Below are 57,671 nucleotides of genomic sequence, written 5' to 3'. Positions count from 1 at the left end.
ATGGAGTTATAGAGACTGGTAAAGATGGCGAAATAGTTGCTATGAAAGAAAAGCCGGAGTTTTCGTTTTTTACCAACACAGGAATGTATGTAGTAGAACCCAAAGTTATTCAAGAATTGGAAGAAAACGTGTCGGTAGGCTTTCCAGACATTATTGAAAAATATCAAAAAAATGGAGAAAAAATTGGCTTTTTTCCTATTAGTGAGCATGCCTGGATGGATATGGGCCAAGTTGATGAAATGGAGAAAATGCGGTTGAGGCTTGAAAATAGTGAGTCGTAAATTGTTGTTGATAGGCGGAGGCGGCCATTGTAAGTCTGTATTAGATAGTATTCAAGAAAATAATAAATTTAGTGAAATAGGCATAATTGATAAAGAAAATATTGTTGGATCTTATTTGCTTAATACTCCTTTTTTAGGAACAGATGAAGATTTAACTATGCTTTTCAATAAAGGATTTAGAGAAGCTTTTCTAACACTAGGGAGTGTTGGCGACCCCTCTATCCGCGTCAAATTAACTGATAAGCTAAAAAGAATTGGTTTTTCTACTCCGAATATAATAGATCCTTCAGCAGTAGTCTCTTCACACACTTTACTGGCTGATGGAATATTTGTTGGAAAAAATGCTGTAATAAATACTGGAGCAAAAATTGGAGAAGGTGCAATAGTTAATTCATCGGTAACTATTGAACATGACTGTGAAATAGGGAAATTTGTTCATGTAGCTCCTGGTACAGTAGTTTGTGGGGGAGTTAAAATAAACAATCATTCTCATATTGGTGCAAACAGTGTTGTAAAACAACAGCTTAATATAGGTGAAAATGTAATCATTGGAATGGGCAGTGTGGTATTAAAATCTTTTTCTGCAAATAAAATTGCGTATGGAAATCCATGTAAGGAGGTTGAATAATGAGCGTTTTTATTATAGCTGAAGCTGGGGTTAACCATAATGGCAGTGTCTCTACAGCTAAAAAGCTAGTGGATGAAGCAAAAAGGTCTGGAGCCGACTGTATAAAGTTTCAAACATTCGTTGCTGGAAACCTTGCATCTAAAAAAGCAAAAAAAGCAAAATATCAATCAAACCAAGGGGGAAATGATAGTCAATTAGAAATGCTGTTAACTTTGGAATTGAGCTTTGAAGAATTTATCGAAATACATAACTATTGTAATGAAAGAGAAATTATATTCTTATCTACAGGTTTTGATTTTGATAGCATTGAATTTTTAGAAAAAATGGACATGCCTTTATGGAAAATCCCTTCAGGAGAATTAACAAATCTTCCTTATTTAGTTAAAATAGCTTCTTTAAAAAAGCCAATAGTTCTATCTACAGGGATGGCTACTTTAGAAGAAATCAATGCTTCTTTAAAAGTTCTTAGAGATAATGGGGCTTATGATATTACATTGTTACACTGTACTACAGAATATCCAACTCCTTATGAAGAAGTCAATCTTAAAGCGATGAATACATTAAAGGAGCAATTTGATGTGTCTGTAGGGTATTCTGATCACACGATGGGAATCGAAATACCGACAGCGGCTGTTGCTATGGGTGCTGTTATTATTGAAAAACATTTTACGCTTGATCGTTTGATGGAGGGACCGGATCATAAAGCTAGTTTAGAACCTAATGAGCTAAAAAGTATGGTTCAAGCTATTAGAAATGTGGAGAAGTCTATTGGAGATGGGATAAAAAAACCAACTTTTTCTGAATTGAAAAATATAAAAGTAGCAAGGAAAAGTATAGTTGCTAAAAAAGATATCCATAAAGGAGAAAAGCTAACTGAGAATAACTTAACTGTAAAACGTCCTGGAGATGGAATAAGCCCAATGAGGTGGTATGACATCTTAGGAACAGAAGCAAAAAAAGATTTTGAAGAAGATGAGATGATTTTCGAATGATAAAACTCTGTGTTTTAACGGCTACCAGAGCTGAGTATGGTTTATTAAAACCACTTTTAACAAGATTAGCAGAAGATGACCAAGTCGAACTATCTATCGTTGTTACAGGCGCACATTTGTCTCCTGAATTTGGCCTGACATATAAGAATATCGAAGAAGATGGGTTTCATATTACTAAGAAAATTGAAATTTTATTGAGTACTGATACACCTTCCTCTATTTCGAAATCTATGGGTTTGGCAACAATTAGTTTTGGAGAATTTTTTTCTGATGTGCCTTTTGATCTGCTTGTAGTTTTAGGAGACCGTTATGAGACACTTGCTGTTTGTATTGCTGCAATGAACCAGAGGTTACCGATTGCACATCTTTATGGAGGGGAAACTACTGAAGGAGCTATCGATGAATCCATTCGTCATGCTATTACAAAACTTAGTTATTTACACTTTACCAGTACCGAGTCTTATAGAAATAGAGTAATACAGTTAGGAGAGAGTCCTGACAGAGCATTTAATGTCGGGGGCCTGGGTGTTGAAAATATTCTTAGTCAAAACTTAATGACTAAAGGAGATCTTTCCGAATCTATAGGTTTTAATCTGGATGACCCTTATGCTATGGTGACTTTTCATCCTGTTACATTAGAAGGTACCAGCGCAGAAGATCAATTTCAGCAGCTTTTAAATGCATGTGATAAATATCCAAAAATAAATTTTATTTTTACAAAAGCGAATGCGGACACAGAAGGACGTATTATTAATAAAATGATTGATGAATACGTGAATTCAAAAGAAAATAGTATAGCTTTTTACTCGTTAGGTTTACTAAGGTATTTAAGTGCATTAAAATATTCCTCTTTCGTTATGGGTAATTCTTCTAGTGGAATACTAGAAGCACCCAGCTTTGGAATACCTACAATCAATATTGGTGATCGACAAAAAGGAAGAATTCAAGCAAGCAGCGTGATTAATTGTCTCCCCTTATCTAAGGATATAGAATATGCAATAGAGAAAGCAGTAGAAGAGGATTGGAAAGTCGAATATAAAAAAGTGATAAATCCTTACGAAGGTAAATCTACTTCTTTTAAGATTGTACAAACGATCAAAAGTATATTTTTTAATAAAAAGGTTGATTTGAAAAAGTCTTTTTATGACCTGGAGGAGTGAAAAAGTGCGTTCACTAGCTATAATTCCGGCAAGAAAAGGATCTAAAGGATTAAAAGATAAAAATATACGCCTATTAAATGGGAAGCCGCTCATAGCATATACTATTGAAGCTGCTATTGGTTCTAATCAATTTGATAAAGTAATGGTTTCAACTGATTCTTCCAGTTACGCAGAGGTAGCACATGAGTTTGGTGCTGAAGTTCCTTTTTTAAGAAAAGAAAATTCTTCAACGGATACAGCTTCTTCCTGGGATGTAGTTAAAGAAGTCCTAACTCAATATCAAAAAAATAATGAAGAGTTTGACACGGTGACATTACTACAGCCAACTTCGCCGTTAAGGTCAGAATTAGATATAAACCAAGCGTTTAGACTAATGGAAGAAAAAAATGCCAGAAGTATTATCTCAGTTTGCGAATTGGAACATCCACTCGAATTATCAAATGATCTACTCAATGATTTATCGATGAACGGATTTATAAAGGAAAATCGCCCAAGCAATAGGCGGCAAGACTTGAAAAAAACCTATCGCTTAAATGGAGCAATTTACATTACGTACGTTAAGGATCTTTTAGACAATAATTCTTTGTATAATGAATATTCGTATGCATATATTATGCCTAGAGATCGATCTATTGATATAGATGAAGAATTGGACTTTAAGCTTGCGGAGCTTCTAATAGATAGATAGGGAGCAGACGTCTATGCTGAATAAATTAAAAAAAAATAAATTTCTAAAGAATTCTATTCTATATACAATTGGTGGAATGATGACACCTATGATTGGTTTTGTTATGCTGCCGATTTATACAAACTATCTGTCACCAGCAGAATATGGTACTATGACAACAATTTTAACATTAGTAGGTATGTTTCAAGTAGTTTTATTATTATCGTTACATGGAGCAGTAACAAGGTTTTATTACGACTATCTAGATGATAAAGAAGAACAGAAAAAATATTTAGGATCTATTTTTATTTTTGTTATTATATTTGCTACTTTAATTTCTATAATATTACTATTGTTTTATAAACAAATTGGAAATCTTTTATTTGATTCTATTCCTTTAAATCCTTACTATTTTTATTTGATTGGACTGTCATGGTGTAGTGCAATAATTGCCTTACCTATGGCTTTGTTTAGAGCGCAAGAAAAAGCAGGAGCCTTTGTTTCAGCTAATATAATTAAGGCATTAATAATTATGTTTTTGAGCATCTATTTTATTGTATTTAGAGGAATGGGCGCTGAAAGTGCAATATTATCACAGTTAATTGTGACTACTATAGTAATGATTATACTAATAATTAAACAATCTAGTCATCTTTCATTAAGCTTAAAAAAAGATTTTATTGTTTATAGTTTATTATTTAGTCTTCCTTTATTGCCTCATGTAGCAAGTGGTTGGATTATCCAATCATCAGATAGAATTATTTTGGAGAAGTTTGTAACTTTAGAAGAATTAGGTATTTATGGACTAGCTGTACAAGTTTCTATGGTATTAGCATTATTCTATACCAGTATAAATAACGCATTTTCTCCAAAGTATACTTTGTTAAGAAAAGAAAATAAAAATAAAGAAGCCGAACAATTATTAAAAAAATTCGGATTAATTGTTCTAATTGTTGGTCTATTATCAATACCTATTGCTATGTTAGGGGCTTCGTTGTTATCAAGCAATGCTTATAATAGCGCAATCTGGTTGATTCCTTATTTAATACTTGCTCAAATGCTAAGAGGTTTTTATTTTTTACCTGTAGCTAAACTTTTTTACAATAAAAAAACACGGCCTATAGCATTTAGCAGTTCGATAGCAGCAATAGTAAACGTAATAATAAACTTCATTTTAATCCCAATAATAGGTATATATGGAGCTGTTATATCAACTATTTGTGCAGAGTTAATTAGAATGCTATTGATTTATAACGCTAGTCGGTTAATTGATTAATAATTAAATTATATTTAGTTTTTTTATGAATAAACATGGAGGGTTGCTTTTTGAATATATTAGTTACTGGTGCAGCTGGATTTATAGGTATGCATTTATCAAAACGTCTATTAGAATTAGGAAATAAAGTAATTGGTTATGATAATTTAAATGATTATTATGATGTAAATTTAAAATATAATCGATTAAAAGTATTATATCCATATGACTCTTTTACTTTTTATAAAGCTGACTTGATCAATGGTGATTACTTATCTAAAACAATAAAAAACGAAAAAATAGAGGTTGTAATAAATTTAGCTGCACAAGCAGGTGTTCGTTATAGTTTAGAAAACCCTCAGGCCTATATTGACTCAAATATAAAAGGTTTTCTAAATGTGTTAGAAGCATCTAAAGACAATAATATAAAGCATTTGATTTATGCTTCATCTAGCTCAGTTTACGGTGCAAATACAAAAATGCCATTTTCTACTTTAGATGAAGTAAATCATCCGGTAAGTCTATATGCTGCGACAAAAAAATCTAATGAATTAATGGCTCACACGTACAGTCATTTATATAGTCTACCTACTACTGGTTTGAGGTTCTTCACTGTATATGGGCCATTTGGCAGACCAGATATGGCTTATTATTCTTTTACTAAAAACATTATAAATAACAAAAAAATAAAAATTTTTAATAATGGGGAAATGATGAGAGATTTTACGTATATAGATGATATAACAAATGGGATAGTTGAATTACTTGCTTTACCACCTATATCTAACAATAAATGGGATAGAAATCAACCAAAAGCTAATTCTAGTTATGCACCTTATAAAATATATAATATGGGCAATAATAAACCTGTAAAATTAATGGACTTTGTCGAAACATTAGAAAAACATATAGGGAAAAAAGGTCGTAAAGAATTTCTACCCATGCAAAATGGAGATGTACAGGAGACATTTGCAGACATATTGGATTTAAAAAATTTAATTGGTTTTGAACCGAATACTTCTATAGATGATGGATTATATGAATTTGTAAAATGGTATCAAAATAATAATTAAATGTATAACTCGATAAAAGGTTTTCAAATTTAATCTAAACACTTCAAATTGAAAATTATGGTATAATAATCACTAGTTTGAAATTATAATTTTTTTGGTTAATAAAGTATTTTCGTATTATTAATGTCTATATTATATTTAAAAATCATGGAGGTAAAAACTTTGGAAACATTCAGTTTAGAAGAAGTAGTAAAAATTATTAAGAAAAGATTTTTTCTTATTCTTGTAATATGTCTAGGAGCATTAATTTTAAGCGCTATTTTCACATTTTTTATTTCAACACCTAAATATCAAGCAACTACACAAATCCTTGTAAATCAAACTCAAGAATCTAGTCAGCCTATAACAGCTAATGAATTACAATCTAACGTAGAATTAATAAATACATACAATGTTATTATGACAAGCCCCATTATTTTAGAGGAAGTAATAGAGGAAAGTGGTCTAGGAGTTTCTTTTAGTGAACTTGAATCAAAAATTAATGTATCTGCTGAAGGAGAATCGCAAGTGGTGACATTAGCAGTAGAAGATGAAAATCCATCCACGGCTAGTGAGTTAGCTAATACCATTGCCAATGTATTTGAAGAAGAAATTATAAACATTATGAATATCGATAATGTTAGCGTGTTATCAGATGCTCAAGATCCTAGCACTATGTCCCCTATTTCACCCCAACCACTAATGAATTTAACAATATCTTTAATATTAGGACTGATGTTAAGCTTGATTATAGTTTTCGTTTTAGAGCTTTTGGACAAATCTATAAAGACAGAAGAAGATGTAGAAAAAAGTTTAGGTTTACCTATTTTAGGGAGTATTCCATTTATTGAACAAAATTCAAATGTTGATAACTCATCAAAAGAAAGTAACTTGCATAAAAACGTAGAAACTAGAAGGAAGTCTAGAAAGACTTCATGAATAATTAAAGCGAAACTAACTATCAAAAAGTATAGTTAGTTTCTATTTTTAAATCTTATAATAAAATATATAACTAATAAGTTATAGATAGGAGGAGATTAAGTTATGAATTATGCTAAAAGATTGTTGTTACTAATGAGTGTAGACACTGTTATTGTAATGTGTTCAATATTTATCAGTAGCTATCTTTTATATAATAATGACTATATAAATTCGAGTATTATTATTATCAGCTCTATTTTTTTAATAATTACTCATCATGTATTTGCGCATTTTTTTAAACTATATAAAAAAGTATGGCAGTATGCAAGTGTTAATGAGCTAACCGAAATATTTAAAGCAGTTAGTTTTTCTATACTAATTACAGCTGTAATGCAAATAATTGTGTTTAGTTCTTTGCAAGTTAGAACATTAATTGTTACTTGGATGTTACATATTTTACTATTAGGAGCTTCACGATTTGCATGGCGTATTTTTAGAGACCATTATATATCTCCAAAAAACACTGCAGAAAAGAAAAAAACTTTACTAATAGGAGCTGGTAGTGCTGGTCGAATGGTCGTCCGCCAAATCACTATGAGCGGCTCTGGAAGTGAATTGAATCCAGTGGCTTTTGTTGATGATGATATTAAAAAAATGAGTTTAGAGATATTAGGAGTTCCTGTAGTAGGTCGAGTAAAAGACATAGAGGAAATTGTGCAGGAATATGAAATTGAACATATTGTTATTGCCATTCCTTCTTTGCAACGTGGAGAAGTACAAAAAATCTATCAAGAATGTCAGAAAACCAAAGTACATACGCAAATTATGCCGATGATGGAGGATATCCTAAACGGGAGAGTATCTGTCAGCCAATTTCGCGAAGTACAGATTGAAGATCTGCTCGGTCGTGAAACGGTAGAGCTCGATACGTCCAGTGTTTCCAGCTATGTAGCCTATAAAACAGTCATGGTTACAGGGGCTGGTGGGTCCATCGGTTCGGAGATCTGCAGACAGGTTGTCAAATTTCACCCGGAGAAGATTATTTTGCTTGGCCATGGTGAAAACAGCATCTACGATATTGAAATGGACTTGCGTCAGCGTGATCTTTCCTGCGAGATCGTTACGGAAATCTCTGATATTAAAGACAAAGTAAAAATTGATGTGATTATGAAACGTCATCAGCCGGATGTGATATTCCACGCAGCTGCTCATAAGCACGTGCCATTGATGGAACGTAATCCGGAAGAAGCGGTCAAAAACAATGTAGTCGGTACGAAAAATGTGGCGGAAGTTGCATCTGACAACAACGTTAAAACATTTGTGATGATATCCAGTGATAAAGCGGTTAATCCTACAAGCGTGATGGGAGCGACCAAGCGTGTTGCCGAGATGGTTGTGCAGCATATGGATACAATCAGTAAGACAAACTTTGTTTCTGTTCGTTTCGGCAATGTACTAGGCAGCCGTGGCAGCGTCGTCCCTCTTTTCAAAAAACAGATTCAACAGGGGGGTCCGGTTACGGTAACCGATCCAAAAATGACGCGATACTTTATGACGATTCCGGAAGCTTCCCGCCTGGTTATTCAGGCTGGCGCTCTGGCCAAAGGCGGCGAAATCTTCGTGCTCGATATGGGTGAGCCCGTTAATATTACCGATCTGGCAAAGAATGTTATAGAGTTATCCGGCCATACCGTAGAAGAAATTGGTATCAAATATACAGGGATGCGGCCTGGTGAAAAAATGTATGAAGAGCTTCTTGGAGATGAAGAAGTTCACAGCGATCAGGTGTATCCACAAATTTATGTTGGAAAAACGCTCCCTGTCGATGTAAACTTAATTACAGAGTTGATTGGCAACGTAAATTCTCCGGACAAAGATTCATTAAAAGCTCATATTTTTGATACAGCAGATTTACGTAGACGAACCGTGACGAAAGTGAATTTTTAACAATTAAAAGGGGAAGGGGGCTGCTGCTTTCCTTCTCTTTTTCTTCTTTACCGAAAAAAGAGATAAAGGGGTTATTTTATAATGAAGATATCAGTTATTGGAACAGGCTATGTCGGTCTTGTATCCGGCGTTGCCCTTTCCGAAGTCGGGCACCATGTGACGTGTCTGGATATTAACGAAGAGAAAGTCGCTCAGCTGCTGCGCGGCGAATCTCCGATCTATGAGCCGGGCATTGAAGAAATGATGAAACGCAATATTAAAAGCGAACATCTGCATTTTACAACGGACTACAAGGAGGCCTGCGAAGGAGCGGATGCTCTATACATAGCAGTTGGTACACCAGAAAAAGAAGACGGCACAGCGGATCTTCGTTTTGTTAAAGCTGTTGTTGATTCCGTCGCCGCACACCTTACGGATGCGATTACCGCGGTTATTAAAAGTACCGTGCCAGTTGGTACAAACGATTGGGTGCAGTCGCTTTTTGACACACAGGCTGACGTGATGGTTAACGTTGTTTCCAACCCCGAGTTCTTAAGAGAAGGTTCAGCGATTCACGATACGTTTTACGGCGACCGTATTATTATCGGTGCTGATAACGAAGAAGCGGGCGATGTGGTCGCAGCTATTAACAAGTCATTTGATATTCCGATCTTCCGGACGGACCGCCGCAGCGCAGAAATGATTAAGTACGCGGCCAATGCCTTTTTAGCCACAAAGATCAGCTATATTAACGAAATCTCGAATATGTGTGACATTATGAATGCGAGCGTGGAAGACGTGGCTAAAGGAATGGGAATGGATAAGCGGATCGGCTCCGGCTTCCTGAATGCCGGTATCGGCTACGGCGGTTCCTGCTTCCCGAAAGACACCTCAGCGCTGTTAAAACAGGCAGAAGCCCAGGGCATGCCATTTCCATTGATGCGTGCGGTTATTGATACAAACGCCGACCAGCAGCTCAAGCTGATTGATAAAGCAGAAGACCGTTTTGGCAGCTTGAAAGGAAAGAAAATTGCCGTGCTTGGTCTTTCGTTTAAGCCGAACACCGATGATATGCGTGCAGCTCCATCCATTCCGGTAACGAGTCGTCTTGTGCTGGATGGTGCTGAAGTAACGGCGTATGATCCGATTGCAATGGATGCTGCAAAGCACGTGCTTCCTAAAGCGATTACGTATGCAGACAGCGTACGAGAGTGTATCCAGGACGCAGAAGTGATCTTCATACTGACCGAATGGAAAGAGATTTTATCAGATCTGCTTTCGCTTATTCAGGAAAACAATAAAAAAGTAGTGTTGTTTGACGGCAGAAACAGCTACGGCTACGAGGAATTAAAAGGCATCGACCTTATAGAATACTATTCGATCGGCCGTCCGTTGTTGACGAGCCAGTTGGAAAAAGTAAGCTACTAAACGACTAAAAGACCTGACGAGACCACTCGTCAGGTCTTTTTTTTAGCTGATATGCCTGCTTTTATGGACAAAGGAGAAATGGCGTTCGTTGTGGTAAAAGGCTTTTTGGTAGTAGTGGGCACGTTCGCTTTCAGTTTTGCTTTTATTCGCCAGTTGGAGGAAATGGTTGCTGGAGTAGTTGTGGTATTTGATGTATGCGTTATCTTTTATTTTGGTGAACACGCGGACACCTCTTTCTTATAAAGGATAAACTGTTCGTTAACGAGAATTACTATTAGTATACACGCATTTTTGTAAAATAAAACCTTTGATAACTAAAATAATAACGCTTTTTTATTTTACTCATGTAACGCGTTGATAAACGAAAATATTTTATCCCTTTTTAACAGTATTTTCCTTTTACTGTCTTTAAATTTGGTCATTTAGTCATAACAGACGGATTGATTGTAGATGAGACTTTTCTATGGTAAGCTGTTCAACACTAGAGAACAAATTGAATAAAGGGAGATTACTACACATGATTGATTCTGAATTTTCTGATAAAAATCCTGTGTCTTTGACCGAGCGGCAGAAGCGATTAAAAGAAACTTTGTCCCAGCCGTTTTCTGATCAGGCGGTGTATCATTCCGGCGTTGGTTCTATCGTCTATACCATCGCGTATGAAGATCATACCGTGTACATTAACGATACGAGATACGCCTATATAGATATTGCATCTATACAACGTCTGGCTTCTATTGATTCACTCCTGTACGATCTGGAGCTTGCCGGGTATTCTCCGGTTATACTATATCCGGAACTCTCAGAGGCATTATTAACGCACGAGACGCCGTTCTACCGGCTCGTCCGGAAAGGGTGCCTCGGTATGGTCAGCGCATCGTCCATTCTTGGCCATAACCCGGAAAAAGCCCAGATGATCGCACTCAACTTGATACGGGGCAACCTCGCCCATTTCATCGGCTCTCCGGTTGACGAGTCGAGAGAAGACGATATCGAAGCGGCCTACGCGAAAGTAGAAAGCAAAATAGATACGACGGCCGCGGAGACACTCCGTAATAACCGGACGCGCGTGATCGCAGATGATGATGTTGAAGTCGATTTCCCGGTGAAGATGGATTACATGAAAAAGCCGAAGCGGCGTTTTTTTAATTGATAGCTCAAGGTAATAGGAATCAGAAGCCCGGCAGCGCAGCTGCTGGGCTTTTTCTTTTGGAAGAATACTAGTTGGAGCAGTAGGAAGAACGGGAAAAATCATGTAGTATTATAGGCAGCAGAGCAAGTTTGGAGAAAGGATGAAGACAATGGATACGCCGTACATAAAGGTAAAAGAACACATAGTAAAAGACAATATCGCCCGGATGCAGCAGATGGCGGATCAAAACGGGGTGCAGCTGCGGCCGCATATAAAAACCCACAAAATCCCGATGATTGCCCACTGGCAGCTGGACGCCGGGGCGGTTGGCATTACCACCGCTAAAATCTCGGAAGCAGAAGTCATGGTAGAGGCAGGAATTACGAATATCTTTATTGCGTATCCGATTGTTACGAAGAAAAAAGTGCAGCGCTTATTGGAGCTGCATCAAAAATGTACGCTTGTTGTAGGGGTGGACAGTCTGGAAGGGGCCAGGCTTTTATCCAACATGGCGGGGGAAGCCCATCAAACGCTACACGTGCGTCTGGAAGTCGATACCGGCCTGAAGCGCACCGGCATAAGAAAAGAACAGCTCACCGATACAGCAAAGGCAATCGCTGCGCTGCCTTCGCTTGTGATCAAAGGCATGTATACGTTCAAAGGACCGGTCCTGGAGAATAAGCCAACGTTGGATATACGGGGCGCAGGGCTGGAAGAAGGAAAGCGGTTGATCGAGTATAAAAACGAGCTGTTCCAGGAAGAGATCGGTCTGGGTGTGATCAGCGCCGGATCTTCTCCAACGGCGGCTTCCGTCGCCGAAGTGGACGGGATCGATGAAATACGCCCGGGAACGTATGTGTTTAATGATGCGATGCAGGTAAAATTAGGATTATGCAAGGAAACGCAGTGTGCGGCAACCGTGGTGGTGACGGTCGTCAGTACGCCGGATGACACCACACTCGTCATTGATGGCGGCAGCAAGACGTTCGCCACAGACGTGCAGCCGAATACAGCGCCGCTGTTTCTGGCCGGATTTGGAAAAGTGGTCGGGTATGAAGACGCTGTACTTGAGCGCATGAATGAAGAGCACGGCATCATAGGAATACCGTCCGGCCATGGACTTCGTGTCGGCGATCAGCTGGAAATCGTTCCGAATCATATTTGCAGCACGGTAAATCTGCATAATGAGCTGTATCTGCTGAGAGAAAATCAGGAGATGGAAGCAGTGCCTGTAGCAGCACGCGGTCGTTTACAGTAGGAGGCCGCACAAAAAAACTCCCTGTTCTATAAAAGAACAGGGAGGTCGTGAAGATCGTGCACGTAAAGTGAAACGTGTATCACGGGGGTGATAGTTCATACTATTACCATTATAGGTAATATTAAAACATCTTTTTGTGATTGATTATGATACCCCTTCCAATGATGTTTCTGGAATCAGGTTTCTCCCGGGTAACTAGGGGGAATAATAAAGTAATTGTTTTTAAATCACATCGTACGTTTTTTGCTTATTTCCCCACCCAAGTCTAACAAAGAGGATGGATGCATGATGATAGATTCGGAATCTTCTCATACACATGCTGCATTAACGGAAAGGCAGAAACGGTTACAGGAAACGCTCGAAAAGCCGCTGTCCGCGGAAGCGTCGTACCATGCCGGAATTGGAACCCCCGTCTACCAGGTGAAATTTGAGGACTATACGGTGTATGTGAATGAAACGAGATATGCGTATATCGATATGGCAGCAATAGAAATGGTCTCGAGTATGGAGAGCGTGCTGTATGACCTGGAACTGGCCGGGTACTATCCGGTGATTATGTATCCGGAGCTGGCCGAGGCGCTGCTGAACCATGAAAACCCGTTTTACCGTCTTGTCCGCAAAGGCTGCCTTGGCATGGTGAGCGCGGCATCGATTGTCGGTCGGAACCGCAGCCAAACCCAGATGATTGCAATGAATATGATCCGCGGCAATCTGGCTCATTTTATTCACGGCCCGGCTGAACGGCAGGGGGAGCTCGAAGAAGCATATGCGAAAGTGGAAAGCCGGATCGGGAAAGAAGCGGCCGAGTCGCTGCGGCAGAACCGCGAGCGGGTGATGGCCGATGACCACGTAGAAGTCGACCTCCCCGACAAGATCGATTATATGAAAAAACGGAAATGGCGTTTTTTTGGGTTAAACAACCAGTGAGACGCAAAAAGCAGCCTGTGAGACGGCTGCTTTTTTTTAGATAGGGCTTTAGCTTTGTCCCGGCGCACGATAAAATAAAAGAAACGTACATAGACCCAGGAGGAGAGACGGATGAAACGAATTGCAATTGATATGGATGAAGTCATGGCTGACCTTATCCCCAAACATTTAAAGCTCTACAATGAGAACTTCGGGGAAGCGCTAACGTTGGACGACCTGCACGGTCAAAAGCTGCGGGAAGTCCGCCCCCATGCGGTGGAAGAGCTGCGCGGCTACCTGAGTGACCCCGGCTTCTTCCGCGACCTTGAGGTGATGGAAGGCGCCCAGGACGTTATCCGGGAACTGCATGAAGACCACGAGGTGTTTATTACGACCGCGGCGATGGAGTTTCCGACCTCGTTTAATGCCAAGTACGAATGGCTTAAAGAACACTTCCCTTTTTTAAACGACCTGAACTTTGTGTTCTGCGGCGATAAAGGCATCATTAACGCCGATTATCTGATTGACGACAACGCCCGCCACTTCAAACGCTTTGAAGGCACCGGGCTGCTGTTTACTTCGCCACACAACGTGCATGTTACCGGCTACGAGCGGGTGGACAGCTGGGGAGATGTAAGGGAGTATTTTTTGGATATTAATTTTTAAATAAAGCCGATCTCGCGCAGAGAGATCGGCTTTTTATAATTAAAATAAAAAGAACTGGATTAATTAATTGTGTTCTAGTATACTAGTATACAAGTTGGAGGTGAAAGAATGCAGACATCAGTTGGAAGCAATGCGTACAGCGTCATCAAAGAACAAATTATTAATCTGGAGCTGAAGCCGGGAGAAAAAATTTCAGAAAGTGAATTAGGATCAAGACTTGATGTTAGTCGAACGCCGATAAGAGAAGCATTCAAGCGTCTGGCCCAGGAAGGGTTAATCGATATTTATCCCCAACGAGGTTCTTTTGTTTCACAGATTGATGAAAGTTATGTAGAAGAAGGACGTTTCATGAGGGAACATATGGAGCTGGCTGTCATTGAACTTGCCTGCCGGAACATTCCGGATCATTACTTAGTAGATTTGGAAGAAAGTATATTACTGCAGGAAAAAAGCGTAGAAACTAAAAACTATAAACGGTTGTTTCAACTGGATGAGTATTTTCACCAAGTATTTTTCCTGGGATGTGACAAAGAAAGAACGTGGACAGCAGTACAGAACATGATGGCCAACTTAAATAGAACAAGAATGCTAAGTCTGGCTTCTGAATTCAATTGGGAAATGATTGTCCGGCAGCATAAACAGATTTTAGAGGCAGTCAAAAAAAAAGATGCAGATAAAGCGAAAGCGATAATGAAAGAACATTTAACTATGGTTAATGTGGATATTGCTAATTTAAAAAAGCAGTATGGGCCTTATTTTAAAAATAAGTAATCTATTCTAGCAAAGGGAGGTACCTATGCAGACTGAGAAGTTAGTCAAAGAGGCGTTGGAACAGACAAAAGTAATCGATATGCATACGCATCTGTTTCCAGGAGAATTTGAAGATTTATGTTTAACGGGAATAGATGAACTGCTCACGTTTCACTATTTAATTGCGGAAACGTTTCTCTGGCTGGAAGAAGAATACGATTCATTTTTTCAAAGACCAAAATCGGAACAGGCGGAACTGGTATGGAAAACATTGTTTGTAGACAGGACCCCGACAAGCGAAGCATCTATTGGTGTATTAACCGTTCTTCAGTCGTTAGACATTCCGTTTGAATATGATCTAAATACGATACGGAAACAGTTATCTGAAATGAACGATTCAGATTATGTGCAGGCAATGATGGAAAGATCCGGTATTTCTGCTGTTGTTATGACAAACAATCCTTTTGATCCGGAAGAACGCATACATTATGAACGAGAAACTCCTTTCAATCGGGATCAATTTATACCGGCTCTTAGGGTAGATCCTCTACTTAATGGGTGGGATGCTGCCCGGGATGTTATTAATCAGGATGGATACCAGGCAGCGGCCGAGCTGACGGAAGACACCATCGAACAGACGAAAGCTTTTTTAAGACATTGGGTGAAAAAAATAGATCCCATTTATATAGCAGCTTCACTGCCGTGGGATTTCCCAAGGGAAGAAAATGAAAGCGCTTTACTAGAGAAGTGTGTGCTTCCTATCTGTGAAGAGTTTAATCTTTCGCTTTCTTTGATGATTGGGCCAAAACGGGCACTAAATCCTGAACTTCATTTAGCAGGTGATGGGGTAGGGATGTTTGATCTGACTTATATTGAATGGTTATGCAAAACACATACTAAGCAGAAATTTTTAATCACAATGCTCTCTAGAGAGGGCCAGTATGAATTAACAGTATTAGCTCAAAAGTTTCGAAATGTAATGCTGTTTGGCTGCTGGTGGTTTTTGAATACACCGCAGCTCATTACTGAAATAACAACGATGCGCTTTGATCAACTGGGAATGAAATTTATACCTCAGCATTCAGATTGCCGGGTTATGGAGCAGCTTCTCTACAAATGGAAACATTCCAGGTCAGTCATTGCCGAAATATTGATTGAACATTACAACACGCTTGAAGAAAAAGGTCTTGTTATTGAAAAGGACACCATTTCCCGGGATATAGATTTACTATTTAACATTAATTTCAAGAACTTTACTTAAAAAAGAAAAGGGGAGAAATACGATGAAAAAATTTTTACCGATAATGGCACTAGGAAGCACATTAGTAATCGCAGGATGCGGGGGAGACTCTGAATCGAGCGGATCGGAAGATGGAGGAGGCTCTCCTTCTCATGAGCTGCAGGTAGGAATTGTTGTTTCAGAAAGTGATCCAATGTACGAAGGGCTGGAAAGCTTTAAACAAAATGTGGAAGAGCGTACGGATGGCGATCTCGCTATAGAGATTTTTCCTGACTCTTCTTTAGGTGACACAGCAGAAATACAGGAACAGGCAATCACTGGTGCAAATGTAGGTACATTGGCTGACGCAGGTATCATGGCCGACTACAGCCCAGAGATAGGAATTCTCCAGGGGCCTTATTTATTTGAAGACTACGAGGATATTCAGTCAGTGACAGACTCAGAGCTGTTTACTGAATGGGAAGAAGATCTTTCTTCTAATCAAAATCTGCAGATATTATCTTTTAACTGGTATCAGGGTGCCCGTCATATGGTGACACAGAATGAAATCAGCACTCCTGAAGATATGAATGGACAAAGTATTAGAACGATTGGAGCCGATGTTTTTCTGGAAACAATGGAGGCAATGGGAGCCAACCCAACTGGTTTGGATTGGGCAGAAGTTTATCCGGGCATCCAGCAGGGAGTTATTGATGGAGCAGAGGCCCAGCATTCTGCAACGCACGGGGCAAGCCTTTACGAAGTCGCGGATTATATCTCCAAAACAAATCATATTCAACTAATTACCGGTCTGGTTGTTGGGGCAGAATGGTTCAATAATCTTCCAGAGGATTACCAGACAATTGTAACAGAAGAAGCGGAAGCAGCTGGTATTGAAGCATCTAACATTGTAATTGATGGAGCAGAAGAATATGAAAGCTTAATGGAAGAAGAAGGAATGACTATTGCAGAACCAGACTTGGAACCTTTCCGTGAAGCTACTGAAGGGGTATACGAGGAATTTGATAACTATCCGGAGATAAGAGAAAAAATCATGGAAATTACAGAAAATTAATATTTTTGAGGAGGCTTTAAGGTGTCCTATTTAGCATCTTCACTTATTAAAATAGAAGAGGTTCTTACAAAATTGCTTCTCGCAGCAATTGTTATCCTGGTATTTTACTCTGCTATGGTTCGATGGGCGGGAGTTCCGGTCGCCTGGTCGGTGGAAATGGCCCAGCTTTTATTTATCTGGCTTGTTTTTCTCGGAGCAAACCAATCTCTTCGAAATAATAGGCATATTGGTATTGATTACTTTGTAGAAAAGCTTCCCTTCAAAGGGAAGCTGGTTATTACAATAATAACAAATACGGTAGTAGCTGTATTTTTGATTATCTGTATTTATTATGGTTTTAATTACGCCTCTTCTCAGACACTTAGAAGTATACAAAATCTGCCTTTTAGCTATTCATATGTAACTTTTTCGATTCCGGTTGGATGCTCATTAATGCTGGTCACCTTACTTACTAAGTGGATTTCATTTTTAAAAGGACCAAAAGAAGAAGCCGCCCTCCCAGATCACACAAATAAAGAAAAGGAAAGGGAGGCATTGTCATGATTTGGGTGTTAATAGCGTTTGTCGTATTTGTCTTAATTAATGTTCCTATTGCTTTTGCTATTGGTGCAGCCGGTCTGGTTTACTTTATTATGGACCCAAACCTTCCTACAGATCTGGCTATTCAACGTTTTGCTTCAGGTACCCAATCTTTTCCTCTACTTGCTGTTCCGTTTTTCGTGCTGGCAGGGAACTTATTGAATGAAACAGGGATTACGAAAAGGTTAATTGATTTTGCCGATGCATTAATTGGCCATATTGTGGGGGGACTGGCTCACGTCTCCATCCTGTTGAGTGCCATGATGGGAGGAATTTCAGGATCTGCCAATGCAGACGCTGCCATGCAGAGCCGGATTTTGGCTCCACAGATGATTGCAAAAGGATACTCTGGAGGTTTTTCCGTTTCCGTCATTGCTTTGAGTGCATTAATTACAGCTACTATTCCTCCGAGTATCGGCCTGATTCTATTCGGGTTTGTAGGAGAAGTTTCTATCGGACAGTTGTTTATGGCTGGAATCATTCCTGGTATTTTGATGACGCTTACTTTATTAATCACTTCTTCAATTATCGCGAAGAAAAGAAAATATGTTCCTTCCAGAGTCAAGAGGGCGACGTTTAAAGAAGTAGTAGTTACATTCAAAAGAAGTTTTTGGGGCCTTCTGTTCCCGATCATTCTAATTGTAGGTATTCGATTCGGTATTTTCACGGCTTCAGAAGCAGGTGCCTTCGCTGTTGTATATGCATTTGTAGTAGGAGCTTTTATCTATAAAGAATTGAATTGGGAAAAAATGAATAAAGTATTAAAAAATACGGTAGAAGACAACGCAGTTATCATGCTGATTATTGCAGCAGCTGCTATTTTAGGACATGTTATCACATCCGCCAGACTTCCTCAGGAAGCGACGCAGGGCATGCTTTCTTTAACAGAAAACCCTGTGCTTATTATGATCATCATTTTAACGTTTCTGCTGGTAGCTGGAATGTTTATGGAAAGTACCGTTAACACGCTGCTGCTTACTCCAATCCTGCTTCCTATTGTTGTAAGTATAGGAATGGATCCAGTTCATTTTGGTATTGTGATGATGACCATTGTGACTATGGGAGGCATGACTCCTCCAATCGGGGTTACTATGTACACAGCTTGTTCCTTAGCAAACGTACCGGTGATCGACTATATGAAAGAGTCCGTGCCGTTTATTCTATCTATCATTATTTTTATTATTTTACTAGTTGCTTTTCCCCAAATCACTTTGTTCCTTCCGGAGCTGCTGATGCGTTAGAAGAATGAATAAATACATTTTTGAAAGAACGGAGATATAACTATGAACATGGGCTTTAGATGGTATGGAGAAAAAAACGACAATATAACGCTGTCCCATATCAAACAAATCCCCGGAGTGTCGGGTATTGTATGGGCTCTTCATAATAAGAGCCCGGGAGAAGTATGGGAATGGGAGGAAATTATTAACGAAAAAGAAAAAATCGAGCAGCACGGTTTTTCTATAGAAGTAGTCGAAAGCGTCAATGTACATGAAGACATCAAATTAGGGCTCTCTACAAGAGATCACTATATTGAAAATTATATAAAGACAATTCGTCATTTAGCACAGGCAGGTGTTAAAGTAATCTGCTATAATTTCATGCCGGTTTTTGACTGGATTCGAACAGAGTTAAAAAAGCCGATGAATGACGGTTCTACCACTATGTTTTATGAGAAAAAACAGGTCGACAACATATTACCGGAGGATTTGGTACAGCGGATGACGGCAGACCCGGATATGGTTATGTCCGGCTGGGAGCCGGAGAGGCTTAAACAATTAAAGGAAGTAATTTCTGCTTATTCTAACATTTCTGGAGAGCAACTGCGTGAGAACCTGCGATATTTTCTGGAAAAGGTGCTGCCTGTATGTGAAGAAGCAGACATAAAATTGGCCATTCATCCGGATGATCCGCCCTGGCCGGTGTTTAGTCTGCCTAGAATCATTTCCACTCAACAGGATCTAAGAACATTTTTGCAGCTGGCACCAAATAAACACAATGGAATTACTTACTGTACAGGCTCTTTAGGAGCCCGGGAAGATAATAATCTTATAGAGATACTCGAAGAATTTCAAGATAATATCTTTTTTGCCCATATTCGCAATGTTAAAAGATATGAGAATGGGGATTTTATTGAAACTTCCCATTTAGAAAAAGACGGCTCTCTCCCCATAACAGAGATTATGAAAAAACTGTTTGATATACGTTTTCAAGGATACATCAGACCGGATCATGGCCGGCTCTTATGGAAGGAAAACGGACGTCCAGGGTACGGTCTTTACGACAGAGCCTTAGGAATTATGTACTTAAACGGTATCTGGGATGCAAATAAAGAAAGGAGCCTGACATGATAACATTAAATGAAAATTTAAAAGGAAAAACAGCCGTAGTAACAGGAGGAGGCGGTGTTCTCTGTGGAGCTATGTCAATGGAGCTTGCTAGGCATGGTGTGAAAGTCGCTGTCCTCAGCCGGAAAGAAGAAAATGCCCGTGATATGGCAGATGCTATTACAAAAGAAGGTGGAGTCGCTTTCGCCTTAAGCTGCGATGTACTGGATCAATCAAGTATTGTTAAAGCAGCCGAATCTGTAAAACAATATTTTCCCGGTGGACTGGATATTCTGATTAACGGGGCAGGGGGGAATCATCCGGATGCTTCCACTTCAGAAGAGTATTTTGCAGAAGAGCATCTCGAAGACCCTAATGTGAAAACATTTTTCGATCTGACAGAAGAAGGCTTAAAGCATGTATTCAATTTGAATTATGTAGGAACCGTAATGGCGACGCAAGAGTTTATGAAGCAGATGATAGGCCGGGAAAATGGAATTGTTATTAATATTTCCTCGATGAGTGCGCCAAGCCCGATGACAAAAGTACTTTCCTACAGCTCTGCTAAAGCAGGAGTAGATAACTTTACGCAATGGCTGGCAGTTCATATGGCGAAAGAAAACATACGGTGTAATGCCATTGCCCCCGGATTTTTTCTAACTTCTCAGAACAGAGCCTTACTCTTGAAAGAAGACGGGAGCCACACTGAACGTTCCGGCAAAATAATCAATCAGACGCCGATGGAGCGGTTTGGGAAGCCGGAGGATCTACTAGGAACATTACTTTGGCTGGCCGATGATAAGATGTCTGGCTTTGTGACTGGGGTTACCGTTCCTGTCGATGGCGGATTTATGGCTTATTCTGGTGTATAAAAATCATATACTATTAATCAGGAGGGAAGCGTAATGGATCGTATTGTCACTTTGGGAGAAATCATGCTCCGACTTTCCCCTCCAGCACCTTATAAAATGAAACAGAGTGAAACTCTGTTTGCCTTTTATGGAGGGGCAGAAGCAAATGTAGCAGTAGCTTTTCGGAGCTTGGGAAATACGGCCTTTTTTCTAACAGCCCTGCCGAATAATACGCCAGGAGATGCGGCTGTGGCTTATTTAAACAGGGAGGGAGTAGATACCAGCTTAATTGAACGAACCGGCGAGCGGTTGGGAATTTATTATATTGAAGAAGGAACGGCCCAGCGACCGGCGAGTGTCACTTATGACCGGGCTTATTCTTCCTTTTCGAAATGGAAACCCGGACCTCTTGACTGGGACGCAGTCTTTGCCGAAGTGGACGTGCTGCATACGACCGGCATTACACTGGCTCTTGGCGAAGCTGGTTTTCATACGGCAGAATTTGTGATCAAAGAAGCGAAAAAACGCGGCGTACAGGTAAGTTTTGATTTTAATTACCGTAGCAAGCTTTGGACAAAAAAGCAGGCAAAAGCAGCATACGAACAGATTTTACCTTATGTAGACATATGCTTTGGCAGTTCTCTAGATTTAACTTTGACGCTTCAATGGCCGGAAGAAGAGGAGCAGCGTCTTTTCGCATCCTTTATGAAGAAATATAACGTCACCTGGTTTGTTACGTCCCGGCGCATTACGCTTACTAACACACATCATCAGCTCGAAGGTATCGTTCAGCATATAGACGGGGAAACAGCCCAATCAGGCATATTTGAAGTAAATGTAGTAGATCGAATCGGAAGCGGCGATGCTTTTGCGGCCGGCTTTCTGGATCAGTTGTCTGATAAAGAAAGCTTTTCCATGGAAGAGGCGATTGTTTTCGCTGTTGCGACAGGCGTTCTCCAGCATACGATTAAAGGAGATGCCTTTCTGCTTTCAAGGCAGGAAGTGAAAAATTTCATGAGCAGTCAGCGGGGAACCGGTGTTCTTCGTTAAGGCAGAAAGGAGCAGGAAAATGAACCACAAGATAAAAACAATGCAGAAGCTTTACGATAAAAAAGTAGTAGCCGTGGTACGCGGAGGAAACGCCGACCAGGCCGAAATGATTGCAAAAGGCGCTCACAGCGGCGGTATTCAACTGATGGAAATAACATATACCGTGCCGGGGGCCTCTGGTTTAATCGATAAGCTGCGGCGTGAAGACCGCAATTGGATTATTGGGGCTGGTACTGTTTTGGATGATATAACTGCAAGACTTGCGATTTTGGCTGGGGCTCAGTTTATTGTCTCCCCGTCTTTTGACAGAGACACGGCAGTGCTCTGTAATAGATATCAGATTCCATACATACCCGGTTGTTTTTCTGTAAAAGAAGTAGTCGAGGCTATGGAGGCTGGAGCCGAAGTCGTTAAGGTTTTTCCAGGAAATGTGAGCGGGCCGGATGGCTTAAAGGCTATCAGCGGACCACTGCCGCAGGCGAATCTCATGCCTTCCGGCGGTGTCAGCGAAGATAACGTACAGGAATGGCTGCAAAAAGGAGCTGTAGCGGTCAGTATTGGAAGCAACCTGTATAAGGGAACGGAAGAAGAAGTTACAGCGGCGGCAAGATCGTTTGTGCAGAAGGCCGATATTAAAAAGTAAAAAGCTTTAAAATATAAATATTTTGTAAGTAACGTCACGTTACGGAGGATCCGCCACGAAGCGATTCCTCTTTTTTATATTAGCAATAGAGTCATTATCAAGAACTAAGTTTATTCAATAAATAAAAATTGTTATTGGAGTTTAACCTAACTTGAATGTTTTTGGCAACTATGTGTATATTTTCGGAACTTTGGGCTTTACAGAATGGTGCTGGCGTTTTCAGGGGAGTTTTTATTTCAAGTCTTTAAGTCCAATACCGACATTATAGCGATGGGTACAATCCTGCTTTTTATTGACATTATACTAAAGCCATGGAAATACAGTAATCTGATTATCATCAGCGTGCTCAGGCTACAAGAGATGTACAGTACCGTTTGTGATGGGGATGTTGTTCCAGTGGGGATAACCGTGCCGTTTACTTACGTACTCGGTTTCCACCTGGATTATGGACTGATCGGGATTTGGATTACGGTGACGGAACAGGAAGTGGGAAAGCAAAGGACTGATAGAAGCAGAAATAAACAAAAAGCTGGCGTGGAAAGCAATCCCACGCCAGCTTTTCTTATTCATACAAATGAACCCTAGTATTCGTTAAAGTATTCTTGTATTTCTTCCTGGTCATCCGTTTCCGTCAGGGCAAGCGTCAGCAGGATTCTGGCTTTAACCGGATTTAATGTATCGGCAGTCAGAAATTCGCTCTCCTCATCCGGCGTTACAATGCCGCCTCCGGTACGCGAGGATCTTACTACGCTAATGCCGCTTTCTGCTGCTGTTTCGGCGCCTTCTAGTGCATTGGTGGATAGTCCGCCGTCACCGGCTCCTGCAACAACAAGACCATCTATACCTGCCTCTACGACAGCATCATACAGGTAAGAGCTGTCACTTTGATGAGTATAGAGAATATCTACCTGAGGAAGCTCCTCCAGCTCTGAAACGTCAAAAACAGAGTCTGTTGTATGTGTTCTTGTAGTGTCTGTATAAAACCTTGGCTCTCCATCAATAATACTTCCGAGGTTACCCATTTCAGCGGATTCAAACGTGTCGATGTGCATCGTGCTCGTTTTTGTTACGTCACGCGCGGAACCGATACGGTCATTCTGGGAGATCATTACCCCTCTGTCTTTTGCTTCCTCATTTCCAGCAAGCAGCACTGCGTTATAAAGGTTCAGTTCTCCGTCTGCGCCCATCGCCGTGTCCGGTCTCATCGCACCGACCATGACGACCGGCTTTTCACTGTCGACGACGAGGTTAAGAAAATATGCCGTTTCTTCGAGCGTATTGGTGCCATGAGTAATTACGACACCATCTGTATCATCAGAGGCGAGCTGTTCATTTACTTCTTTAGCGAGGCCAAGAAGAATCTCATTGTCGATGTCATTGCTGTTAACGCCTGTAAAATCCTGTCCGGTTACGTTGGCAATATCGTTAAGTTCAGGTACTTTTTCAATTAACTCATCTATTTCTATTTCGCCCGCGGTGTAGTCTGCCAGATCCGTTCTTTCGTCTCCAACCGCAGCAATAGTGCCTCCGGTTGCGATGATTTCAATATTCGGTTTGTTCTCTTCTGAAGCCTCTGTTGCTTCGTTCGTTTCCTCGACGGCAGCATCGGCTTCAACTGATTCCCCCGGTTCGCTCGCATACACAGCCCATGAGCCAAATCCTAATACAGATGCCAGAGCTAACGGCACCACTGCAGCTTTATGTTTCTTACGCATAACTAATCGCTCCCTCTTATGTAGTTGTTTCAAGTGTAACGGAATGAAAGTAAAACTTTACAAGTCATGTGATATTTTATACCAATGAATCTTTACAGCTGGTAAAAATTCATTGGTAACTAACCTTTTATAATAAATAAAGAAGGGTGAAAATTAAAATTGAAAGCGATTTCCTATCATGATAGAATAGAGATAGGTTAACCTAGTCATCAGATGACCTGATCTTATAGACCGGGTTTTTTCATTACTGGATATACATATAGGCTGCATACGTTTCATAGGCATTCATCCGCTTCCAAAAAATGAAAGCGCATTTTTAACTGTTGAAGGAGATACCGTTATGCTAATGCTGACCGCTTTGAGCGCTGTTATTTTTCCATTTCTTTTTCTTGTCCTATTACGCATGCCTGCGATTAAGGGGATGTCGCTGAGTGCCGTTATTGTTATCGTGCTGGCGGTGCTGTTCTGGGGCATGGAAAGCCGGGTTATTTTCTCTTCGATTCTGCAGGGAGCCCATAAAACACTGACCATCCTGCTGATTTTATTCGGGGCACTCGTGCTGCTGAATACGCTGCGGAAAAACGGCGCCGTGGACCGGATCAACCAGGGATTTCAGAGCATATCCGCCGATATGCGGGTGCAGCTCGTTATCGTGGCCTTTTTGTTCGGCTCGTTGATTGAAGGCGTCGCCGGCTTTGGTACGCCCGCGATGATTACAGCGCCTTTAATGGTAGCACTTGGATTCAAGCCGCTTGCCGCTGTTGCAACGGCTCTGATTGCGGACAGCTCGGCTGTTGCTTTTGGTGCCGTTGGAACCCCGGTGCTTGTCGGCCTCAGCACGCTCGATGATGCCGCGCCCGCCTTTTTTCAGGAGGTGGGGGTGACCGTGACGTTAATTGATTTGTTCGGCGGCACCTTTGTGCCTTCGATTCTGGTCATCGTGCTCGTGCTGTTTTTCGGAAAAGGAAAAGGGGTCAAGGACGTATGGCCCCTGCTGCCGTGGACGCTGATGATTGGTGCGGTGTATACGAGCTCCGCGCTTCTGTATGCGTTTCTGTTCGGCCCGGAATTCGTAGCCATTCTCGGCTCGCTCACCGGCCTGGCTGTTGCCACCATTACGGCGAAGAAAGGGCTGCTGCTGCCTAAAGAAACGTGGACGGATGCCTTGCAGGATGACTTTACGATCAACACGGAAAAATCAGACATGAGCCTGCTTACGGCCTGGTCGCCGTATGTGATTGTCGTAATATTGCTGCTGCTGACGAGAGTCGTGCCTCCGCTTGAGGAATTTACGACAACCGCGATTAACTTATCGTGGATGAATATTCTAGGGGTGGAAGGGGTCAACTCGGAGTGGGAGCTGCTGTACTCGCCCGGGGCGATTCTGACCGTAACGGCGATGCTTGCCGTACTGATTCACCGCCGCTCGTTCCGCAATTTTACCGCGTCGGCGAAAGATGCGCTGTCTACGATCAAGATCACCGGGATTACGCTGTTTGCGACACTGGCGATGGTGCACGTGTTCAGCAACTCCGGCATGAACGCCAATGACATTATCAGCATGCCCGACTATATTGCAGAAAGCATGGCGGCGGCTTTCGGACCGATGTGGATCTTCGCCGCGCCGTTTCTCGGCATGCTCGGCTCGTTTATTACCGGCAGCGCCACCGTATCCACGCTTACGTTTTCTCCGATTCAGTACAGCATCGCCACCTCCACCGGGGTGGACGTGAATACAGTATTGGGCGCGCAGCTCGTCGGCTCCGGCGCCGGGAACATGATCTGCATTCATAACGTCGTGGCCGCAAGTGCAGTCGTTGGAATGGAAGGCAAAGAAGGCAGTGTGATCCGAAAAACACTGGCACCGGCCCTGATTTACGGCGTGCTTGCAGGAATCGGCGGATTTATCGTAATGAATGTGTTTTAATAATTAATGAAAAACGGCACTTTGACTTCCGAATAGTCTCTCGATATAATAAGCAGTACTAGAAAGAAAAGGAGGGTTATTAAAAATGTCTGCAGCTATCAGATTGCGTCCCCTGGCTTTGAACAAGTAATTTGATACGTTCAAAGGCTCTGTTTCGAGAAGCAGAGCAAACGGGAGCAGTCTGCACATTTTTAATAATCTTCGCCGGACGCAAAGGTATCCAGGGAAGAAGGGCAGATTTTTCTGCCTTTCTTTCTTTTTTTGTGACTAAAATCAGCAGGGTTTGTTCTTTTGTTTGCTCTGGACTATATGTATACAAAAAGGGGACGTGGAAAAAATGAATAAACAGGAAGTAAAGCAGCTTGCCGCACAAAACGGGCTGGATGTAACAGAAGACACGATGCAGGGAAATGAGTCAGGACTCGATTTTCAGGTGTTTCACGCAGAGGACGAGTCAGGGGAAAAGTGGATTCTGCGCATTCCCCGCCGAAGCGATTCAATGGCGAAAGCCAGCCGGGAAAAAGCCGTGCTCGATGCGGTAAACCAGCATACGTCGATAGAAGCGCCGGACTGGCAGGTATTCACGGAGGAGCTGATTGCGTACAAGCAGCTCGGCGGCGTGCCCGCGGGAACGATTGATCCTGCCACTCAAAACTACGTGTGGCAGTTTGATATCGAAAACAGCCCGGATGCCTATCATTTCTCCTTAGGACGACTGCTTGCGGAGCTGCATCACATGCCTGCAGCACATGTGAAAGAGGCAGGAATTGTCGTACACAACAGCGACGAAGCAAGACAATCGATGGGTGCGAGAATGGAAAAGGTCAAACAGACCTTCGGCGTTGATCAAAAGCTGTGGGAGCGCTGGCAGGCGTGGCTTGCCAATGACGATCTCTGGCCGGATCATACCGGATTAACGCACGGCGACGTACACCCGGGCCATATTCTTATTAACCCGCAGATGGAAGCGACCGGTTTGATCGACTGGACCGAAGCGGCGGTAACCGACGTGTCCCGTGATTTTGCGGCGCATTATCTTATTTTTGGAGAGTCCGGCCTGGATAAAGTGATCAATGCCTATGAAAAGGCAGGCGGGAGCACCTGGCCGCACATGAAAGAGCACATTATTGAACTACGAGCGGCCGAGGCGGTAGTCGTAGCGGAGTACGCCTTGTCTTCCGGCCTGCAGGATATGGAAAACATGGCGAGAGAGATGCTCGGAGCAGCGGAAAAGCCATAGCCTGAAAGATGGTATCATGAGTGTAGTGGAAAGATAAAAGCAGCCGGATTTGGGCTGTTATTATGTCACATCGTTAAAATACGAGGAGGAAAGCATGGACAACAACAGCCGGACGGTCACAGAACAGGGCCCAGCAGGCAATACAGTCAGTATCGGCCTGGTAGCGAGCCCGGAAATGGCTTCCTCTATAGCACAGGCCATAGAACCGGATTTTTCTTTCTTTTTGGAGTTATACGTAGAAAATAACGTATCGTGGAAGATAGAAGTGATTACCGATGCGTTTGCCGGCTCCGCGGAAAGGGCCTCGGATATTATGAAAGAAGCGGAAGCTGTAAAAGAAGCCCACGGCTGGGATTATGCCGTTTGTCTTACCGATCTTCCCTTTTTTCGAGAAGGCAATTTTCTTGTCGCAGAAGTAAACGGAGAGCGGAAGATTTCCCAGCTGTCGATTCCTGCACTGGGAGCTGTTCCGATGAAAAAACGGGTGCGGGAAGCCTCGCTTCAATTGCTTAGTGAAATGTACCATGGCAGCTCGAAAGAAGTAAGAGACAGGGAACAGGAAAAAATGGAACGAATCCAACGCCGGAGCGAGCAGCATATTCTTAAAAAGAACGCCCGGGACCTGGTTAGAAAAGGATGGTTTGAGCGGTTGGCTCCTATCGATCGTGTCCAGCCCGAAGAAAGCAGCAGGGAGTCTGATGTTCGGTTTATGGCCCGTGCGAAATGGAACGGATACGTTCGTTTAATCACGGGGATGGTTCAGGCCAATAATCCGTGGACCATTTTTTCCACATTTAAAAGTGTAATCGCGCTGGCCTTTGCCTCAGGGGCCTACGCGATGATTTTCCCTACCCTCTGGCAGCTCGGGGATGCCTATGAATGGCAGCGTTCCCTTTTATTAATGATCGCTGCTTTTACTGCCCTGACAAGCTGGATTATTATTTCGCACGGCTTGTGGGAACGCCCGTCAAAGGCAGAATCACCGACGATGGTGAAGCTTCATAATACGACGACTATTCTAACGCTGAGTCTGGGCGTGCTTGGTTACTATGTAGTCCTGTTTTTCCTCTTCTTTTTCGCAGTATTTCTATTTATTCCCGTTACGCTGCTGGAATCGAGTATCGGGTTGGACAGGGAGGTCGGCCTCGCTTATTTCCTTTCTCTTGCATGGATGGTCACGTCGCTTGCGACATGCATCGGAGCGCTCGGAGCGGGCCTTGAAGATGAAGAAGCGGTGTTAAACGGCACCTATGGCTACCGCCAGCGCCAGCGGAAAAAACAGGCAAAAAAAGAGCAGGAACAAAAAGAGTATGAGGGAAAAAGATAGGAAATATGGCATAAAGGCAAATGAATAAAAAGAGGGGTATTCGTTATCGAGCGGATTCTCCTCTTTTTATGTTTTAATAGAAGAAGACATTCATTGGACGAGTGGATAGAAAGAAGGGAACGCACGTGAACCGCACCTATAAAGAACGTCTTACATATAATAAAAGCCTGCTGAAGCAGGACAGTATCGCAAGCTTGACGCTGCTTGTGATGATTATTCCGCAGGGGATGGCGTATGCGCTGCTTGCCGGCGTGCCGCCGGTAATGGGGCTGTACGCCGCGACCATTCCGATGCTCGTCTATGCGCTGCTCGGCTCGTCCCGGCACTTGTCGGTCGGTCCGGTGGCGATTACCTCATTACTCGTGTTTACCGCCGTGTCCGCCTATGCGCCGGCCAATACCGGTGCATACATTCAGTACGTGATTGTGCTCGCCGCGATGGTCGGGCTGATCCAGCTGGCGCTGGGGCTCAGCAAAGCCGGATTTATTGTAAAATTTATTCCGCACTCGGTGTTCAGCGCCTACACGTCGGCGGTGGCGATTATTATCGGATTAAGCCAGCTCAATCACCTGCTTGGGGTAAACTCGGAAGGAAACCTGCGGGCGCATTCGATTCTTCTGGACCTCGGCAGCCAGTGGAACAGTATTAATGGCTATACGATGCTGCTTGGCAGTCTGAGCCTCGTGCTGATTCTCTGGCTGAAACACAAATGGCCGCGACTTCCCGCGCCGCTGCTGGCGATCCTGTTAGCGATAGGTGCCGTCGTGTTTCTCGGCCTGCAGGAAGCCGGGGTCGCCATTGTTGGGCAGATACCGGCAGGGCTTCCTGCATTTGCACTGCCGACAGTAACCGGCAGCATGATCGTCAATCTGCTGCCGATGGCGGTCGTTATTGCCTTAATGGGCTTTATGGAGTCCCTTTCCATAGGACGTGCCATCAGCAAAAAGGAACACTATGCGGTGCGGCCGAACCAGGAGCTCAAAGCATTGGGGCTGTCGAATCTCGTTGGCTCCTTTTTCCAGGCGTTCCCGGTGAACGGCAGCTTTTCCCGGACGGCGGTCAATCACGAAGCAGGCGGTCAGACAAAAGCCGCGTCCGTGCTGACAGCCGTTGGCGTATTGGTCGTGCTGTTATTTTTCACTTCGTTATTTTACTACCTGCCGAACGCAGTGCTCGCCGCAATCATTATTTCGGCCGTGTATAAACTGGTGGACATCCGCCAGGCTAAGCACCTGTTTGACGTCCGCCCGCTCGAAGGCTGGGTATGGGTGCTGACGTTTCTCGCTACGCTGATCGTCGGCATTCAGTGGGGCATTATTATCGGAGCGGTGTTTACGCTGCTGTTTATTATCCGGCAGAGCATGCAGCCCAATATCGCCGAGCTCGGCTATTTAAGCGAGCAGGGCGAATTCCGGGACCGGCGCCGGTTCCCGGAGGCGCTGACGTTTCGAAACGGCATGCTCATGCGGATTGATTCCAACATCCACTTTGCCAACTACTCCTATGTGGAAGAGCACATTCGGGAGCTTGCTCGTAAGCGCCCCGGTGTTTACTGGATGGTCATCGACATGTCCGGCGTGAACGACATAGACAGCTCCTCGGTCGAGCAGCTGGAGGAATTCCTGCTGCAGTTGGAAAAAGAAACCGGTCTGTCCTTTCACTTAGCGAATGTGAAAGGCTCCGTGCGGGACACGATCGCCAAAGCGGAATGGAAAAAAGACCTCCAACAGCGCGTCAGCTACCAGAGTGTCGAGCACATTCTCGAACAGATGAACGTCCGTCTGCCGTCTCCCGGCAACAAGCAGACAGCTAAAGGACCAAATGATTTTATGATATAATAAGTATTAACTGATTAGTAAATAAACCCATGACTTCCGTAGTTTGGGTTTATTTTTTTGTCTTTTTATTTTGGGGTAGTACTTCAAATCAATAACCTAATATAATAAAGTGATCAATAGATATCTTAAAAAGGGGTAAAAGTATGTCGATATTCAGTGATATTCAAATAAATTACCATACATTAAGCAAAACGGAAAAAAAAATTGCAGACTATCTCTTAGAACATAGAGAAAGTCTATTAAACATACATATAAGGGAACTTGCTGTAAGAACAAAAGTATCGGAAGCTACTATTACAAGATTTAGTAAAAAAATTGGATGCAAAAGCTTCGTAGAATTAAAGATACTATTAAGAGAAGGTCAAGAAAAGGCCGATGCAGATGAATCCATTATTGGTCAAGTGAATTACATGTATGATTCTATTCTAAAAGCAACCAGATCTATGACAGTAGAAGCAAAGCTAAAGAAATCTGTTGAATTGATTAGAAAAGCAAATAGAATATCTATATATGGGGTGGAGAGTTCAGGACTTTCAGCTATGGAAATGAAAAAAAGAATGCAGAGAATGGGTTACAAAGTAGATGTAGAAACGGATTCCCATGGAATGATTATCGCATCGTCGCTACTTAAAAAGCAGGATTTAATTATTGCCATATCCAATTCTGGTCACACTCAGGAAATTGTAGACGCATGTGAACTGGCAAAGAAAAACAGCGTACCAATTATTGCAATCACAAACTATGATCAAACTCCACTTAGTAAAACAGCAGATTTGATTTTATTTACTTTTAATTTAAAAACCCAGGAATTAAAAGGGTTGATAAATTCCCAATTCTCAATGATGTATATAATGGATTTAATCAGTATGTATCTATTAAAACAAAAAGAACCGTCTGACCGATATCGTCAAACGGTAAAAGCATTAAATGATTATAAGAAAATATGATCTATTTCTTGAAAAAATGTATTTGTAATTTGTTGCGGTCTTGTTATAGCTCCACCAACTACAACACAATGAGCACCTTGCTGAAGAGCTTCTTTTGCCAAAGCAGGAGTAGATATTTTCCCTTCTGCTACAATAGGAATAGTTAAATCACTGGCCATTTGTTTAAGAAGATTGAAATGGTCATCAGCAATAGACCAGCCTTGTGTTTCTTTAGTGTAGCCGACTAATGTAGTTGAAACGCAGTCAAATCCTAATTTTTCTGCCACTTGAGCTTCAGCCAAAGTGGAAACATCTGCCATAAGCAAGCAATGAGGAGACTGTCGGCGAATGTATTCTAATATATCAGATAGAATCTCATTATTTGGTCTTTTTCGATTTGTTGCATCCAATGCAATCATGTCCGGCTGCACGGATAACAACTCTTTTACTTCTTTTAGAGTAGGAGTAATGAATACTTCACTGTCCTCGTATTTGCTTTTCTTTAGAGAAATGATAGGTAAGTCTACTTCATTTTTAATAGCCTGAACGTCCTGGACACCATTTGCACGAATTCCCGATGCACCTCCCATTGAAGCAGCTAAAGCCATTTTCCCCATAATAAATGAAGAATGAAGAGGTTCCTCTTCAAGGGCTTGACAGGATACAATTAATTTTCCTCTCCATTGATCTAATAGGTTAGTAGTCATTGTTCATTCTCCTCAAATTCGTCGTCTACTTCATTTTTAATTCTTGTTACTTCGGGACCATAAATAATTTGCACACCATTTCCGCTCATAAGAACACCACGAGCACCAGTTTTTTCAAGATGACTTTTAGAAACTTGCTCTGGCGCCAATACACTTACACGAAGTCTCGTCGCACAGGCATCAATGTCTTTAATATTTGCTTTTCCCCCCAAGCCGGCCATAATGAATTTAGCTCTTTCTGTTCCAGTTCCAATAATAGATTCCTCAAATTGATCTTCTCTGCCTGGAGTTTTTAAATTGAATTTTTGAATAGCAAATCTAAAAGTTACGTAATATAATGCGAACCAGAATACACCTATTATAGGAACAATAACCCAATTTGTTCGGTCATTGCCTTGTAGTATGCCGAATAATAGAAAATCAATAAAACCTCCCGAAAACGTTTGACCGATTGTAATTTGAAATATATGAGCCAACATAAATGCTACTCCGTCGAAAAAAGCATGAATAACATAAAGAATAGGTGCAACAAATAAAAATAAAAATTCAATAGGTTCAGTAATCCCTGTTAAAAAGGAAGTAAGTCCGGCTGAAAACAAAAGTCCACCTACTTTTTTCTTGTTTTCGGGTTTTGCCATATGGTACATCGCCAAACAGGCACCGAGCAGGCCAAACATCATTGTTATATGGCGGCCTGACATAAAGCGGGCGGTGCCAATGTAATATTGTTCTACATTTCCTTCGTTCAGTTGAGCAAAGAAAATTCTTTGAGTGCCCTCGATCATTTGTCCTCCTACTTCAACACTTCCACCTAAGCTTGTTGTCCAAAATGGAATATAAAAAATATGATGTAATCCAAAAGGGCCAAGCAGTCTTAAGAAGAAACCATAAAAGAGAGTACCAATATATCCTGTAGCTTCAACCAGACTCCCTAACGAGAAGATACCTGTTTGTACAGGTGGCCAGGTAAAATACAATAAAGCTCCCATGAATATAGAAGAAAAAGCTGTAATGATTGGAATAAATCTTGCTCCTCCAAAAAAACCTAAAAACTTTGGTAAGTTTACGTTTAAAAATCTGTTATGAAGCAAAGAAGTTAAAATTCCTATTACAATTCCTCCAAATACTCCTGTTTCCAATGTTTGGATACCTAAAGCCATCCCTTGACCTGCAGCAGACAAACTTTCAGGATCAGCAAGGTTATTTGAGATAGTTAAAATAGCATTTATTGTGGCGTTCATAACAAGGTATCCAAGCAATGCAGCCAGCGCAGCGGTAGCTTTTTCCTTTCGAGCTAGACCCAAAGCAACACCAACAGCAAAAATTACAGGTAAATTAGTAAATATAACATTGCCGGCAGAACTCATAATAATAAATATGGCTTGTAACCACTCCTGATTTAAAATCGGATAAGCGTTAACCGTTGCTTCATTACTAAAGGCGCCGCCAATTCCAAGTAATAAGCCAGCAGCAGGAAGCGCAGCAATAGGTAGCATAAAAGAACGACCAAATCTTTGTGCCTGCTCGAAGAAAACCTTTTTCAAAAGAACCCCTCCTAATTAAAATAGTTTTCATAATTATATTATAAAAGAAAATCATTTTAATCAAGGGGAATTTTCTGAAAAGTAACATAATTATTAATTTATAATGCATGAGGGCCAGCTCTTAGAGCGTCGAGCACATTCTCGAACAGATGAACGTCCGTCTGCCGTCTCCCGGCAACAAGCAGACAGCTAAAGGACCAAATGATTTTATGATATAAGTACACTAAGCAGTCATTCCTGGAAATAGGGGAGGCTGCTTTTTAATAGATATTAGGAAAAGAATCCTTGTACTAAAAAGTAAATTTTAGTACAGTTTTGCTGTTTATGACCAACAGGCATTTGGAAGAAGAATTGTTGATTACGTATGACCTGCGCTCCTTTGTAACCGCAGAAATCATTGAGCATATCGTCTTGGAGCACGACGATCCAAAAGCGGTCAATACGAAAGACCGGGAAGAAGTCGCTCCTCACAATAAAGGAAATGCCATATTGGAAGAGGCAGCGCTGCAGGCCGAACTGCCCCATATGTCCTGGAGTATGGTACGCGTGAAGCTGTAAAGAAAAAACCGGCTGCTGAACCCAGCGGCCGGTCTTTATTTATGTGTTGGAATCTATCTTCAGTCCAATTGACAGCATGGCTTCCGGCAGGCTCCGTGTAATGCGGAGAGCCTTTAACGAAATACCCATTCTTACGATCTGCTGGGACAGCTCGGGGCGCATCCCGGAAAGAATGACCGTAATTCCAAGAAGCTTCAGGGCCTGGTGCAGCTGGAGAATGCTTCGGGACACCACGTTATCCATCTGATGGACACCGGACAAATCGACAATCAGATAAGACAGCTCCAGCTCGCTGCCTTTCTGCAGTGTTTTTTCCATCAGCTGCTGGGCCCGGGAGGCATTGAGCGTGCCGATCAGTGTCAGCACGGCCACATCTTCGGTAAGCGGTACGATCGGTACGGACAGCTCCAGAATTTCCTGGCGCGTCAGCTCTGCCGCTTTTCGGTTGTAATCGACATAGGCTTTGGAAAACGTATAGACCGCCTCATCAATGGCTGTATTCACCTTTGATTCAATCGCATGGTATTCCGTAAATGTTAGACGGCCGTCTCCAATCTCCCGCTGAATATAGCGGAAGACGGCTTCCCGGTAGTGGGGCAGAAACTGGAGCGCTTCATCGAGGGGAAGTTCCTGCTTCGCGGAAAAAGTCCCGATTTCCCTGCCCCAGCGGCTGATTTCCTCCAATGCTTCTTCCCGCTCATGCCTCGACATCGCCTGCCCGACAAGCCCAAGAAACGTGGAGCGGATTTTTATTAATTCCTCGTTTTCCAGGCCATGCCTGGACGCGCGGAGAATTTCCCCGATTTCTCCGGCAAGTTGTTCTCTATGTTGAAAAATGCCCTCTCCTAAAGAGGCAATCTGTACAGCGTTCATCGTCACAGCTCCTTGAAGTTTGTAAATGAAGAAGGAGGAATAACCCTCATTTGTAAAGATAAGTCATATTTCTATTTTAGCAGAAGCTTCAAAAACTGGCGAACAATAGCATAGGCTGAAGCAAAGATAGTTTTTTAATTATAAGAAAACCGTTAGAAATAGGATGTAAAAGGAAATATGCTGAATAAGAGGGAATATTGTTTCATCTATGACAAAACAAAAATTGGCCGACATGAGTCCGGTACATTACCGAACACATGCCGGCCAATCAGCTGCATAATTCTAAACTCTAACTTTAAGAGGTCACTACCAGACCGTTAAACATACGGTTTGCTTTTTTTATAGTGTAAGATACTGCCTCATAGAAAACATACTATCTCATTTCTGAAAAGATATACTTATGTATATCTTTTATAGTATAATAAAAAAAGAAAAGATTATAATGAAGGAGGTTCTTGAGATGGCAACTGTACAAAAATGGGGAAACAGCCTGGGTGTACGTATACCCTCTAATATAGCGAAAAATTTTAAATTTACGGACGGAACCAAAGTGGAAATAAAGCAAGTGGGAGGGGCAATCGTTATAGAACCTCTAAGAAAGAAGCCTACGCTCGACGAACTTCTCTCCCGGGTGACGGAGGAAAACAAACATGAAGCAATAGAAGCACCTCCGGTTGGAAAGGAACTTATTTGATGACGCAGGTGCCGGAGCAGGGAGATTTTATTTATATAAACTTTAATCCGCAGGCAGGACACGAACAGGCGGGAAGACGTCCCGCACTCGTTATGTCTCCTGCTTCGTTTAACGAGAAAACAGGTTTTGTGTTTGTATGTCCCATTACAAATCAAAAAAAGAACTATCCTTTTGAAGTAGATATACCAGAAGGAAGCGGTGTCTCGGGTGTTATCTTAACCGATCAAATGAAATCATTGGATTGGAAAAGCCGGGATTTACGTATTAAAGGAAAAGCCCCAGCTGTGACTCTGATGGAGTGCTCAGACCTAATAAAAACGATTTTGCAGATGGATGATTAGTAATGCATCCATTCGTGCCATCATAGAAATAAATGTAAAGCTGAAAAATACTATGGGAAAATTGGTATTTACTTTCTTGTAGAGATCTTAAATAAACATATAGATGGAGAATGCTATGACAAATCCTTTGGAAGATTTAAAGAATAAGGTATCGAATCTAACCAGCGCACAACGCAGTATTGCTGACTATATACTTAAGAATTCCTCTGAAGCTGCTTTTTTAACGATTAACCAGCTGGCAAAACGCGTGAATACCAGTACTACTACTATTATGAGATTAACATCCAACTTGGGGTACTCCGGCTACAGTGAGTTTCAAAAGGGTTTGCAGCAGCTGCTTAGAGACCGCACGGCTCCCCCCAATCGACTGGAAGATAATTTAAAAAATGTAGGAAGCGATGATTTATGGGGAAAAACAATCGATCATCACCTCAATCATATTCAACAAGTAAGAAGCCAGTTGTCTAAAAATCAGCTGGATGAAGTAGTAAATCAAATACTTTCTTCCCATCAGATCTTCTGCACGAGTGTGCGAAGCGGTCTCCCGGTAGGACAATATCTAACACACGGGCTGAACAGAACAATGGGAAATTGTAAGTTGGTATTGGCGGACACAGTCGACTGGGTGGACGAAGTTATTTCTATGCAATCCGGTGATTTAATTATTGCAGCCAGCTTCCCTCGTTATGCACGAAGAATTATTGACTTTATAAAAGCAGCCAAACTTCGTGATGTAAAAGTGGTGGCTATTACAGATAGTTATTCTGCTCCTATTGTGGAATATGCTGATATCGTTCTCCTTTGTGATTCCAAAAGTCTTGCCTTCCATAATTCGCCTATCGCAGCCATGGTAGTCGTCGATTATCTGATTAACGCTACGGCTATAAGTCAATCAACGAAAACAAAACAACGGTTAGACGATGTAAACAATGTATTAACGAGCATGAATTATCATTATAAAGAAACGGATGAAGAATGAAATAGTTTGTTTCTCTATATAAAATAAAGATTCCTAAGAGGCTGACAATCCTTTTAGGAATCTTTATTTATTTTTTTTGAAAGGGTTTACATTATAAGGTTGTGTTGTTATAGTAATAAATATTACTTATAAATTAAATAAAGTAATAAATATTACTAAGGGTGATGAATATGAAAGAAAACCTGCAAGCGGATGAAAATAAAATAATCAGCAGGATGGAAAAGATCGGATCTTCTATTTTTGCTGATGTCATGGAAATGAATAATGTAATGAATTACGCCATAAAACCTGTTAATTTTATGAAGCCCCTTATTGGGAGGGCAAGAACGGTAGACTTAGCCCCGGGCGATAATTTGTTTTTACATCACGCTATTTACCAGGCAGAACCAGGGGAGATACTTATAGTAGACGGAAAAGGATTCACCAATGCCGCCTATTTAGGTGAATTAATGGCAGGAGCTGCAGAGGCTCTGCATATTCAAGGAATTGTAATAGATGGTTTCGTTCGGGATCACCGGGAGCTTCGTGACAGCACTATTCAAATATATGCAAAAGGGTTTGTTCCTGCCGGTCCAAGCAAAGAGGGTCCAGGTTCACTTGATAATATAATCTCCTGTGCCGGCACGATAGTTTCTCCTGGTGATTATGTGGTGGGAGATGAAGATGGGGTAGTAATCATTCCGCAGCAGAAAGTCGAAGAAATTCTGCAAAAGGCAGAGCAGAAGCTCCAGTATGAAACAAATCGTTTACAAACCATCAAGAACTTTGTGGAAAAAACAGATCAAAAAGATAAAACATCCCTTCAACCAGATTGGCTGGAAGCGAAAATAAAAAAATTCACTCATTAGGAGGATAAAACATGAATATCGGTTTTATTGGATTTGGCGAAGTGGGTTACGAAATGGCAAAAGGGTTTCGTGCTCAAAACAACAGCAGCAAAGTATATGTCTACGACCACCTTCATGATCATCCTAAAACGATAGAAAGAGCTGAATCCATCGAGGCTGTATTGTTCGATGAACCTGAAAAAGTGGCCCGGCAGACGTTGAGTGTATTATTTGCAGCAGTGCCTGCGTCTTTCACTAAAGAAGCCTGGTCTTCGATAGAACCGTATATAAATAAAGAGACTATTTATGTCGATTTATCTACGGCGTCAGCGGAGGTAAAGAAACAAATAAACGATGACATGGCAGATAAAAGTCAGTTTTTTGTAGATGGTGCCATTATGGGGCCTTTAAAAGGAAACCAGCACAAAGTGCCGATAATGGTTAGCGGGAATGGAGCAGAATCATTCATTGAATGGGGCAGAGGAGTAGAAATGGATCTGGAATATGTAAATAAAACCCCAGGAGATGCGACGAACATTAAATTTATTCGAAGTATTTTCACGAAAGGCCTGTCTACTCTTTTGCATGAAGTAATGGAAACAGCCTCTGCGCTTGATTTAGAAGATACTATTCTACAATCTATTACAAATACAATGGACAAAGAGCCGTTTGAAAATATACTTAATCGATTGATCACTGGAAATGTACAGCACTCTGAAAGACGGGTAAAAGAAATGGAAAATGTTGCTGACTTTATGCTGGAGAACAATATACAGCCTGTAATGACAAAAGCGACGCGTGATAAATTGAAAGCCATCACAGACAGAAATGTGAAAGAAGCTTTTAATGGCAGAACACCTAATGACTGGAAAGAAGTTATACACCTGATGAATCAAAAATAGAAATGAAGGAGGGAGCTTAATGGGCATCATTGCTCTCGTTATATTTGTAAGCGTTTTAGTAGTCTGGAGTATTGTGTTAAAACGTAATTTAGGGGAAGCGGCACTGGTAGGTTTTTTAGCTATCGTTCCTCTGGGAGGATGGGAAGCACCGGCTTTGTTTATTCAAGGTATTGCGTTTGCTTCTACTTTCTCTGTACTGTATGCTGCTATCGCTTTTGTGTTTATGGCATATATAATCGATAAGTTTGGTATCGTGGAGCGGCTTTTAGCTATTTTAAATTCTTTAGTAGGAAGACTGCCCGGTGCTCCTGCCATTATGGATGCGGTTGGTTCTTCCGTAATGGGTACCCTATCCGGCGGCGATTCAGGAAATACCGCGGCAACAGGATCGATTACCGGTCCCTGGATGCTTCGGAATAAATGGAATAAAGAAATTGCGGCTTCTGTAATGGTGGGAAATGGAGGTATGGCTTCAGCGCTGCCACCAACAACCTCTATGTTTATTGTTCTAGGGTTTGCACCGGTAGCAGCAGCAATAACAACAGGTGAATTTTTCCTTGCTTTGTTGATAGCCGGGGCCTATCAGTTTCTCCATCGGCTTCTGTTAATCGGTTATTTTGTGAAAACACAAAACATAAAAGCATTTCCGTCCGAATCGTTGGATCCTTTACGTACTTCTTTCAAAAATGGCTGGTCTTCTATTCTTATCTATTTAGGAGCTATTATTCCGTTGATTTTAACCATCGGTCCTCTAGCTGATTGGATAGAAGGGATTCCTTCTCTTGGAGAAGAAGCATTAGGCAGTATTGATATTGTGATATGGATTCCTACATTGATGATAGCTATTTCATTTCTGCTGGCCAGAAAGGAAGCGCCTAAATCAGCAGGAGAGTTGTTTGCGCTTATTCAAAGGTCGATTCCGCGTTTTACTGTAATTGGCTCTCTAATATTTTTTGCTGTAGCTTCAAGTGAAGTGTTAACCACATTAGGATTATCTGATAATATAGCGCAGATCATGGGTGCTATTAATGCACCGGGCTGGATTACCGTTCTTATAATAGGATTTGGTATAACGGCCATTGCTGGTCCTTTAACCTCAACGGGCACTTTAACGGCTGTAGGATTAGTTTCTTATGAGATTTTAGTCTCTACTGGATTCTCTCCATTAATTTCAGCAGTAGTGGTAATGACGTTTGCTTCCACTTCGGCTCAAATGCCCCCGGCCTCTGGGTCCATTTATATTGCTTCAGGGATTGTAGGAGCCCGCCCGGAAAAAACGTTTGCCATCTTAATCGCATATTATGCTTTACCGGTTATTCTTATAGGCTGGCTGATTGCCATGGGCATCCTGCCAATTTAACAAGGAGGTATCAAGATCATGCAAAAATTGTTGGAGCGTCTATTTACTATATGTTTAATTTTATCGCTGCTGTTAGCATTGATTATGGTAGCAACCCAGATGATAGGTCTAATTATTGGAAATGGAAACTTAATGATTCAAAGCAGCGAAATGCTGACACAGCCGACGATCGTATTAGCTGCCTTATTTTCAGGTATTGCTTTTATTTTAGGGTACTTCCCCAATTATAAAGAAACAAAAAAAGAATCATAAAAAGTGCGACATTAGATAAAACGAAAGATTCAATGATGCTGTTCAGAAAATCGTTGCCGGCAAGCTGGTAGATTCTCTGGTGGAAAGCCTCGTTATATCTTCCGGCTGCACGTGCCGGATAGCTAACTTAATGGCCTGCTGCTCCAGAGCTTCACGAACGTCCAGTACTTCGAGTAGAAAATGCTGTTCGTTTTCTCCGCTTTATTAGCTTTCTTGGCGCCTTATACAAATTATTTCGGCATCCAGAAATTTGAAGACAAATAGAGGACAGGAAACCGGCGACCTTCAATGGCTGTCGGCTTTTTGTTTCGCATAGAATTGACAAAAGAGTGCAATCAAAATACACTTAATTCATTAATAAAACAAAGTATAATTGTAAGCGAATACAAAACAGCCTGGAGGAATAAATATGAAAGTAGTAGTAACGGGAGGGAACGGCCTTGTCGGCCGGACCGTCATTCAGGAAATGCTCGACTACGGATACGACGTAGTCAACTGTGATCTGCGTCTGCCGGAGAAATCACTTTGTCATACGATCATTGCTGATTTAACAAATCTCGGGGAAGTGTATGGTGTGCTGGAAGGTGCCGATGCGGTCGTCCATCTGGCAGCCATTCCAAGAGCCTATGATTTTCCAAACGAAGTAACGTTTCAAAACAATGTGATGTCGACGTACAATGTTCTGGAAGCGGCGGCCGGTCTTGGCATCAGAAAGGCCGTCCTCGCATCAAGTGAATCGTCCTACGGCATCTGTTTTGCCAAGGAGCCATTAGAGCCGCTCTATGTTCCGATGGATGAAGAGCACCCGCAGCTGCCGGAAGACAGCTACGGCCTGTCCAAAATAGTCAATGAACAAACTGCAGAAGCGATGAACCGGCGGACCGGGATGCAGGTCGTGTCTTTCCGTCTCGGCAATGTGATTTCGCCGGAAATGTACGAAAACTTTCCATCATTCATTCATGACCCTGCCCAGCGGGACCGGATTTTGTGGAGCTATATTGATACGAGGGACATTGCCTCTGCCTGCATCCTGGCGATCGAAAAAGAGGGGCTCGACGCGGTGGCACTTAATCTGGCAGCCGACGACACTAGCATGAATGTGGAAAGCCGCGAGCTGATGAGAAGACGGTATCCGGATGTACCAATCAAAGAGCGCGTAACAGGCTATGACACGCTGCTTGACAGCAGCAAAGCCAAAGAACTGCTCGGCTGGAAGCCAAAGCACGAATGGCGCAGCTATGTTGCCTACGAGCAGCAGCCTATTAACGAATAAAGAACATCAGACGAAGACAGCTTTTCTCTAAGAGAAAGGCTGTTTTTCTGTTAAAAGGAAAAAAAAGTATAAATACCCAATAAACAAAGTGATATAATAAGTAAGCGCTACCTTTACCATTAAAAGGAAAATGAATCGTTGCTAACCAATAGAAAGGAAGATCATATGTTTAAAGAAACGCCTCTGCCGCATAGTGAAACAGCAGCTCTTAAAGAATTGGAGCTGGTAAACGAAACTGGCGCTGTCCTGCGTGTGCTGAATTATGGAGCCAGAATCACAAGCTGGTATCCTGCCGGCAGTCCCGAACAAAGCATTGTGCTCGGGTATCAGAACGTTACGGATTATCTGAAAGATGAGCATTACTTAGGAGCAGTGGTAGGAAGAACCGCCGGAAGAGTCGAGCGCGGGGAAATGAACATCCAGGACGCTTCCTACACGCTGCATCCGAATGAAGGCGGGCACCAGCTACACGGCGGAGCAGACGGATTCAGCCAGGTGTTGTGGGACTATTCGTATAAAGAAACACCACAGGCGCTCGAACTGCACCTTACTTACTTATCAGAAGACGGCGAGATGGGATACCCGGGAAATCTGTCTGTCCGGGTCACGTACGCGCTCGATAAACACAGCGATGCGGTGACGTTCTCTATTAGAGCAGTATCGGATAAAGATACGTGGTGCAGCCTGGCGAACCACGCTTATTTTAATCTGGGGACAGGGGAGAACACCCATATTCTGGACCATGAATTAAAGGCGCCGGCTGCGTCCGTGCTGGCGCTGGATGAATCGCTTATCCCCACCGGAGAAATAGTGTCTGTGTCTGGAACGCTGTTTGATATAACCACATACAAACCGCTCCGGGATATAGTCGGAGCGGCGGAGGAACAAATTATTTTAGCGAGCCAGGGAGTGGATCATTTCTTTGTGCTCGATCCGGCGCAGGTGAAGAAAATAGAACTGACAGATCCCGGCACAGAACGGCGCCTGAAAATAGAAACAACAGAGCCCGGTGCAGTAGTGTATACGTCCCAGAAGTTGAACAGCACCTCACCGCTTCTTGACGGAGAAGCCACACCTTACCGGGGCATCTGCATTGAAACCCAGCGCCTGCCGGCAGCCTTTGCCACTACCGGCCGGACATGCTACTTGAAAGCAGGAGACATTTACTCTGCGGACACGGTGTATACGCTGGAAAAACAGGCATAACAAAAGCCGGGAGCAGACGCTTCCGGCTTTTGTGCTGCTGTGATCCTTTGACGGTTCTTGAAGAAATACCTTTTATGACTCTGTAGCTGAAGAAGAAGAAAGCAATCATCACCTCAAGCACCGAATAGATTAATCTGCTGAATGCGTGCCATGAGCCTTTTTATCAGGTGATAAGCTATACAACGGTGACTTTATTTGTAGCAAAAAACTTTTCAATAGAAAAGGCCGCAGATCCGAGCGCGCAGGAATTGGTGCTCCGGTCCGTAAACGTTAAAGCAGCCGAATCCTGGAAGTAGGGGAGAAGACGCTGGTTGAATACCCGCTGGATCGGATTGCGCAGCCACGGTTCAAGGCGGGCGAGGCGGTTGCCGATAATAATCTGCTCCGGGTTGAACGTATTCACAATGTTGGTCAAGCCGATGCCGATATATTCCCCGATCTGGTCAAACGCATTGATTACGAGGGGGTTGCCTTCCTCCGCCTGTTTAATAAGAAAACTCAGATTCACATTCTTTTCATCAGGGAAAAGCGCCGCCGTTTTTTCGAGCAGCGCATGCTCAGAGCTGTACAGTTCCCAGCAGCCCCTGTTGCCGCACGAACACTTCCGGCCGTTAAACTCGATCGAAAAGTGGCCGACTTCCCCGGAAATACCGCTTGTTCCTTTATAGAGCTTGTCGTCAATGATAATACCGGAACCAATACCGATACCGATGCTTACATAAATAAGGTTGGACGAGGACCGGCCTACGCCGTATATTTTTTCGCCGTGGGCACCGGCTTTGGCTTCGTTCTCTATCGTAATCGGTACGTTGAAGTATTTCTCCATATACTGCTTTAAATGAACGTTGTGCCAGTCCAGGTTTGGTGCAAACAGAATCACGCCGTCGTTGTTGATCATGCCCGGTACGCCGATACCGATGCCGACGAGGCCGTATGGGCAGGCGGGTGTTTTATCTATTAAAAGCTGAGCTAAATCCTTCAGCTGGCCGAACACTACGTCTTCGTCTGTGTCAGTAATAACTATTTCATGTTGTTCAATCACATTGCCTTTTAAATCCGTAAGTACGCCAAACGCATAGTTCACCCCGAGGTCGATGCCAATCGTATAGCCGGCCTTCTGGTTAAAGAAAAGCATCATCGGCTTGCGGCCGCCGCTTGAAAGCCCGGCGCCAATCTCATCGACAAGACGTTCCTCAATGAGTTCGCTTACAAGACTTGAAACGGTTGCTTTATTTAAGCCCGTCACCTTCGAAATCTGTGCTCTTGAAATAGGACTCTGGGTTTGAATATTATTTAATACAATCGATTTATTTATTTTTTTTACTAGTCCCTGATCTCCTGTTTTCATAGCCGTGCCTCCACTCTTAGTTTATACATTAAACATTTAGTTGTATTAGATATTAAATATACCTTCATTATTTCATAATATGATCGAATAATAAATGAAAATATGTTGACAATAAGTTTTCATATAAATATACTTAGTTTATCAGTAAAACTAAGTTTTGCTTTTCATCTGCTGAAAATTGTTTTGCCTTTTAAAAGATTTTATATGTAAGCGCAAACATAATATACGACAAAAGGTGGTTAGTTTATGAGTTATTTCCATAATGTAGACAAAATTAAATACGAGGGAAGCGGCAGCCGAAATGAGCTTGCTTTCAAACACTATAACCCGGAAGAAATGTTTAACGGTAAAAGCATGAAAGACTGGATGAAATTTTCCGTTGCCTACTGGCATACGTTTACGATGGATGGATCGGATCCATTCGGGATGGGGACCATGCAGCGTCCGTGGGATCATTACAGTGGAATGGATCTGGCAAAAGCCAGAGTTGAGGCCAACTTTGAATTTATCGATAAGCTTGGATTTGACTACTTTGCTTTTCATGATGTGGATATTGCACCGGAAGGTGACAACCTGAAGGAGTATGGAGCCAATCTGGATGAAATTGTCGGCCGGATTCAGCCTTTAATGAAAGCACAGAACGTGTCAGTATTATGGAATACGTCCAACATGTTCCACCATCCGCGCTTTATGTTCGGTGCCGCGACGTCCAACAAAGCCGACGTGTTCGCCCATGCAGCAGCAAAAGTGAAAAAGCAGCTGGAAATCGCAAAAGAACTGGGCTCGGAAAACTACGTATTCTGGGGCGGAAGAGAAGGATACGATTCCCTCCTTTATACAGACACGAAGCTCGAGCTTGATAATTTAGCACGCTTCTATCATATGGCGGTTGATTATGCGAAAGAAATAGGCTACGAAGGCCAGTTCCTGATTGAGCCGAAGCCAAAAGAGCCGACGAAGCACCAGTATGATTTTGATACGGCAACAACCTATGCTTTCCTGCAGAACTACAACCTGGAAAACCACTTTAAAGTAAATATTGAAGCCAACCACGCTACCCTTGCAGGCCATACATTTGAACATGAGCTCCGCTATGCAAGAGAGCACGGCATTCTTGGCTCGGTTGATGCCAACCAGGGCGACATGCTGCTCGGCTGGGACACAGATGAGTTCCCAACCGACATCTATAACGCCACGCTCGCCATGTACGAAATTATTAAGAACGGCGGCCTTGGAAAAGGAGGATTGAACTTCGATGCGAAATTGCGCCGCCCATCATTTGAGCCAATCGATCTGGTCCACGGTCACATTGTCGGCATGGATACATTTGCGATCGGGTTTAGAGTAGCAAACCGGCTGATCGAAGACCGCGTCTTTGAAAATATTTTGGAAAAACGCTACGAAAGCTATCAGTCCGGTATCGGCGAAGCGATTTTAAACAACAAAACGTCGTTCCGTGAGCTGGAAGCCTACGCCATGGAAAACACCATCAAGCATGAGTCCGGCCGCCAGGAAATGATTAAAGGCATGATGAATCAGTATATTCTGGAAGCAGGAGCGTTTGCAAAAGTATAAAAATAAAGAAGAGGCTGTTGCATAAAACAGCTTCTTTTTCTTAAAAGGAGAGAAAATCCATTGGAATACGTTATCGGATTAGACCTTGGCACGAGCAGCATTAAAGGAATACTGGTAGACCGGGAAGGCACGATCGCCGCCGAAGAGTCGGAAAGCTATCCGATCTATCATGAGCAGGACGGGCACAGCGAGCAGGATCCGGAGGACTGGGTCCGGCAGACTAAAAGCGTGTTAAAAAAGCTCATTCAAAACAACAGCCTCGCCGGCAGTGACATTAAAGGCATCAGCTTTTCCGGGCAGATGCACGGTCTTGTGCTGCTGGACGGCGACTACATCCCATTACGGCGCGCGATTCTCTGGAATGACACGAGAACGAGCCGGGAAGTAAAGGAAATAGAAGCGGCTGCCGGGCAGAATTCGCTCTGGGAGATTACGAAAAACAGTCCGCTTGAAGGATTTACGCTTCCGAAAATATTATGGGTGAAAAAGCATGAGCCGGACGTATTTGACCGGGCCGAGCTGTTTCTGCTGCCAAAAGACTACGTACGCTATCGGTTAACAGGAGAGGTCGGCATGGATTTATCCGATGCGGCCGGCACGCTGTTAATGGATTTGAACACAAACGAGTGGAGTGCGTCTCTTTTAGACACATTTGATCTTCCGGCTTCGCTTTGTCCGCCGTTATTTCCGGCCACCGAGCACGTCGGGGGCATGCGCGAAGACGCGGCGCAGGAAACCGGCTGTTCGTCTTCTGTGAAGATCTTTGCCGGAGGCGCAGATAACGCCTGCGGCGCGGTAGGAGCAGGGATTCTGGAAAAAGGAAAAACGATGTGCAGCATCGGCACGTCCGGCGTGCTGTTATCGTACGCCGGGGAGGAAAAAACACACTTTAACGGCAGACTGCATTTCTTTAATCATGCTCCGGCCGATACATATTATGCGATGGGAGTCACGCTTGCTGCCGGGTACAGCCTGCAGTGGTTTAAAGAAAACTTCTTAAAGGAAGACGATTTTTCCGAGATGGTCCAGGCGATAGAAGCGGTACCGGCGGGAGCACGCGGGTTGTTGTTTACGCCGTACATTGCGGGCGAAAGAACGCCGCATAATGATGCGCTTGCCCGGGGATCGTTTGTCGGGATGGACTCATCCCATACGAAAATGGAATTTGTAAAAGCAATAATGGAAGGGATCACTTTTTCCTTAAAAGAATCGTTGAATATAATCGAACAGAACGGCATGGAGGTGGATACGATCGTGTCTATCGGAGGCGGCGCGAAATCGCGGGCCTGGCTGCAGATGCAGGCCGACATTTTTGGAAAAGAAGTTGTGAGCCTGCGCAACGAGCAGGGCCCTGCTATGGGCGCGGCCATTATTGCCGCCGCCGGATGCGGCTGGTACGCCTCCCTTCAGGAAACCGCCGCCGTATTTGTACAAAATGATGTATCGGTTACGCCTGATCCAGACAAAACCAAACGCTACGAGCAGATTTTTCCTTTGTACCAAAAGGTATACACTCAGACAAAAGATATTACAAAAGAACTGGCAGCATTTCGTTAAAAGAATACCTAACAGAACCTGCCGGCGGACTTTAATTATAAAGAGCACTAAAAAAGCAGGCTCCCCGGAGTCTGCTTTTTTATAATAACCACTGTGTTATTCTTCTTCTTTCATTTCATGACGGTTTAATAGAAGATACGTACCGGCCACAAATACAGCGCCGCCGATCATATTACCGATCGTGACAGGGATTAAATTGTAGATAATATCGCCAAAAGTTAAGATAGAATAAGAGTCATGCAGCCAGGCCATGCCAAGAATCGACATATTGGCAATGCTGTGTTCAAAACCGGACGCCACAAATGCGAGAATGACTCCGATTACCATAATGATTTTGGCGGCATCGTTTTCGGTGCGAAGGGTAAGCCAGATGGCCAGACAGACGATCCAGTTGCAGAGAATCCCCTGGAAAAACAGCTGATGCCACGGAAGCGTTGTTTTTTCGGCAGCTAAGGCAAACATGTAATGGTCAGCCGGGATACCTTGAAAAATGCCGGCACCGAGAACAATCAGGCAGATAAGAACGGCGCCGATGGCGTTGCCGACATAGCTTGCGCCCCATACGCCGAGTGTCTGCTTCCAGGACGTCACCCCGGAAAAGGTGGAGCTGGTCATAATCATATTGTTACCGGTAAATAAATCAGAGCCGCCGATTAAAATAATAATCAGGGCGATGCCGAACGTGGAACCTACGACCAGATCCAATATCGGCGACTGCACATCATAAAGCGGCGCTCCCAATGAAAACATAAGCAGCGCACCGATGCCTACATAACTGCCCGCGATAACAGCCGATACCATATAAAGCAGAGGAGAGCGTCTCAGCATCGTGCTTTTGGAAGCACCCTGCTCGTTCAGGGTGCGGATGGTTTCTTTATACATAGCTCTTGTCTCCTATTTAAATAGTAATGTTATATTTAAGTAGCTTATTAAATATAGACCAAGTGAAGCAGAATAACAAAGCCTGGTGTTCGATGTAATAGAATTATAATTAGAAGGGAAAACGTAAAAAATGAAAACAATTGCTATTATTGGAAGCAGTGGAGGTAATTTGTACAGTTTAGGCGGAAAAAAGCCGGAAAAGCTGTTAGAGGAAATTATTACGCAGAGCAGCAGTACAGAACTTCAAATAGGAGCTATTCAATTTATTGCAGCAGAAGAATCAATGGACTCAGCAAAAGAAAGCGTCCGTGCCAGGATTTTTACACAAAGTGCACAGGGGCAGCCGGAAGTTGCTTTTGAGGGAAGTCTGCAAGATGTAAATCAAGAGGCAGCGAGGCTCGATAAAGAAATAGCAGAGCAGATACATAACGGCCAATTAGACGGTTTAATCGTCATGAGTTCTGATCCGGAAGGGGTAAACCGGTTAACGATAGAAGCAGCAGCTGATAAAAAGCTGCCGATCGTCGGTACCGGCGGCACATCAATGGCTTTGATCGGAAGCAAAGGCGCGAAGGTTATTTCCCAATCAGGCACAACAGGCACTACCAGCCGGACAAGAGCTGTTTCTTTTATTGCCTCGCTGGCTAAACATTGGAATATGTCTTATCAGCCGGTGATTGGCAGCCGATCACAGCTGGAGGCGGGGAAACCGGCTAATGTATTTAAAAATATCAGCCTAAGGGGAATTATGGTGTCGGCGCTGCCCGGTTTTATCGCGATGGCTATTGTGCTTGCTCTGAGCCGGATTCCGGCTTTCAGCGCACTTGGAGAAGTATTTGATATTATGATTCAAGCACTCCCGGTCGTTCTGGCGGCTATCGCAGCCAAGCAGGTGTCCGATTTGGATGAAGTGTCGATCGCAGCCGGTGTTATAGCCGGAGTCCTGTCGGTGGAAGGCGGAATTATCGGTGGAATTATCGGTGGTATTCTAGCCGGAATATTTGTTCATTACTTGTTTAGAAAATGCGTGCAGTGGCGGTTTCCTATGACGACCGTTAATATCGTAGCAGGAGGGCTTTCCGGACTGGCAGCGGGTCTTATTGTGTACTTCCTGCTTGCTCCGATAGCGCTGCAGACTGGAAACGGTATTAAAGCTCTTATTGAATCTGCGATAGCTTTTAATCCAATTATGGCAGGTGCGCTTGCAGGATTGCTTATTTGGCCGGCTATACTTGGCGGTGTGTATCACGCAGCCATTCTTCCTATTGTTCTGCTGGAGATGGAAACAGCGGGAAACAGCTTCTTAGGCGCAATCGATATGGTGGGACTCGTGATGGTGTCAGCCGGCATTACCCTGGCCAATGTGATTTCTCCAAGAGATAAAGGGGAAGCAGCCGCGGCTGCTCCTGGTTTTTTAATAAATATGGGCTTTGGAACTTTTGTAGAAGCGGCATATCCATTTATGTTTTCCAATAAATTCGTTTTTGCCGGGGCTGTGTTTTCGGCTGGAGTGGGAGGAGCCCTCGTTGGGTTATTTAATGTGAGAGGCACAGCTTATGTGCCAACGTTTGCAGCACCGTTTCTAACGAATAATGCAGCTGGTTTTATTATCGCGATGGCTGCCGCCTTTATTTTAGCTTTAGTAATTACTGTTGCTGCGAATCGGGTTTCCAGCTTAAAAAGAAGCTAAACAGCAGGTATTCAAAAAGGGTTTAGGTCTGTATGCCTAAACTCTTTTTTGAGTGAAAAATATTAAGTATATTTATATAAACTTAATATATTTATTTTTAAATAGTTATTTTTAATTATTAAATATACATAAACTTCACATATTTCCTTTCAATTGCTGTTAAGTAGGTATATAATAACAGGTAATAAGGTACAATTTAAGGAGGACTTAAATTGAAAAGTGTGAAGGTAATAGATCTAAAGGAAGGTGCTGTTGTAGCCGAAGATATATATAAAGGCCCATCTCTTATTGTTAAAAAAGGTCATAATGTAACAGCTGTTTTAATACGGAAGTTAAAGCAGTGGGACATCGAATTTGTTTCAATAGAAGCAGATGATCAGGAGCATTCGAAAGAAAGAAACATTGACTTACAATCATTATCCGAAGAAAAAAGGCAGACTCTTCTGACTTTTCTGCAGGATATGCTCCAGCTCGGGAATGAGTACCGGTTCGGCTATGCGGTAAATGACGTGGACGCCTACCTTTGGATTCAGAAACTGTTTATTGAAATTACAGCGGAGAAAAGCACCTACGGTCTGCTCCAGCAGCTGAAATCCTGGGACCTTAACACGTATCACCATTCGCTTGATGTGTTTATTCTTGGATCGCTGTTCGCAAAAAAGATGGAAGTGAAGCACGTGACGGAATTTTCCAAAGCCTGCCTGCTTCATGATATCGGCAAGCTGCGGGTGGAAAAAAAGATTCTAACCAAAACTACTGCGCTGAGTTCAAGAGAAATGCTGCAGATGAGGGCCCATACAGGAGAAGGATATCATCTTCTGAAGCAAAAAGGGTACAGCGCTTATGTGACAGATATTTTGAAATATCACCATCATTCATTAAGTGTCCTCAGCAACGAGGAAGAGGAGCAGAAAAAGATCCGTAAGAGGGAACATGACATCCTCAGGCTGGTGGACGTATATTCAGCGCTGACGCTGGAACGGCCTTACAGAAAATCCCTCAGTCCTCCAAAAGCATTAAAGATAGCGATACAAGAACATAAAGATGTAAATATTAATTATATGAAATCATTCTGTGAAATGCTGGAAATCTTCCCCTTACATGCCGTCGTCCAGCTCTCGAATGATACTATTGCCGAAGTGGTGGAAGTTGATGATAAGCTGCCTACCTATCCGATCATGAAAGAAAAAAACAAGCTTAACGCTTTTTATATGCCTGTCGATCGGTCTGTTATTATCAGCAAAGTGCTTCGGTTCAAAGAGTAACACTAAAAGGGTGGGATTTACATGATTCAAGAGGATATAAAGCATTACACGGGAATTCATACTTTTTTAGAAAGAGTTTTCGAAATGATGGCTCTGAATTTTCCGGATCATACAATTTTCTTTGCCACGAATGACAGAAAAATAAATGTCATTCGAAAAGTGCTCGATCAGGCGGCACTGTGCATTCCGGAAGGGAATGAAGATCCTTATCAGGAAAGCTTCTGTCACTTAGCCATTGAGGCGCCGGAACAAAATGTAGTTATACCTGACCTTACGAAGCACAGTTTCACAAAGGAACACCGGTTCACAAAACAGACAGGCGGCGGCAGCTTTATGGGCGCAGCGGTTGCGGCGGAAGATGGAGACGCGCTGGGAACACTCTGTTTAGTAAGTGATCATCCAGCTCTATTTACGGAATCGCAGGTAACCTTATTGCAGGGGTATGCGTATATTATTGCAAGAGCGGTGGAAGTGGAACAGAGTCAGGTAAGAGACAGCCTGACAGGTCTTTACCTGCCATCCACGTTAGCTGCGTTATTTGAAAAAAGGCAGGCCGACTATACGTCGTGGAGCCTGCTCTATATTAATTTGAGCGGCACCCGCATCTTTAATGAACGCTATGGGTTTGAAACAGGAAATTTCCGCCTGCAGAAGATAGCAAAAGCGCTCTATGAGATATTTCCGGTTAGCAGCATTTTCAGCCGGACCGCCCAGGATAAATTTATTGTCATGCTTCCGTTTACAGAAAGCGAAAACTCAAGAGACGCTACAGAACTGTATGTCAATAAACTGTTACAGCACTTGAAAGATACTCCCTGTATTGTAAATGAAGAAACATCCTATATCCGCATGGTTATAGGAGCAGCGATCAGCAGCGAAACGCTCGACAGTTTTAGTAAACTTCGCGAGAAAGCAGAACAGCGGGCTGTGAGAGGGAACTTAAAAGGAAAAGAAGGACTTATTTTTACCGATAATGATGACCAGGAAAGAATGGAAATCCAGGAATTCACGATTCGTAATGCCATGCGGGAAAAAGGATTCTATGAGCAGCTGTCATTAGTCTATCAGCCTCAGGTTGAAATGCGTGAAGAAATGATTACCGGGGTCGAGGCTTTAATACGCTGGCATCACCCGGTTCATGGTTTTTTTCCGCCGAATATCTGGATTCCGCTCGCGGAACAAACCGAAGCCATGCATTCTATTGGTCTCTGGGTGTTGGAAAGAGCCTGCAGCGAAATGAAAAAGGCAAACGCTGATTTAAAGCTTTCTGTTAATGTGTCCCCGGTGCAGCTGGAGGATCCAGCCTTTCCCTGCAATGTTCACCGCATCATAGAACAGGCAGACTATCCTGCAGAACAGCTCACGTTTGAAATTACGGAAAATATTTTTATGGAAAACAATCCTGTTATTCTTAAGAATCTACTGGAACTGAAAAAAATAGGCATTATGCTTGCGGTGGATGATTTTGGAGTAGGCTATGCTTCCTTTCACCTGCTGCACCGCTTTCCGATTGATATCCTGAAAATTGACAGGCAGCTGAGCGCCGACTTAACGTCGCTTTCCAGCAAAAAAATTGTCGAAGCGATTATTGAACTGGCCTATTCGCTCGACATGCAGTGCATCGTGGAAGGCATTGAAACAAAACAACAGCACCGCTACTACCAGAAACACAAAGTGGACTGGGGCCAGGGGTATTACTACTATAAGCCAATGCCTGCGGCTGAATTTACGGAGTTGTTTACGCCTGACAAACAAATAAATACGATTGAAAAACCGGCTTCCCGTTAAAGGAAAGCCGGTTTTTTCGTATTGTTTTATTTCTCCGCTCCGTAAAATTTTGAAAAGGAAAAGCCGCGGCCGATAATTTCGGAGGCATTCAGGAAGATTACAAACGAAGACGGTTCCTGCGTCTGCAGGATTTTCTTTAAATAGACCGCTTCCTGCTGCTCCATCACGCAGAGGATCATCGTTTTCTCATCGTTCGTGTAGCCGCCGACGGACCGGACTTTCGTTAAGCCGCGGTCGATTTCCTCGCCGATAATCGTTTGAATCTGTTCTTCCCGTTCGGTAATAATAAGCACGAGCTTGGAGGGGGACGCCTGCAGTTGAACGAGATCAATGACCTTGCTCATCACAAAAATAGAAATCATTGCAAACAGGGCAATCTCCAGGCCGAACACGACAGCGGACGTGACGACCACGCACCCGTCTACGATAAACTGGGCGTATCCGCTCGAGAGGCCGGAATACTTTTTCACAATCTGTCCGAGCGTGGACAGCCCGCCGGTGGAACCGCGGCCCCGGTACACAATACCGAGTCCCACTCCGATCATAGAGCCGCCGTAAATGGCTGCGAGCAGCGGATTGTCAATGGCGAAGGGAAGATCAGCGCTTGCCCATATGACAAGCGGCACAAAAAAAGTGCCGAGCAGCGACTTCATTCCAAAATCTTTCCCAAGCAGAAGCAGGCCAAGGAAAAACAGGGGAATGTTAATGGCCCACTGCACGAAAGCGGGATTAAACTGGTAAAGCTCGTACACGATGGTGCTGATACCGGACACGCCGCCTGCTGCAAGGCGGGACGGCAGCAGAAAAATGTTGTAGGCTAATGCGATCAGGGTCGATCCAAACAGAACATAGCCAACCTCCGCGATGCGCTGTTTTTTTGTTACTATACTACTCATGTTCCTGATTCCTTTCCATCTCGCCTGAATCTGTCTCAGCTCTCCTAAAAAGTCCAATCGATTGTACCACAGTTTAGCAGGAACGAAATGAACTCATTTTATATGCAAATCCAAAAGGAATATGATATCCTTAACTTACCAATTGATAATGATAATCATTTACGGATTATAAAAGGAGGAAGTACATATGGCAGAGCACGAATTGTTTGATGTAACGATTGTGGGCGGAGGCCCGGCTGGACTGTATTCTGCTTTTTACAGCGGAATGCGCGGAATGAAAACGAAGATCCTGGAATACCAGCCGGTGCTCGGCGGGAAAGTAAACGTCTATCCGGAGAAAATTGTCTGGGATGTCGGCGGACTTCCTCCTACTTCCGGTGAAAAGCTGATTGCCCAGATGGTGGAGCAGGCAATGACGTTTCAGCCGACCGTTTGTTTAAATGAAAAAGTAACCTCTATTATTAAAAACGATGCCGCCGTTTTTGAGATTACGAATGACCGGGGGGAAGTTCATTATTCCAAAACGGTCATTATGGCGATAGGCGGAGGAATTCTCAATCCGCAGAAGCTCGAGCTCGAAGGCGCGGAAAAATACGAAATATCCAATCTGCATTACACAGTTAAGTCATTGGCCCGTTTTAAAGGCAAAAACGTCATTATTTCCGGCGGAGGCAACTCCGCAATCGACTGGGCCAACGCGCTCGAGCCGATTGCAGGGAAAGTATTTCTGACGTACCGGAAGGAATGCCCGGCGGCCCACGAAGCCCAGGTGGACAAGCTTATGTGCAGCTCGGCCGAATGCTATTTTAATACGTGCATTTCCAAGCTGATCGCTGAAAAATCAACAGAGAATATCGACCAGGTGGAGCTGACCAACGTGGAAACCGGGGAACGGAGTACGCTTCCGATTGATGAAGTAATCATCAACCACGGCTACGAGCGGGATAAATCGCTTTTGGAGAGCAATACGCTGAAAATTGATATGATTGACTCTCATTTTATCGCAGGCGATCCGTTGAACCATACGTCTGTCCCGGGCATGTTTGCCGCAGGCGATATCGTCAAGCATGACGCGAAGCTGAACCTGATTGCCGGCTGCTTCCAGGATGCGGCGAATGCGGTCAACCAGGCCAAATACTATATTCAGCCGGAGGCGGGCGACCGGGCGATGGTCTCCTCCCATAATGAAGCATTTAAGGAAAAAAATAAGAAATGGCAGAAGAAAAGTATGGCATAATAGAAGAAACGAACGAAAAGGAGGAGATCATATGATCAGCGAAACATTAAAGCAGAACTTAAATGATCAAATGAATTATGAGTTTTATTCTGCGAATGCCTATCTGGCAACAGCAGCCTACTGCTCTGCAGAAGGTCTGGATGGATTTGCTAATTTCTTCCTTGTACAGGCAGAAGAAGAACGATACCATGCGATGAAGTTTTACCACTTTTTAAACGACATGGGCGAACGGGTGATGGTGGACGGCAGCATTACGCCGAACAACAGCTTTTCTTCTTTTCTTGACTGTTTCGAAAAAAGCCTGCTTCAGGAAAAAGAAGTCACCAAGCGGATTTACCACCTGGCAGATATTGCGCTCGATGAAAGAGAGCATGCGACAATGGCTTTTCTAAACTGGTTTCTGAAAGAACAGGTGGAAGAAGAAGCGCTTTTTGACAACCTGATTCAAAAGCTGAACCGGATTGACCAGGACAGCAACGCGTTTATTATGATGGATCAGGAATTGGCGAAACGCTCGTTTACACCGGAAGATTAAAGCATTAGTTAAGAAAGGGAGGCCGCGGCCTTCCTTTTTTGTATATACACACTCTCTATTGTGAAAAAATCGACAGGAGAAAATCGTAAAAATAGGCATTATGTACTGACTAAAGTACTAGTAATTAGGAGGCGTTATGGTAGAATGGGGGCATGAGTAAAGGAGATGCATCATGCGAGGATATACGTATTACGTAGAGTGCAAGTATCACGGGCGCTGGATCCGCCTGTTCAATCAATCCATTATCAGCGCAGATGAATATAAGGCGCTGAATGACCACCATCTTTTTCTTCCTTTTTATAAAAATTGGGAATGGGGAGAAGATAAGCTGCATTATGTCCGTCAGCTGGAAGAGCGTTCGCTTCGCGTAACCAAAATGGTGAAATACGACTGTCTCCCGCACTGCCTGAAATCTAAATCGATATTTGAATTAAAAAAATGGCAGCTAACAGCAGAGGGTATCGTAGCGACCGAATATAAAACCCTTCATGCGATGCATGCATAACCAGCAAAAGATCAGCCGGAGAACGTAATTCCCGGCTGATCTTTTTTTTAAAACATACGGACCGGCTTACTTTTTTTCTGCACGAAAAATCAGCAGGTACAGGGAAAAGGACACAACGCCCAGAACCGCCATAATGATAAAAGCTTGACGTATGCCGAGAAACAGCGAATCCTCATAACTCATATCGGGACCGCCGCCTGCGCTGACCACGGTGGAAAGCAGCGTAACGCCGAGGGCCATGCCAAACTGGCGGATCGTACTGCTTAAAGCGGTACCGTGAGCCAGTTCCTCCCGGGGCAGGTCGTTCATGCCGGCGGCCACCTGCGGCATCATTGTCATCCCAATGCCCGCCATAAACAAACAGAAGATGGCAGCAATAAGAATGACCGACGTATCCGGCTGCATGAATATAAATAGAATCACGGAAGCAATCAGCAGAACAAAACCGGTATTAATTAACAACCGGCCGCCGTATTTATCATAAGCCATACCGCCGGCAAGAGACATAAAAGCAAGTACGGCCGTGCCGGGCATTAATAGAAAACCGGATACAAACGCGCTGCTGCCCTGCACGTCCTGCGCAAACAGAGGCAGAATCGTTTCTGTCGACAACAGCAGAATCCCTACAAAAAATACGGATCCTGTTGTAAGGGTATATACCGGGTAGCGAAATACCCGCACGTTTAGTATAGGAGCGGTCAGCCACAGCTGTCGTCTGCCAAACACATACAGACTGATAATGCCGGCAGCTACAGGCACCCATACACTCCAGTGCAGCAAGCCGGCTGTGCTGATATAGCTGGAACCGACGAGCAGACCGGTCAGGCCGAGCGTAGAAAGCAGCACCGAAGGAATGTCAAAGCGGGTTCTGCGCTGCTCGGTTATATTTTTTAAATAAAACATGGCTAAAAGCAGGAGCAGAAGCGTCGGCGGCAGAATAATCCAGAATAAATGCTTCCATGTATACACATCAATAATATAACCGGAAACCGCAGGTCCGGTGGCCGGCGCCACATTCATCACAAGACCGAGGAGCCCCATCGCTTTGCCGCGCTGCTCGATCGGAAAAATGAGCAGCAGCACCGTCTGGACGAGAGGGAGCATAATGCCCGCGCCGACCGCCTGGATCACCCGGGAC

At 43.1% G+C, this 57,671-nt stretch carries 56 protein-coding genes (2 of these 56 only partly in view); 48 read left to right on the top strand and 8 right to left on the bottom strand.

What is annotated here, in order from left to right; all coding sequences use genetic code 11:
- From AC5W2J_RS01350 to AC5W2J_RS01230, 25 genes are all read left to right on the top strand, one after another.
- A protein-coding gene (locus AC5W2J_RS01350) for a sugar phosphate nucleotidyltransferase (protein WP_496057684.1) crosses the window boundary here: on the top strand, positions 1-281 show its 3' end. The gene continues 766 nt to the left of window position 1, outside the view; the window shows 281 of its 1,047 coding nt (coding positions 767-1,047); the start codon falls outside the window, past its left edge; the stop codon is at positions 279-281.
- A complete protein-coding gene (locus AC5W2J_RS01345) occupies positions 271-909 on the top strand; it encodes an acetyltransferase (protein ID WP_496057683.1) in 639 nt (212 codons plus the stop codon). The genes AC5W2J_RS01350 and AC5W2J_RS01345 overlap by 11 nt, the downstream gene beginning before the upstream one ends.
- Positions 909-1,901, top strand: a complete 993-nt coding sequence (gene neuB / locus AC5W2J_RS01340) for an N-acetylneuraminate synthase (RefSeq protein ID WP_496057682.1) — start codon at positions 909-911, stop codon at positions 1,899-1,901. Before AC5W2J_RS01345 ends, neuB begins: the two co-directional genes overlap by 1 nt.
- Complete coding sequence (neuC, locus tag AC5W2J_RS01335) at positions 1,898-3,061, top strand: UDP-N-acetylglucosamine 2-epimerase (protein ID WP_496057681.1); 1,164 nt, start codon at positions 1,898-1,900, stop codon at positions 3,059-3,061. The genes neuB and neuC overlap by 4 nt, the downstream gene beginning before the upstream one ends.
- Before the next feature lie 4 nt (positions 3,062-3,065).
- Positions 3,066-3,749, top strand: a complete 684-nt coding sequence (locus tag AC5W2J_RS01330) for an acylneuraminate cytidylyltransferase family protein (protein WP_496057680.1) — start codon at positions 3,066-3,068, stop codon at positions 3,747-3,749.
- A gap of 13 nt (positions 3,750-3,762) precedes the next feature.
- Positions 3,763-5,004 carry a lipopolysaccharide biosynthesis protein gene (locus AC5W2J_RS01325; protein ID WP_496057679.1) on the top strand — a complete coding sequence of 414 codons (1,242 nt, stop codon included), beginning with the start codon at positions 3,763-3,765 and terminating at the stop codon, positions 5,002-5,004.
- Positions 5,005-5,054: 50 nt separating this feature from the next.
- Entirely contained in the window at positions 5,055-6,056 is a 1,002-nt protein-coding gene (locus AC5W2J_RS01320; protein WP_496057678.1) for an NAD-dependent epimerase, read from the top strand.
- Between the two features lie 162 nt (positions 6,057-6,218).
- Positions 6,219-6,974: a YveK family protein gene (locus tag AC5W2J_RS01315; RefSeq protein WP_496057677.1), complete on the top strand. Its 756-nt coding sequence runs from the start codon at positions 6,219-6,221 to the stop codon at positions 6,972-6,974.
- Positions 6,975-7,079: 105 nt separating this feature from the next.
- On the top strand, positions 7,080-8,903 hold the full coding sequence (locus AC5W2J_RS01310) for a polysaccharide biosynthesis protein (protein WP_496057676.1): 1,824 nt from the start codon (positions 7,080-7,082) through the stop codon (positions 8,901-8,903).
- Between the two features lie 81 nt (positions 8,904-8,984).
- Positions 8,985-10,310: a UDP-glucose dehydrogenase family protein gene (locus tag AC5W2J_RS01305; protein ID WP_496057675.1), complete on the top strand. Its 1,326-nt coding sequence runs from the start codon at positions 8,985-8,987 to the stop codon at positions 10,308-10,310.
- A gap of 78 nt (positions 10,311-10,388) precedes the next feature.
- Positions 10,389-10,553 carry a hypothetical protein gene (locus AC5W2J_RS01300; RefSeq protein ID WP_496057674.1) on the top strand — a complete coding sequence of 55 codons (165 nt, stop codon included), beginning with the start codon at positions 10,389-10,391 and terminating at the stop codon, positions 10,551-10,553.
- Between the two features lie 274 nt (positions 10,554-10,827).
- Positions 10,828-11,463, top strand: coding sequence for a CpsB/CapC family capsule biosynthesis tyrosine phosphatase (locus tag AC5W2J_RS01295; RefSeq protein ID WP_496057673.1), 636 nt, complete (start codon positions 10,828-10,830; stop codon positions 11,461-11,463).
- A 148-nt stretch (positions 11,464-11,611) separates the two neighbouring features.
- Positions 11,612-12,700 carry an alanine racemase gene (locus tag AC5W2J_RS01290; RefSeq protein ID WP_496057672.1) on the top strand — a complete coding sequence of 363 codons (1,089 nt, stop codon included), beginning with the start codon at positions 11,612-11,614 and terminating at the stop codon, positions 12,698-12,700.
- Between the two features lie 288 nt (positions 12,701-12,988).
- Positions 12,989-13,627, top strand: coding sequence for a CpsB/CapC family capsule biosynthesis tyrosine phosphatase (locus AC5W2J_RS01285; RefSeq protein ID WP_496057671.1), 639 nt, complete (start codon positions 12,989-12,991; stop codon positions 13,625-13,627).
- A 111-nt stretch (positions 13,628-13,738) separates the two neighbouring features.
- Entirely contained in the window at positions 13,739-14,272 is a 534-nt protein-coding gene (locus AC5W2J_RS01280) for a 5' nucleotidase, NT5C type (RefSeq protein ID WP_496057670.1), read from the top strand.
- A 108-nt stretch (positions 14,273-14,380) separates the two neighbouring features.
- Positions 14,381-15,043, top strand: a complete 663-nt coding sequence (locus tag AC5W2J_RS01275) for a GntR family transcriptional regulator (protein ID WP_496057669.1) — start codon at positions 14,381-14,383, stop codon at positions 15,041-15,043.
- Positions 15,044-15,068: 25 nt separating this feature from the next.
- On the top strand, positions 15,069-16,283 hold the full coding sequence (locus AC5W2J_RS01270) for a glucuronate isomerase (protein ID WP_496057668.1): 1,215 nt from the start codon (positions 15,069-15,071) through the stop codon (positions 16,281-16,283).
- A 22-nt stretch (positions 16,284-16,305) separates the two neighbouring features.
- Complete coding sequence (locus AC5W2J_RS01265) at positions 16,306-17,316, top strand: C4-dicarboxylate TRAP transporter substrate-binding protein (protein WP_496057667.1); 1,011 nt, start codon at positions 16,306-16,308, stop codon at positions 17,314-17,316.
- Between the two features lie 21 nt (positions 17,317-17,337).
- Positions 17,338-17,859 (top strand): TRAP transporter small permease, encoded by a 522-nt coding sequence (locus tag AC5W2J_RS01260; RefSeq protein ID WP_496057666.1) that lies wholly within the window; start codon positions 17,338-17,340, stop codon positions 17,857-17,859.
- Positions 17,856-19,136, top strand: a complete 1,281-nt coding sequence (locus AC5W2J_RS01255; RefSeq protein ID WP_496057665.1) for a TRAP transporter large permease — start codon at positions 17,856-17,858, stop codon at positions 19,134-19,136. Before AC5W2J_RS01260 ends, AC5W2J_RS01255 begins: the two co-directional genes overlap by 4 nt.
- Positions 19,137-19,178: 42 nt before the next feature.
- On the top strand, positions 19,179-20,246 hold the full coding sequence (gene uxuA, locus AC5W2J_RS01250; RefSeq protein ID WP_496057664.1) for a mannonate dehydratase: 1,068 nt from the start codon (positions 19,179-19,181) through the stop codon (positions 20,244-20,246).
- Positions 20,243-21,094 (top strand): SDR family oxidoreductase, encoded by an 852-nt coding sequence (locus AC5W2J_RS01245; RefSeq protein WP_496057663.1) that lies wholly within the window; start codon positions 20,243-20,245, stop codon positions 21,092-21,094. Before uxuA ends, AC5W2J_RS01245 begins: the two co-directional genes overlap by 4 nt.
- A gap of 33 nt (positions 21,095-21,127) precedes the next feature.
- The gene (locus tag AC5W2J_RS01240) at positions 21,128-22,123 is read left to right on the top strand and encodes a PfkB family carbohydrate kinase (RefSeq protein ID WP_496057662.1); all 996 of its coding nucleotides are present in this window, start codon (positions 21,128-21,130) and stop codon (positions 22,121-22,123) included.
- Positions 22,124-22,142: 19 nt separating this feature from the next.
- Complete coding sequence (locus AC5W2J_RS01235; protein ID WP_496057661.1) at positions 22,143-22,766, top strand: bifunctional 2-keto-4-hydroxyglutarate aldolase/2-keto-3-deoxy-6-phosphogluconate aldolase; 624 nt, start codon at positions 22,143-22,145, stop codon at positions 22,764-22,766.
- 204 nt (positions 22,767-22,970) lie between these two features.
- Positions 22,971-23,351 (top strand): hypothetical protein, encoded by a 381-nt coding sequence (locus tag AC5W2J_RS01230; RefSeq protein WP_496057660.1) that lies wholly within the window; start codon positions 22,971-22,973, stop codon positions 23,349-23,351.
- Here AC5W2J_RS01230 and AC5W2J_RS01225 read toward each other — a convergent pair.
- Positions 23,348-24,481: a type II asparaginase gene (locus AC5W2J_RS01225; protein WP_496057659.1), complete on the bottom strand. Its 1,134-nt coding sequence runs from the start codon at positions 24,479-24,481 to the stop codon at positions 23,348-23,350. The genes AC5W2J_RS01230 and AC5W2J_RS01225 overlap by 4 nt on opposite strands.
- 340 nt (positions 24,482-24,821) lie before the next feature.
- Here AC5W2J_RS01225 and AC5W2J_RS01220 point away from each other — a divergent pair, with 340 nt between their 5' ends.
- The 5 genes from AC5W2J_RS01220 to AC5W2J_RS01200 all read left to right on the top strand — a co-directional run bounded on the left by AC5W2J_RS01220 (position 24,822) and on the right by AC5W2J_RS01200 (position 31,760).
- On the top strand, positions 24,822-26,408 hold the full coding sequence (locus AC5W2J_RS01220; protein WP_496057658.1) for an L-lactate permease: 1,587 nt from the start codon (positions 24,822-24,824) through the stop codon (positions 26,406-26,408).
- Positions 26,409-26,745: 337 nt separating this feature from the next.
- On the top strand, positions 26,746-27,648 hold the full coding sequence (locus tag AC5W2J_RS01215) for a macrolide 2'-phosphotransferase (RefSeq protein ID WP_496057657.1): 903 nt from the start codon (positions 26,746-26,748) through the stop codon (positions 27,646-27,648).
- Between the two features lie 94 nt (positions 27,649-27,742).
- Positions 27,743-28,975, top strand: a complete 1,233-nt coding sequence (locus AC5W2J_RS01210) for a hypothetical protein (protein WP_496057656.1) — start codon at positions 27,743-27,745, stop codon at positions 28,973-28,975.
- Positions 28,976-29,076: 101 nt separating this feature from the next.
- On the top strand, positions 29,077-30,813 hold the full coding sequence (locus AC5W2J_RS01205) for a SulP family inorganic anion transporter (protein WP_496057655.1): 1,737 nt from the start codon (positions 29,077-29,079) through the stop codon (positions 30,811-30,813).
- 143 nt (positions 30,814-30,956) lie between these two features.
- Positions 30,957-31,760 (top strand): MurR/RpiR family transcriptional regulator, encoded by an 804-nt coding sequence (locus tag AC5W2J_RS01200; protein ID WP_496057654.1) that lies wholly within the window; start codon positions 30,957-30,959, stop codon positions 31,758-31,760.
- On the opposite strand, the gene AC5W2J_RS01195 is transcribed toward AC5W2J_RS01200, so the two are convergent.
- Positions 31,745-32,446: an N-acetylmannosamine-6-phosphate 2-epimerase gene (locus AC5W2J_RS01195; protein WP_496057653.1), complete on the bottom strand. Its 702-nt coding sequence runs from the start codon at positions 32,444-32,446 to the stop codon at positions 31,745-31,747. The genes AC5W2J_RS01200 and AC5W2J_RS01195 overlap by 16 nt on opposite strands.
- Positions 32,443-33,942 carry a PTS transporter subunit EIIC gene (locus AC5W2J_RS01190; protein ID WP_496058211.1) on the bottom strand — a complete coding sequence of 500 codons (1,500 nt, stop codon included), beginning with the start codon at positions 33,940-33,942 and terminating at the stop codon, positions 32,443-32,445. Before AC5W2J_RS01190 ends, AC5W2J_RS01195 begins: the two co-directional genes overlap by 4 nt.
- A 372-nt stretch (positions 33,943-34,314) precedes the next feature.
- Between AC5W2J_RS01190 and AC5W2J_RS01185 the strand changes: the two genes are divergently transcribed.
- The gene (locus AC5W2J_RS01185) at positions 34,315-34,548 is read left to right on the top strand and encodes an alpha-L-arabinofuranosidase C-terminal domain-containing protein (protein ID WP_496057652.1); all 234 of its coding nucleotides are present in this window, start codon (positions 34,315-34,317) and stop codon (positions 34,546-34,548) included.
- A 39-nt stretch (positions 34,549-34,587) separates the two neighbouring features.
- Here AC5W2J_RS01185 and AC5W2J_RS01180 read toward each other — a convergent pair whose 3' ends face one another.
- Positions 34,588-35,421: an STAS domain-containing protein gene (locus AC5W2J_RS01180; protein ID WP_496057651.1), complete on the bottom strand. Its 834-nt coding sequence runs from the start codon at positions 35,419-35,421 to the stop codon at positions 34,588-34,590.
- 460 nt (positions 35,422-35,881) lie between these two features.
- Here AC5W2J_RS01180 and AC5W2J_RS01175 point away from each other — a divergent pair, with 460 nt between their 5' ends.
- The 9 genes from AC5W2J_RS01175 (at position 35,882) to AC5W2J_RS01135 (ending at position 43,255) form a co-directional block, all read left to right on the top strand.
- Complete coding sequence (locus AC5W2J_RS01175) at positions 35,882-36,115, top strand: AbrB/MazE/SpoVT family DNA-binding domain-containing protein (RefSeq protein ID WP_496057650.1); 234 nt, start codon at positions 35,882-35,884, stop codon at positions 36,113-36,115.
- Positions 36,115-36,456, top strand: coding sequence for a type II toxin-antitoxin system PemK/MazF family toxin (locus tag AC5W2J_RS01170; RefSeq protein WP_496057649.1), 342 nt, complete (start codon positions 36,115-36,117; stop codon positions 36,454-36,456). The genes AC5W2J_RS01175 and AC5W2J_RS01170 overlap by 1 nt, the downstream gene beginning before the upstream one ends.
- 115 nt (positions 36,457-36,571) lie before the next feature.
- Positions 36,572-37,435, top strand: a complete 864-nt coding sequence (locus AC5W2J_RS01165; RefSeq protein ID WP_496057648.1) for a MurR/RpiR family transcriptional regulator — start codon at positions 36,572-36,574, stop codon at positions 37,433-37,435.
- 170 nt (positions 37,436-37,605) lie between these two features.
- The gene (locus AC5W2J_RS01160) at positions 37,606-38,283 is read left to right on the top strand and encodes an RraA family protein (protein WP_496057647.1); all 678 of its coding nucleotides are present in this window, start codon (positions 37,606-37,608) and stop codon (positions 38,281-38,283) included.
- 11 nt (positions 38,284-38,294) lie between these two features.
- Entirely contained in the window at positions 38,295-39,164 is an 870-nt protein-coding gene (locus tag AC5W2J_RS01155) for a DUF1932 domain-containing protein (RefSeq protein ID WP_496057646.1), read from the top strand.
- 19 nt (positions 39,165-39,183) lie between these two features.
- Positions 39,184-40,524: a TRAP transporter large permease subunit gene (locus AC5W2J_RS01150; protein WP_496057645.1), complete on the top strand. Its 1,341-nt coding sequence runs from the start codon at positions 39,184-39,186 to the stop codon at positions 40,522-40,524.
- A gap of 18 nt (positions 40,525-40,542) precedes the next feature.
- Entirely contained in the window at positions 40,543-40,776 is a 234-nt protein-coding gene (locus AC5W2J_RS01145; protein WP_496057644.1) for a hypothetical protein, read from the top strand.
- A 409-nt stretch (positions 40,777-41,185) separates the two neighbouring features.
- The gene (locus AC5W2J_RS01140; RefSeq protein ID WP_496057643.1) at positions 41,186-42,049 is read left to right on the top strand and encodes an NAD-dependent epimerase/dehydratase family protein; all 864 of its coding nucleotides are present in this window, start codon (positions 41,186-41,188) and stop codon (positions 42,047-42,049) included.
- A 165-nt stretch (positions 42,050-42,214) separates the two neighbouring features.
- Positions 42,215-43,255, top strand: a complete 1,041-nt coding sequence (locus AC5W2J_RS01135) for an aldose epimerase family protein (RefSeq protein ID WP_496057642.1) — start codon at positions 42,215-42,217, stop codon at positions 43,253-43,255.
- 175 nt (positions 43,256-43,430) lie between these two features.
- Here AC5W2J_RS01135 and AC5W2J_RS01130 read toward each other — a convergent pair whose 3' ends face one another.
- Positions 43,431-44,603 carry an ROK family protein gene (locus AC5W2J_RS01130; RefSeq protein WP_496057641.1) on the bottom strand — a complete coding sequence of 391 codons (1,173 nt, stop codon included), beginning with the start codon at positions 44,601-44,603 and terminating at the stop codon, positions 43,431-43,433.
- A gap of 246 nt (positions 44,604-44,849) precedes the next feature.
- Here AC5W2J_RS01130 and xylA point away from each other — a divergent pair, with 246 nt between their 5' ends.
- Together xylA and xylB are read left to right on the top strand one after the other, a co-directional pair.
- Positions 44,850-46,178: a xylose isomerase gene (gene xylA / locus AC5W2J_RS01125; RefSeq protein WP_496057640.1), complete on the top strand. Its 1,329-nt coding sequence runs from the start codon at positions 44,850-44,852 to the stop codon at positions 46,176-46,178.
- 60 nt (positions 46,179-46,238) lie between these two features.
- The gene (gene xylB / locus AC5W2J_RS01120; protein WP_496057639.1) at positions 46,239-47,735 is read left to right on the top strand and encodes a xylulokinase; all 1,497 of its coding nucleotides are present in this window, start codon (positions 46,239-46,241) and stop codon (positions 47,733-47,735) included.
- Positions 47,736-47,831: 96 nt separating this feature from the next.
- Here the strand turns inward: xylB and AC5W2J_RS01115 are convergent, their stop codons facing one another.
- Positions 47,832-48,617 carry a formate/nitrite transporter family protein gene (locus tag AC5W2J_RS01115; RefSeq protein WP_496057638.1) on the bottom strand — a complete coding sequence of 262 codons (786 nt, stop codon included), beginning with the start codon at positions 48,615-48,617 and terminating at the stop codon, positions 47,832-47,834.
- A gap of 130 nt (positions 48,618-48,747) precedes the next feature.
- Between AC5W2J_RS01115 and AC5W2J_RS01110 the strand changes: the two genes are divergently transcribed.
- From AC5W2J_RS01110 to AC5W2J_RS01100, 3 genes are all read left to right on the top strand, one after another.
- On the top strand, positions 48,748-50,307 hold the full coding sequence (locus AC5W2J_RS01110) for a PTS sugar transporter (protein ID WP_496057637.1): 1,560 nt from the start codon (positions 48,748-48,750) through the stop codon (positions 50,305-50,307).
- Positions 50,308-50,528: 221 nt separating this feature from the next.
- The gene (locus AC5W2J_RS01105; protein WP_496058210.1) at positions 50,529-51,572 is read left to right on the top strand and encodes an HD-GYP domain-containing protein; all 1,044 of its coding nucleotides are present in this window, start codon (positions 50,529-50,531) and stop codon (positions 51,570-51,572) included.
- A gap of 21 nt (positions 51,573-51,593) precedes the next feature.
- Positions 51,594-53,360, top strand: a complete 1,767-nt coding sequence (locus AC5W2J_RS01100; protein ID WP_496057636.1) for a bifunctional diguanylate cyclase/phosphodiesterase — start codon at positions 51,594-51,596, stop codon at positions 53,358-53,360.
- 26 nt (positions 53,361-53,386) lie between these two features.
- Here AC5W2J_RS01100 and AC5W2J_RS01095 read toward each other — a convergent pair whose 3' ends face one another.
- Complete coding sequence (locus AC5W2J_RS01095) at positions 53,387-54,256, bottom strand: YitT family protein (protein WP_496057635.1); 870 nt, start codon at positions 54,254-54,256, stop codon at positions 53,387-53,389.
- Between the two features lie 187 nt (positions 54,257-54,443).
- Between AC5W2J_RS01095 and AC5W2J_RS01090 the strand changes: the two genes are divergently transcribed.
- The 3 genes from AC5W2J_RS01090 (at position 54,444) to AC5W2J_RS01080 (ending at position 56,533) form a co-directional block, all read left to right on the top strand.
- Positions 54,444-55,493 (top strand): NAD(P)/FAD-dependent oxidoreductase, encoded by a 1,050-nt coding sequence (locus AC5W2J_RS01090; RefSeq protein ID WP_496057634.1) that lies wholly within the window; start codon positions 54,444-54,446, stop codon positions 55,491-55,493.
- Between the two features lie 31 nt (positions 55,494-55,524).
- Complete coding sequence (locus AC5W2J_RS01085) at positions 55,525-56,028, top strand: ferritin (RefSeq protein WP_496057633.1); 504 nt, start codon at positions 55,525-55,527, stop codon at positions 56,026-56,028.
- Positions 56,029-56,200: 172 nt separating this feature from the next.
- Entirely contained in the window at positions 56,201-56,533 is a 333-nt protein-coding gene (locus AC5W2J_RS01080) for a hypothetical protein (RefSeq protein WP_496057632.1), read from the top strand.
- Positions 56,534-56,599: 66 nt separating this feature from the next.
- Here the strand turns inward: AC5W2J_RS01080 and AC5W2J_RS01075 are convergent, their stop codons facing one another.
- Positions 56,600-57,671 carry the 3' portion of a DHA2 family efflux MFS transporter permease subunit gene (locus tag AC5W2J_RS01075; RefSeq protein WP_496057631.1) on the bottom strand. The gene runs 311 nt beyond the window's last position, so the window shows 1,072 of its 1,383 coding nt (coding positions 312-1,383); its start codon lies beyond the right edge, outside the window; its stop codon occupies positions 56,600-56,602.

This window comes from Sinobaca sp. SA16-1, from assembly GCF_059510515.1.
This window is presented reverse-complemented; position numbering and strand designations above follow the sequence as displayed.

Coding starts and splice junctions, on each gene's coding strand:
- neuB (WP_496057682.1), top strand. CDS start 909: ATGAGCGTTTTTATTATAGCTGAAGCTGGGGTTAACCATAATGGCAGT.
- neuC (WP_496057681.1), top strand. CDS start 1,898: ATGATAAAACTCTGTGTTTTAACGGCTACCAGAGCTGAGTATGGTTTA.
- AC5W2J_RS01325 (WP_496057679.1), top strand. CDS start 3,763: ATGCTGAATAAATTAAAAAAAAATAAATTTCTAAAGAATTCTATTCTA.
- AC5W2J_RS01310 (WP_496057676.1), top strand. CDS start 7,080: ATGAATTATGCTAAAAGATTGTTGTTACTAATGAGTGTAGACACTGTT.
- AC5W2J_RS01305 (WP_496057675.1), top strand. CDS start 8,985: ATGAAGATATCAGTTATTGGAACAGGCTATGTCGGTCTTGTATCCGGC.
- AC5W2J_RS01300 (WP_496057674.1), top strand. CDS start 10,389: ATGGCGTTCGTTGTGGTAAAAGGCTTTTTGGTAGTAGTGGGCACGTTC.
- AC5W2J_RS01295 (WP_496057673.1), top strand. CDS start 10,828: ATGATTGATTCTGAATTTTCTGATAAAAATCCTGTGTCTTTGACCGAG.
- AC5W2J_RS01290 (WP_496057672.1), top strand. CDS start 11,612: ATGGATACGCCGTACATAAAGGTAAAAGAACACATAGTAAAAGACAAT.
- AC5W2J_RS01285 (WP_496057671.1), top strand. CDS start 12,989: ATGATAGATTCGGAATCTTCTCATACACATGCTGCATTAACGGAAAGG.
- AC5W2J_RS01280 (WP_496057670.1), top strand. CDS start 13,739: ATGAAACGAATTGCAATTGATATGGATGAAGTCATGGCTGACCTTATC.
- AC5W2J_RS01275 (WP_496057669.1), top strand. CDS start 14,381: ATGCAGACATCAGTTGGAAGCAATGCGTACAGCGTCATCAAAGAACAA.
- AC5W2J_RS01270 (WP_496057668.1), top strand. CDS start 15,069: ATGCAGACTGAGAAGTTAGTCAAAGAGGCGTTGGAACAGACAAAAGTA.
- AC5W2J_RS01265 (WP_496057667.1), top strand. CDS start 16,306: ATGAAAAAATTTTTACCGATAATGGCACTAGGAAGCACATTAGTAATC.
- AC5W2J_RS01255 (WP_496057665.1), top strand. CDS start 17,856: ATGATTTGGGTGTTAATAGCGTTTGTCGTATTTGTCTTAATTAATGTT.
- uxuA (WP_496057664.1), top strand. CDS start 19,179: ATGAACATGGGCTTTAGATGGTATGGAGAAAAAAACGACAATATAACG.
- AC5W2J_RS01245 (WP_496057663.1), top strand. CDS start 20,243: ATGATAACATTAAATGAAAATTTAAAAGGAAAAACAGCCGTAGTAACA.
- AC5W2J_RS01240 (WP_496057662.1), top strand. CDS start 21,128: ATGGATCGTATTGTCACTTTGGGAGAAATCATGCTCCGACTTTCCCCT.
- AC5W2J_RS01235 (WP_496057661.1), top strand. CDS start 22,143: ATGAACCACAAGATAAAAACAATGCAGAAGCTTTACGATAAAAAAGTA.
- AC5W2J_RS01230 (WP_496057660.1), top strand. CDS start 22,971: ATGGTGCTGGCGTTTTCAGGGGAGTTTTTATTTCAAGTCTTTAAGTCC.
- AC5W2J_RS01225 (WP_496057659.1), bottom strand. CDS start 24,481: ATGCGTAAGAAACATAAAGCTGCAGTGGTGCCGTTAGCTCTGGCATCT.
- AC5W2J_RS01220 (WP_496057658.1), top strand. CDS start 24,822: ATGCTAATGCTGACCGCTTTGAGCGCTGTTATTTTTCCATTTCTTTTT.
- AC5W2J_RS01215 (WP_496057657.1), top strand. CDS start 26,746: ATGAATAAACAGGAAGTAAAGCAGCTTGCCGCACAAAACGGGCTGGAT.
- AC5W2J_RS01210 (WP_496057656.1), top strand. CDS start 27,743: ATGGACAACAACAGCCGGACGGTCACAGAACAGGGCCCAGCAGGCAAT.
- AC5W2J_RS01200 (WP_496057654.1), top strand. CDS start 30,957: ATGTCGATATTCAGTGATATTCAAATAAATTACCATACATTAAGCAAA.
- AC5W2J_RS01195 (WP_496057653.1), bottom strand. CDS start 32,446: ATGACTACTAACCTATTAGATCAATGGAGAGGAAAATTAATTGTATCC.
- AC5W2J_RS01190 (WP_496058211.1), bottom strand. CDS start 33,942: ATGCTACCTATTGCTGCGCTTCCTGCTGCTGGCTTATTACTTGGAATT.
- AC5W2J_RS01185 (WP_496057652.1), top strand. CDS start 34,315: ATGACCAACAGGCATTTGGAAGAAGAATTGTTGATTACGTATGACCTG.
- AC5W2J_RS01180 (WP_496057651.1), bottom strand. CDS start 35,421: ATGAACGCTGTACAGATTGCCTCTTTAGGAGAGGGCATTTTTCAACAT.
- AC5W2J_RS01175 (WP_496057650.1), top strand. CDS start 35,882: ATGGCAACTGTACAAAAATGGGGAAACAGCCTGGGTGTACGTATACCC.
- AC5W2J_RS01170 (WP_496057649.1), top strand. CDS start 36,115: ATGACGCAGGTGCCGGAGCAGGGAGATTTTATTTATATAAACTTTAAT.
- AC5W2J_RS01165 (WP_496057648.1), top strand. CDS start 36,572: ATGACAAATCCTTTGGAAGATTTAAAGAATAAGGTATCGAATCTAACC.
- AC5W2J_RS01160 (WP_496057647.1), top strand. CDS start 37,606: ATGAAAGAAAACCTGCAAGCGGATGAAAATAAAATAATCAGCAGGATG.
- AC5W2J_RS01155 (WP_496057646.1), top strand. CDS start 38,295: ATGAATATCGGTTTTATTGGATTTGGCGAAGTGGGTTACGAAATGGCA.
- AC5W2J_RS01150 (WP_496057645.1), top strand. CDS start 39,184: ATGGGCATCATTGCTCTCGTTATATTTGTAAGCGTTTTAGTAGTCTGG.
- AC5W2J_RS01145 (WP_496057644.1), top strand. CDS start 40,543: ATGCAAAAATTGTTGGAGCGTCTATTTACTATATGTTTAATTTTATCG.
- AC5W2J_RS01140 (WP_496057643.1), top strand. CDS start 41,186: ATGAAAGTAGTAGTAACGGGAGGGAACGGCCTTGTCGGCCGGACCGTC.
- AC5W2J_RS01135 (WP_496057642.1), top strand. CDS start 42,215: ATGTTTAAAGAAACGCCTCTGCCGCATAGTGAAACAGCAGCTCTTAAA.
- AC5W2J_RS01130 (WP_496057641.1), bottom strand. CDS start 44,603: ATGAAAACAGGAGATCAGGGACTAGTAAAAAAAATAAATAAATCGATT.
- xylA (WP_496057640.1), top strand. CDS start 44,850: ATGAGTTATTTCCATAATGTAGACAAAATTAAATACGAGGGAAGCGGC.
- AC5W2J_RS01115 (WP_496057638.1), bottom strand. CDS start 48,617: ATGTATAAAGAAACCATCCGCACCCTGAACGAGCAGGGTGCTTCCAAA.
- AC5W2J_RS01110 (WP_496057637.1), top strand. CDS start 48,748: ATGAAAACAATTGCTATTATTGGAAGCAGTGGAGGTAATTTGTACAGT.
- AC5W2J_RS01100 (WP_496057636.1), top strand. CDS start 51,594: ATGATTCAAGAGGATATAAAGCATTACACGGGAATTCATACTTTTTTA.
- AC5W2J_RS01095 (WP_496057635.1), bottom strand. CDS start 54,256: ATGAGTAGTATAGTAACAAAAAAACAGCGCATCGCGGAGGTTGGCTAT.
- AC5W2J_RS01090 (WP_496057634.1), top strand. CDS start 54,444: ATGGCAGAGCACGAATTGTTTGATGTAACGATTGTGGGCGGAGGCCCG.
- AC5W2J_RS01085 (WP_496057633.1), top strand. CDS start 55,525: ATGATCAGCGAAACATTAAAGCAGAACTTAAATGATCAAATGAATTAT.
- AC5W2J_RS01080 (WP_496057632.1), top strand. CDS start 56,201: ATGCGAGGATATACGTATTACGTAGAGTGCAAGTATCACGGGCGCTGG.